58 protein-coding genes (2 of these 58 running past the window's edge) are annotated in these 55,436 nt (G+C 67.7%); 45 read left to right on the top strand and 13 right to left on the bottom strand.

Annotation, left to right across the window (positions count from 1 at the left end; translation table 11 throughout):
• Positions 1–1,311, bottom strand: the 5' portion of a protein-coding gene (gene lapD / locus ACI766_RS19065; protein ID WP_003159922.1) for a cyclic di-GMP receptor LapD. The gene continues 642 nt to the left of window position 1, outside the view; 1,311 of the gene's 1,953 nt are visible here — the first part of the coding sequence; the start codon lies at positions 1,309–1,311; its stop codon lies off the left edge, out of view.
• The gene (lapG, locus tag ACI766_RS19060) at positions 1,312–2,025 is read right to left on the bottom strand and encodes a cysteine protease LapG (RefSeq protein WP_003083022.1); all 714 of its coding nucleotides are present in this window, start codon (positions 2,023–2,025) and stop codon (positions 1,312–1,314) included.
• 180 nt (positions 2,026–2,205) lie between these two features.
• Between lapG and mexM the strand changes: the two genes are divergently transcribed.
• From mexM to ACI766_RS19040, 4 genes are all read left to right on the top strand, one after another.
• The gene (gene mexM, locus ACI766_RS19055; protein ID WP_003083025.1) at positions 2,206–3,363 is read left to right on the top strand and encodes a multidrug efflux RND transporter periplasmic adaptor subunit MexM; all 1,158 of its coding nucleotides are present in this window, start codon (positions 2,206–2,208) and stop codon (positions 3,361–3,363) included.
• Entirely contained in the window at positions 3,360–6,470 is a 3,111-nt protein-coding gene (mexN, locus tag ACI766_RS19050) for a multidrug efflux RND transporter permease subunit MexN (RefSeq protein WP_003083027.1), read from the top strand. Before mexM ends, mexN begins: the two co-directional genes overlap by 4 nt.
• Positions 6,471–6,573: 103 nt before the next feature.
• The gene (locus ACI766_RS19045; RefSeq protein ID WP_003083028.1) at positions 6,574–7,263 is read left to right on the top strand and encodes a heavy metal response regulator transcription factor; all 690 of its coding nucleotides are present in this window, start codon (positions 6,574–6,576) and stop codon (positions 7,261–7,263) included.
• Positions 7,241–8,686 (top strand): sensor histidine kinase, encoded by a 1,446-nt coding sequence (locus ACI766_RS19040; protein ID WP_087823848.1) that lies wholly within the window; start codon positions 7,241–7,243, stop codon positions 8,684–8,686. Before ACI766_RS19045 ends, ACI766_RS19040 begins: the two co-directional genes overlap by 23 nt.
• Positions 8,687–8,694: 8 nt before the next feature.
• Here ACI766_RS19040 and ACI766_RS19035 read toward each other — a convergent pair whose 3' ends face one another.
• Both ACI766_RS19035 and ACI766_RS19030 read right to left on the bottom strand, forming a co-directional pair.
• Positions 8,695–9,102 (bottom strand): YbaN family protein, encoded by a 408-nt coding sequence (locus tag ACI766_RS19035; protein WP_003087079.1) that lies wholly within the window; start codon positions 9,100–9,102, stop codon positions 8,695–8,697.
• Between the two features lie 11 nt (positions 9,103–9,113).
• Positions 9,114–9,701: a YecA family protein gene (locus ACI766_RS19030; protein WP_003083037.1), complete on the bottom strand. Its 588-nt coding sequence runs from the start codon at positions 9,699–9,701 to the stop codon at positions 9,114–9,116.
• Positions 9,702–9,888: 187 nt separating this feature from the next.
• Between ACI766_RS19030 and ACI766_RS19025 the strand changes: the two genes are divergently transcribed.
• From ACI766_RS19025 to ACI766_RS18905, 25 genes are all read left to right on the top strand, one after another.
• On the top strand, positions 9,889–11,172 hold the full coding sequence (locus tag ACI766_RS19025) for a flagellar hook-length control protein FliK (protein WP_003118679.1): 1,284 nt from the start codon (positions 9,889–9,891) through the stop codon (positions 11,170–11,172).
• Between the two features lie 243 nt (positions 11,173–11,415).
• Positions 11,416–11,937, top strand: a complete 522-nt coding sequence (fliL, locus tag ACI766_RS19020; protein WP_003083042.1) for a flagellar basal body-associated protein FliL — start codon at positions 11,416–11,418, stop codon at positions 11,935–11,937.
• A gap of 7 nt (positions 11,938–11,944) precedes the next feature.
• A complete protein-coding gene (gene fliM, locus ACI766_RS19015; protein WP_003083045.1) occupies positions 11,945–12,916 on the top strand; it encodes a flagellar motor switch protein FliM in 972 nt (323 codons plus the stop codon).
• A 27-nt stretch (positions 12,917–12,943) separates the two neighbouring features.
• Positions 12,944–13,417, top strand: coding sequence for a flagellar motor switch protein FliN (fliN, locus tag ACI766_RS19010; RefSeq protein WP_003083049.1), 474 nt, complete (start codon positions 12,944–12,946; stop codon positions 13,415–13,417).
• Between the two features lies 1 nt (position 13,418).
• On the top strand, positions 13,419–13,871 hold the full coding sequence (gene fliO / locus ACI766_RS19005) for a flagellar biosynthetic protein FliO (RefSeq protein ID WP_003083051.1): 453 nt from the start codon (positions 13,419–13,421) through the stop codon (positions 13,869–13,871).
• Complete coding sequence (gene fliP, locus ACI766_RS19000; protein WP_003083052.1) at positions 13,868–14,635, top strand: flagellar type III secretion system pore protein FliP; 768 nt, start codon at positions 13,868–13,870, stop codon at positions 14,633–14,635. Before fliO ends, fliP begins: the two co-directional genes overlap by 4 nt.
• A gap of 44 nt (positions 14,636–14,679) precedes the next feature.
• Complete coding sequence (gene fliQ, locus ACI766_RS18995; RefSeq protein ID WP_003083053.1) at positions 14,680–14,949, top strand: flagellar biosynthesis protein FliQ; 270 nt, start codon at positions 14,680–14,682, stop codon at positions 14,947–14,949.
• On the top strand, positions 14,949–15,725 hold the full coding sequence (gene fliR / locus ACI766_RS18990; protein ID WP_003133221.1) for a flagellar biosynthetic protein FliR: 777 nt from the start codon (positions 14,949–14,951) through the stop codon (positions 15,723–15,725). Before fliQ ends, fliR begins: the two co-directional genes overlap by 1 nt.
• Before the next feature lie 2 nt (positions 15,726–15,727).
• Positions 15,728–16,864, top strand: coding sequence for a flagellar biosynthesis protein FlhB (gene flhB, locus ACI766_RS18985; protein WP_003083056.1), 1,137 nt, complete (start codon positions 15,728–15,730; stop codon positions 16,862–16,864).
• Positions 16,865–16,935: 71 nt separating this feature from the next.
• A complete protein-coding gene (locus ACI766_RS18980; protein ID WP_034037920.1) occupies positions 16,936–18,195 on the top strand; it encodes a TPM domain-containing protein in 1,260 nt (419 codons plus the stop codon).
• Positions 18,196–18,227: 32 nt separating this feature from the next.
• The gene (locus ACI766_RS18975) at positions 18,228–19,580 is read left to right on the top strand and encodes a TPM domain-containing protein (RefSeq protein WP_023088992.1); all 1,353 of its coding nucleotides are present in this window, start codon (positions 18,228–18,230) and stop codon (positions 19,578–19,580) included.
• 139 nt (positions 19,581–19,719) lie between these two features.
• A complete protein-coding gene (gene flhA, locus ACI766_RS18970) occupies positions 19,720–21,843 on the top strand; it encodes a flagellar biosynthesis protein FlhA (protein ID WP_003087100.1) in 2,124 nt (707 codons plus the stop codon).
• Between the two features lie 83 nt (positions 21,844–21,926).
• Positions 21,927–23,216 (top strand): flagellar biosynthesis protein FlhF, encoded by a 1,290-nt coding sequence (flhF, locus tag ACI766_RS18965; protein ID WP_003083061.1) that lies wholly within the window; start codon positions 21,927–21,929, stop codon positions 23,214–23,216.
• A gap of 138 nt (positions 23,217–23,354) precedes the next feature.
• The gene (fleN, locus tag ACI766_RS18960) at positions 23,355–24,197 is read left to right on the top strand and encodes a flagellar synthesis regulator FleN (protein ID WP_003083064.1); all 843 of its coding nucleotides are present in this window, start codon (positions 23,355–23,357) and stop codon (positions 24,195–24,197) included.
• Complete coding sequence (fliA, locus tag ACI766_RS18955) at positions 24,194–24,937, top strand: RNA polymerase sigma factor FliA (protein ID WP_003083070.1); 744 nt, start codon at positions 24,194–24,196, stop codon at positions 24,935–24,937. The genes fleN and fliA overlap by 4 nt, the downstream gene beginning before the upstream one ends.
• Before the next feature lie 101 nt (positions 24,938–25,038).
• Positions 25,039–25,413: a chemotaxis response regulator CheY gene (locus tag ACI766_RS18950; RefSeq protein ID WP_003083073.1), complete on the top strand. Its 375-nt coding sequence runs from the start codon at positions 25,039–25,041 to the stop codon at positions 25,411–25,413.
• 19 nt (positions 25,414–25,432) lie between these two features.
• On the top strand, positions 25,433–26,221 hold the full coding sequence (locus tag ACI766_RS18945) for a protein phosphatase CheZ (protein ID WP_003083075.1): 789 nt from the start codon (positions 25,433–25,435) through the stop codon (positions 26,219–26,221).
• Positions 26,222–26,421: 200 nt separating this feature from the next.
• A complete protein-coding gene (locus ACI766_RS18940) occupies positions 26,422–28,683 on the top strand; it encodes a chemotaxis protein CheA (RefSeq protein WP_003114282.1) in 2,262 nt (753 codons plus the stop codon).
• Between the two features lie 53 nt (positions 28,684–28,736).
• On the top strand, positions 28,737–29,843 hold the full coding sequence (locus tag ACI766_RS18935) for a protein-glutamate methylesterase/protein-glutamine glutaminase (protein ID WP_003083085.1): 1,107 nt from the start codon (positions 28,737–28,739) through the stop codon (positions 29,841–29,843).
• Between the two features lie 88 nt (positions 29,844–29,931).
• Positions 29,932–30,672: a flagellar motor protein gene (locus tag ACI766_RS18930; protein ID WP_087823849.1), complete on the top strand. Its 741-nt coding sequence runs from the start codon at positions 29,932–29,934 to the stop codon at positions 30,670–30,672.
• A 12-nt stretch (positions 30,673–30,684) separates the two neighbouring features.
• A complete protein-coding gene (gene motD / locus ACI766_RS18925) occupies positions 30,685–31,575 on the top strand; it encodes a flagellar motor protein MotD (RefSeq protein WP_087823850.1) in 891 nt (296 codons plus the stop codon).
• A gap of 94 nt (positions 31,576–31,669) precedes the next feature.
• Complete coding sequence (locus ACI766_RS18920; protein WP_003083092.1) at positions 31,670–32,458, top strand: ParA family protein; 789 nt, start codon at positions 31,670–31,672, stop codon at positions 32,456–32,458.
• A 91-nt stretch (positions 32,459–32,549) separates the two neighbouring features.
• The gene (locus ACI766_RS18915; protein WP_003083094.1) at positions 32,550–33,440 is read left to right on the top strand and encodes a CheW domain-containing protein; all 891 of its coding nucleotides are present in this window, start codon (positions 32,550–32,552) and stop codon (positions 33,438–33,440) included.
• 45 nt (positions 33,441–33,485) lie between these two features.
• Positions 33,486–33,965, top strand: coding sequence for a chemotaxis protein CheW (locus ACI766_RS18910; RefSeq protein WP_003083098.1), 480 nt, complete (start codon positions 33,486–33,488; stop codon positions 33,963–33,965).
• 30 nt (positions 33,966–33,995) lie between these two features.
• A complete protein-coding gene (locus ACI766_RS18905) occupies positions 33,996–34,403 on the top strand; it encodes a DUF2802 domain-containing protein (protein WP_015648485.1) in 408 nt (135 codons plus the stop codon).
• A gap of 39 nt (positions 34,404–34,442) precedes the next feature.
• On the opposite strand, the gene ACI766_RS18900 is transcribed toward ACI766_RS18905, so the two are convergent.
• Positions 34,443–35,129, bottom strand: coding sequence for a glutathione S-transferase family protein (locus ACI766_RS18900; RefSeq protein ID WP_003083103.1), 687 nt, complete (start codon positions 35,127–35,129; stop codon positions 34,443–34,445).
• Positions 35,130–35,237: 108 nt separating this feature from the next.
• Here ACI766_RS18900 and ACI766_RS18895 point away from each other — a divergent pair, with 108 nt between their 5' ends.
• The 4 genes from ACI766_RS18895 (at position 35,238) to ACI766_RS18880 (ending at position 38,369) form a co-directional block, all read left to right on the top strand.
• On the top strand, positions 35,238–36,209 hold the full coding sequence (locus tag ACI766_RS18895) for a helix-turn-helix transcriptional regulator (RefSeq protein ID WP_003083105.1): 972 nt from the start codon (positions 35,238–35,240) through the stop codon (positions 36,207–36,209).
• 90 nt (positions 36,210–36,299) lie between these two features.
• Entirely contained in the window at positions 36,300–36,716 is a 417-nt protein-coding gene (locus ACI766_RS18890) for a hypothetical protein (RefSeq protein ID WP_003083108.1), read from the top strand.
• A gap of 59 nt (positions 36,717–36,775) precedes the next feature.
• On the top strand, positions 36,776–37,498 hold the full coding sequence (locus ACI766_RS18885) for a polyphenol oxidase family protein (RefSeq protein ID WP_003083110.1): 723 nt from the start codon (positions 36,776–36,778) through the stop codon (positions 37,496–37,498).
• A 133-nt stretch (positions 37,499–37,631) separates the two neighbouring features.
• Entirely contained in the window at positions 37,632–38,369 is a 738-nt protein-coding gene (locus ACI766_RS18880; protein ID WP_087823851.1) for an SDR family oxidoreductase, read from the top strand.
• 65 nt (positions 38,370–38,434) lie between these two features.
• On the opposite strand, the gene ACI766_RS18875 is transcribed toward ACI766_RS18880, so the two are convergent.
• The 4 genes from ACI766_RS18875 to ACI766_RS18860 all read right to left on the bottom strand — a co-directional run bounded on the left by ACI766_RS18875 (position 38,435) and on the right by ACI766_RS18860 (position 41,361).
• Positions 38,435–38,788 carry a hypothetical protein gene (locus tag ACI766_RS18875; protein ID WP_003083115.1) on the bottom strand — a complete coding sequence of 118 codons (354 nt, stop codon included), beginning with the start codon at positions 38,786–38,788 and terminating at the stop codon, positions 38,435–38,437.
• A gap of 107 nt (positions 38,789–38,895) precedes the next feature.
• Positions 38,896–39,450, bottom strand: a complete 555-nt coding sequence (locus tag ACI766_RS18870; RefSeq protein WP_003083119.1) for a GNAT family N-acetyltransferase — start codon at positions 39,448–39,450, stop codon at positions 38,896–38,898.
• Positions 39,451–39,550: 100 nt separating this feature from the next.
• A complete protein-coding gene (locus tag ACI766_RS18865) occupies positions 39,551–39,886 on the bottom strand; it encodes an EscU/YscU/HrcU family type III secretion system export apparatus switch protein (protein ID WP_003083121.1) in 336 nt (111 codons plus the stop codon).
• Positions 39,883–41,361 carry a flagellar hook-length control protein FliK gene (locus tag ACI766_RS18860; protein WP_003083123.1) on the bottom strand — a complete coding sequence of 493 codons (1,479 nt, stop codon included), beginning with the start codon at positions 41,359–41,361 and terminating at the stop codon, positions 39,883–39,885. The genes ACI766_RS18865 and ACI766_RS18860 overlap by 4 nt, the downstream gene beginning before the upstream one ends.
• Positions 41,362–41,646: 285 nt before the next feature.
• Here ACI766_RS18860 and ccmA point away from each other — a divergent pair, with 285 nt between their 5' ends.
• The 10 genes from ccmA (at position 41,647) to ACI766_RS18810 (ending at position 49,202) form a co-directional block, all read left to right on the top strand.
• The gene (gene ccmA, locus ACI766_RS18855; RefSeq protein WP_023086439.1) at positions 41,647–42,348 is read left to right on the top strand and encodes a cytochrome c biogenesis heme-transporting ATPase CcmA; all 702 of its coding nucleotides are present in this window, start codon (positions 41,647–41,649) and stop codon (positions 42,346–42,348) included.
• The gene (gene ccmB, locus ACI766_RS18850; protein WP_003083130.1) at positions 42,345–43,016 is read left to right on the top strand and encodes a heme exporter protein CcmB; all 672 of its coding nucleotides are present in this window, start codon (positions 42,345–42,347) and stop codon (positions 43,014–43,016) included. The genes ccmA and ccmB overlap by 4 nt, the downstream gene beginning before the upstream one ends.
• Positions 43,017–43,138: 122 nt before the next feature.
• The gene (locus ACI766_RS18845) at positions 43,139–43,897 is read left to right on the top strand and encodes a heme ABC transporter permease (protein WP_003083135.1); all 759 of its coding nucleotides are present in this window, start codon (positions 43,139–43,141) and stop codon (positions 43,895–43,897) included.
• A complete protein-coding gene (gene ccmD, locus ACI766_RS18840; RefSeq protein WP_003083136.1) occupies positions 43,894–44,070 on the top strand; it encodes a heme exporter protein CcmD in 177 nt (58 codons plus the stop codon). The genes ACI766_RS18845 and ccmD overlap by 4 nt, the downstream gene beginning before the upstream one ends.
• A complete protein-coding gene (ccmE, locus tag ACI766_RS18835; RefSeq protein ID WP_003083137.1) occupies positions 44,067–44,555 on the top strand; it encodes a cytochrome c maturation protein CcmE in 489 nt (162 codons plus the stop codon). Before ccmD ends, ccmE begins: the two co-directional genes overlap by 4 nt.
• Entirely contained in the window at positions 44,556–46,529 is a 1,974-nt protein-coding gene (locus ACI766_RS18830) for a heme lyase CcmF/NrfE family subunit (protein WP_003107324.1), read from the top strand. It begins immediately after the preceding gene.
• A gap of 3 nt (positions 46,530–46,532) precedes the next feature.
• Positions 46,533–47,075 (top strand): thiol:disulfide interchange protein DsbE, encoded by a 543-nt coding sequence (gene dsbE / locus ACI766_RS18825; RefSeq protein ID WP_003083138.1) that lies wholly within the window; start codon positions 46,533–46,535, stop codon positions 47,073–47,075.
• On the top strand, positions 47,072–47,539 hold the full coding sequence (ccmH, locus tag ACI766_RS18820) for a cytochrome c maturation protein CcmH (protein ID WP_003087150.1): 468 nt from the start codon (positions 47,072–47,074) through the stop codon (positions 47,537–47,539). Before dsbE ends, ccmH begins: the two co-directional genes overlap by 4 nt.
• Positions 47,536–48,759, top strand: a complete 1,224-nt coding sequence (gene ccmI, locus ACI766_RS18815; protein WP_003083145.1) for a c-type cytochrome biogenesis protein CcmI — start codon at positions 47,536–47,538, stop codon at positions 48,757–48,759. The genes ccmH and ccmI overlap by 4 nt, the downstream gene beginning before the upstream one ends.
• 26 nt (positions 48,760–48,785) lie before the next feature.
• Positions 48,786–49,202, top strand: coding sequence for a hypothetical protein (locus tag ACI766_RS18810; RefSeq protein WP_003087156.1), 417 nt, complete (start codon positions 48,786–48,788; stop codon positions 49,200–49,202).
• A gap of 3 nt (positions 49,203–49,205) precedes the next feature.
• On the opposite strand, the gene ACI766_RS18805 is transcribed toward ACI766_RS18810, so the two are convergent.
• Positions 49,206–50,012 carry a helix-turn-helix transcriptional regulator gene (locus ACI766_RS18805; protein ID WP_003083150.1) on the bottom strand — a complete coding sequence of 269 codons (807 nt, stop codon included), beginning with the start codon at positions 50,010–50,012 and terminating at the stop codon, positions 49,206–49,208.
• Between the two features lie 200 nt (positions 50,013–50,212).
• Between ACI766_RS18805 and ACI766_RS18800 the strand changes: the two genes are divergently transcribed.
• Positions 50,213–51,580, top strand: coding sequence for an APC family permease (locus ACI766_RS18800; protein WP_003117793.1), 1,368 nt, complete (start codon positions 50,213–50,215; stop codon positions 51,578–51,580).
• A 13-nt stretch (positions 51,581–51,593) separates the two neighbouring features.
• On the top strand, positions 51,594–52,694 hold the full coding sequence (locus ACI766_RS18795) for a P1 family peptidase (protein WP_003083160.1): 1,101 nt from the start codon (positions 51,594–51,596) through the stop codon (positions 52,692–52,694).
• Positions 52,695–52,701: 7 nt separating this feature from the next.
• Here ACI766_RS18795 and ACI766_RS18790 read toward each other — a convergent pair whose 3' ends face one another.
• The 3 genes in view from ACI766_RS18790 to ACI766_RS18780 are tightly spaced (at most 20 nt apart) and all read right to left on the bottom strand, a layout consistent with a single transcriptional unit that may run on beyond the window.
• Complete coding sequence (locus ACI766_RS18790; protein ID WP_003083163.1) at positions 52,702–54,117, bottom strand: glycerol kinase; 1,416 nt, start codon at positions 54,115–54,117, stop codon at positions 52,702–52,704.
• A gap of 20 nt (positions 54,118–54,137) precedes the next feature.
• Entirely contained in the window at positions 54,138–55,376 is a 1,239-nt protein-coding gene (locus tag ACI766_RS18785) for an NAD(P)/FAD-dependent oxidoreductase (RefSeq protein ID WP_033871717.1), read from the bottom strand.
• Positions 55,363–55,436: the end of an NAD(P)/FAD-dependent oxidoreductase gene (locus ACI766_RS18780; protein WP_087823996.1), read on the bottom strand. The gene runs 1,336 nt beyond the window's last position; only the last 74 of its 1,410 coding nucleotides appear in the window; its start codon lies beyond the right edge, outside the window; the stop codon is at positions 55,363–55,365. The genes ACI766_RS18785 and ACI766_RS18780 overlap by 14 nt, the downstream gene beginning before the upstream one ends.

Genomic DNA, 55,436 nt, shown 5'->3' with positions numbered 1-55,436 from the left:
GTCCAGGCAGTCCACCACCGGCTGGAAATAGAGCAGCAGGCGGCGCTCCGTCAGGGCCTGGTCGATCCAGTCGTGCCAGTCCTGGCTATCGTTGAGCGCCGCGAGCGCGGTGCCGTCCTGGCTCGCCCAGGGCTGGGCGGGCTGGCTTTCGGCCTGGGCCAGGGCCTGGTCGGCACGGGCCAGGAGATCCGCGGGCGAGTCGCCTTCGGCGAACGCGCTGATACCGAGATAGGCGACCGGCGTGAGATCGCTGGCACCGGTGCGGGCAAGGTTCTCCAGGCCTTCGCAGAGTTCCTCGGCCAGGCGTTCGGCCTGCTCGCGGGAGCAACCGGGAGCCAGCACGGCGAACTCGCCGCCGCGGCTGCGGGCCAGCAGCCAGTCGGCGCGCCCTTGCTGGCCGCAGGAGTCGACCAGCAAGCGGGCGACCGCCTGGATCAATTCATCCGTGCGTTGCCCGCCGAGACGCTGGTTCAGCCCGTTCAGGTCGTTCAGGCGCAGCAGCAGGAGCTGCCCGGCATGCTCGTGCTCGCCGGCACCCAGCTGTTCGTTGAGGCGGGCGTCGAACAGGCGCCGGTTGGGCAGGCCGGTGAGACTGTCCTGGTAGGCCTGGGCGCGTAGCTTGTCGCTACGCGCGGCCTCCTCGGCGAACAGCGTGCGAAGTTTCTCCACCATCTGGTTCATCGCCTGCACCACGCGGCGCAGCTCCGGCGTGCGCGGCAGCCTGGGCAGGCTGAGGAATTCCCGCCGGCTGATGGCATGGGCCTGGCGCACCATCTGGTCGAGCGGGCGCAGTTGGCGGCGCAGCAGCCAGCCGCCAAGCAGCAGGCTCGCCGCGCCGCAGGCCAGCAACCAGTAGAGGCTGCCCAGGGCGCTGTCCCACAGGCGCGCCAGGGCGAATTGCGGATGGCTGACCACCTCGACCCGCGCCGCCTGTTCCCAGCCGCGCATGATCAGCGCGTCGCCACCCTGGGGCTGGAGATCCACCAGGCGTTCGAACCAGCCGGGCACCGTACGCTCGGCATGCGCTTGCACGCGCTCGACCAGCGGCTTGCCGCTCTTGATGTCGATCACCCGGATGCTGGCGAAGTAGCCGCTGTCGAAGATCGAGCTGACCATCAGTTGCACCATCGCCGGGTCGTCCACGTGTGGCGTCAGGGACAGGCCGAGGGCGGTGGCGGCGTCCTGGGCGTGGGAGCGCAACTGGCCGCGCAACTGCTCGCGGGAGTTCTCCACGCTGCTGACGAAGCTGCCGCTGAAGGCGACGACGAGGAACAGGCAGATGGCGAGGAACAATTGCTTGAGCAGTGACATTCAATCCTCCTTGGGTGCGTCGAGGTCGAGGCCTTCGGCGCGCATCTTGGTCAGCAGGTCCTGCCAGCGCGACAGCTTCTTGCTGTCGCCGGTCCGGCGTCCGCCGTCGGCGCCGGGCAGCCAGAGGCCCTCGGCATTGAAGGCGTACACCGGCAACAGGTCGTCACGTTGCGAAGCGGGGCGGATCTCGCCAATCAGGTTGTCCAGCACCAGTGGGTCGGCGCCCGGGCTGGCGTACCAGGTCAGCACCATGTGCGCCTGGTTCAGGCGCAGGGCCTTGACGTAGGTGATGCGCAGCTTGTCGCTGGCGACGCCGAGGCGACGCAGGGTCACGTACTTGGCGATGGCGTAGTCCTCGCAGTCGGCGGCGCCCTTGACCAGCGCCTCGACCGGAGTCGCCCAATAGTCTTCCTGTTGCCAGATCTCGATGTCGTCGGTGAAACGCAGCGACCGGTTGAAGAAGTCGTTGACCGCGCGCAGCTTGGCCGCTTCGTCGAGCGTGCCGCCCTGTTCGAGCAGGCGGCCCCAGTCGCCCAGGCGTGATTTCGCCGCGCCCAGCTCGCCGTAGCGCTGCTCGGCACGGCTCAGTATCGACTCCAGGTCCCACTGCGCCAGCGCCGCGCCGACTGCCAGCAGCAATGTCGCCGCCAGCGACAGCAGCCAGGGGGCGTAGGCCCTGGGGCAGGGCCGGCGGGCGCCGGGGGTTGGGGACATCGAGCGGGCTCCGGAAGGACTCAGCGAAGTCTACGAGAGCGCCGGGCGGCCTGCCAGCGCGGGGTGTCCGGCGAAACTGACAGGATTGTCATTCAGGGGTCAGGGTGGGGTCCCGCTGCGCTGCTTATAAAGAAGAACGAAGTCGGCCGCGCGAGGCCGGCCACTGGGAAAGGTGGACAGATGCAGGCGTTGCGCAGTGGTGGGGGACGGGTCCTGGTGGGCGTGCTGGCGGCGGGCCTGGTCGCCTTCGGCGGTTGGGCATGGCTCGGCGGCGACGCCGGGGCGAAGGCGGCGCCCGCGCCGGCCAGGGTCCCGGTGAACGTGGCGCGGGTGGAGCGGCGCGACGTCGAGCAACAGGTCAGCGGCATCGGCACGGTGACTTCGTTGCACAACGTGGTGATCCGCACCCAGATCGACGGCCAGTTGACCCGCCTGCTGGTGAGCGAAGGGCAGATGGTCGAGGCGGGCGAGTTGCTGGCGACCATCGATGACCGCGCCGTCGTCGCCGCGCTGGAGCAGGCTCAGGCCTCCAGGGCGAGCAACCAGGCCCAGCTGAAATCCGCCGAGCAGGACCTGCAACGCTACCGCAGCCTGTATGCCGAGCGTGCGGTGTCGCGCCAACTGCTGGACCAGCAGCAGGCGACGGTCGACCAGTTGCGCGCGACCCTGAAGGCCAACGATGCCACCATCAACGCCGAGCGGGTGCGCCTGTCCTACACCCGGATCACCTCGCCGGTATCCGGCAAGGTCGGTATCCGCAACGTCGATGTCGGCAACCTGGTGCGGGTCGGCGACAGTCTCGGCCTGTTCAGCGTGACCCAGATCGCACCGATCTCCGTAGTCTTCTCCCTGCAACAGGAACAGTTGCCCCAGTTGCAGGCGCTGCTCGGCGGCGAGGCGGCGGTGCGCGCCTACAGCCGCGACGGCGGGAGCGCGCTGGGCGAGGGCCGGTTGCTGACCATCGACAACCAGATCGACAGTTCCACCGGTACCATCCGCGTGCGCGCCTCCTTCGATAACCGCCAGGCCCGGCTCTGGCCCGGGCAGTTCGTCGCGGTGAGCCTGCACACCGGGGTCCGGCGCGACCAGTTGGTGCTGTCGAGCAAGGCGGTGCGCCGCGGCCTGGAGGGTAATTTCGTCTACCGGGTCGCCGCCGACCGGGTCGAGGCGGTGCCAGTGCGGGTGCTCCAGGACATCGACGGCCTCAGTGTGGTGGAAGGCCTGGCCAGCGGTGACCAGGTGGTGGTGGACGGCCACTCGCGGCTGATGCCCGGCGCCCTGGTCGATATCCAGGAGCCGCGCCCGAGCCTGGCTCAGGCGGCGGAGCGGCAGCCGTGACGCCGCGCGCCGGGATTTCCGGCTGGTGCGTACGGCACCCGATCGCCACCGCGCTGCTGACCCTGGCCTCGCTGCTGCTGGGGCTGCTGGCGTTCCTCCGGCTCGGTGTGGCGCCGTTGCCGGAGGCGGACTTCCCGACCATCCAGATCAACGCCTTGCTGCCCGGCGGTAGCCCGGAAACCATGGCCTCGTCGGTGGCCACCCCCTTGGAAGTGCAGTTCAGCGCGATTCCCGGGATCACCGAGATGACTTCCAGCAGCGCCCTGGGCACCACCACCCTGACCCTGCAGTTCAGCCTCGACAAGAGCATCGACGTCGCCGCCCAGGAGGTCCAGGCGGCGATCAACGCCGCGGCGGGGCGGCTGCCGGTGGACATGCCGAACCTGCCGACCTGGCGCAAGGTCAACCCGGCGGACAGCCCGATCATGATCCTGCGGGTCAACTCGGAGATGATGCCGCTGATCGAACTCAGCGATTACGCCGAGACCATCCTCGCCCGCCAGCTCAGCCAGGTGAACGGCGTGGGGCAGATCTTCGTGGTCGGCCAGCAGCGCCCGGCGATCCGCATCCAGGCCCAGCCGGAGAAGCTCGCCGCCTACCAGCTGACCCTGGCCGACCTGCGCCAGTCGTTGCAGTCGGCCAGCGTCAACCTGGCCAAGGGCGCGCTCTACGGCGAGGGGCGGGTGTCGACCCTCGCGGCCAACGACCAGTTGTTCAACGCCAGCGACTATGACGACCTGGTGGTCGCCTACCGCCAGGGTGCGCCGGTGTTCCTCAAGGACGTGGCGCGGATCGTCTCGGCGCCCGAGGACGACTACGTGCAGGCCTGGCCGAACGGCGTGCCCGGGGTGGCGCTGGTGATCCTCCGCCAGCCTGGGGCGAACATCGTCGATACCGCCGACGCGATCCAGGCCGCATTGCCGCGCCTGCGCGAGATGCTCCCGGCGACCATCGAGGTAGACGTGCTCAACGATCGCACCCGGACCATCCGTTCGTCGCTGCACGAGGTCGAGCTGACCCTGCTGCTGACCATTGGCCTGGTGGTGCTGGTGATGGGCCTGTTCCTCCGCCAGCTGTCGGCGACCCTGATCGTCGCCACGGTGCTGGCGGTGTCCCTGAGCGCCAGCTTCGCGGCGATGTACGTGCTCGGCTTCACCCTCAACAACCTGACCCTGGTGGCGCTGATCATCGCCGTCGGCTTCATCGTCGACGACGCCATCGTGGTCGTGGAGAACATCCACCGACACCTGGAAGCGGGCGCCTCGAAGGTCGAGGCGGCGCTCAAGGGCGCGGCGGAGATCGGCTTTACCGTGATTTCCATCAGCTTCTCGCTGATCGCCGCGTTCATTCCCCTGCTGTTCATGGGCGGGATCGTCGGCCGGCTGTTCCGCGAATTCGCGGTCAGCGTGACGGTGGCGATCCTGATCTCGGTGCTCGCTTCGCTGACCCTGGCGCCGATGCTGGCTTCGCGCTTCATGCCGGCATTGCGGCATGCCGACGCGCCGAGAAAGGGCTTCGCCGAATGGCTGACCGGCGGCTACGAACGCGGCCTGCGCTGGGCGCTCGGGCACCAGCGGCTGATGCTGGTCGGCTTCGCCTTTACCGTGCTGGTGGCGGTGGCCGGCTACGTCGGGATTCCCAAGGGTTTCTTCCCCTTGCAGGACACCGCCTTCGTCTTCGGCACGAGCCAGGCTGCCGAGGATATCTCCTACGACGACATGGTCGCCAAGCACCGGCAACTGGCCGAGATCATCGCCAGCGACCCGGCGGTGCAGAGCTACAACCATGCGGTGGGCGTCACCGGCGGTAGCCAGAGCCTGGCCAACGGACGTTTCTGGATCGTCCTCAAGGACCGTGGCGAGCGCGATGTCTCGGTCGGCGAGTTCATCGACCGGCTGCGCCCGCAACTGGCCAAGGTGCCGGGAATCATGCTCTACCTGCGCGCGGCGCAGGACATCAACCTCAGTTCCGGACCCTCGCGGACCCAGTACCAGTACGCCCTGCGCAGCAGCGACAGCACCCAGCTGGCGCTCTGGGCGCAACGCCTCACCGAGCGCCTGAAGCAGGTGCCGGGGCTGATGGATGTGTCCAACGACCTGCAGGTCGGCGCCAGCGTCACCGCGCTGGACATCGACCGGGTGGCCGCGGCGCGTTTCGGCCTCAGCGCCGAGGATGTCAGCCAGACCCTCTACGACGCCTTCGGCCAGCGCCAGGTCGGCGAGTACCAGACCGAGGTCAACCAGTACAAGGTGGTCCTCGAACTCGATGCGCGCCAGCGCGGCCGCGCGGAAAGCCTGGACTGGTTCTACCTGCGCTCGCCGCTGAGCGGCGAGATGGTCCCGCTGTCGGCCATCGCCAAGGTCGCGGCGCCGCGCTCCGGGCCGCTGCAGATCAACCACAACGGCATGTTCCCGGCGGTCAACCTGTCCTTCAACCTGGCTGCCGGGGTGTCCCTCGGCGAGGCGGTGCAGGCGGTGCAGCGCGCCCAGGAGGAGATCGGCATGCCCTCGACCATTATCGGCGTGTTCCAGGGCGCGGCGCAGGCCTTCCAGAGCTCGCTGGCCTCGCAACCGCTGCTGATCCTCGCCGCGCTGATCGCGGTGTACATCATCCTCGGCGTGCTCTACGAGAGTTTCGTACATCCGCTGACGATCCTCTCGACCCTGCCCTCGGCGGGGATCGGCGCGGTGTTCCTGCTCTGGGCCTGGGGCCAGGACTTCTCGATCATGGCGCTGATCGGCATCGTGCTGCTGATCGGCATCGTCAAGAAGAACGGCATCCTCATGGTCGACTTCGCCATCGTCGCCCAGCGCGAGCAGGGCATGAGCGCGGAGCAGGCGATCTACCAGGCCTGCCTGACCCGTTTCCGGCCGATCATGATGACCACCCTGGCCGCGCTGCTGGGCGCGATACCCCTGATGATCGGCTTCGGCACCGGTTCCGAGCTGCGCCAGCCTCTGGGCATCGCGGTGGTCGGCGGGCTGCTGGTGAGCCAGGTGCTGACCCTGTTCAGCACGCCGGTGGTATACCTGGCCCTGGAGCGGCTGTTCCACCGGCGCGGGACGACGACCTCGGACGGCGGAACCGCTGGGGCGACGGCGACATGAGGCGTAACGGACGCGGCTTTCCTGGACGGCGGCGCGTGGCTAGGATGCAGGCAGGCATGCGTCCCGCCCGGGATGCGAAGGCGAACAGAGGATCGGGCGATAGATGCGGGTACTGATTGTCGAGGACGAGGCGAAGACGGCGGACTACCTGAACCGTGGCCTCAGCGAACAGGGGTTCACCGTGGACCTGGCGGACAACGGCATCGACGGTCGCCACCTGGCGCTCCATGGCGAGTACGACGTGATCGTGCTCGACGTGATGCTGCCGGGCGTCGACGGCTACGGCGTTCTGCGGGCGTTGCGCGAGCGGCGGCAGACCCCGGTGATCATGCTCACCGCGCGCGAGCGCGTGGAAGACCGGGTGCGCGGGCTGCGCGAGGGCGCCGACGACTACCTGATCAAGCCGTTCTCCTTCCTCGAACTGGTCGCCCGCCTGCAGGCCCTGACCCGGCGCGGCGGCAACCATGAAAGCCATTCGCAGATGCGCATCGCCGACCTGTCCATCGACCTGCTCAGCCGCAAGGTCTTCCGTGGCAACACCCGTCTGGAGCTGACTGCCAAGGAGTACGCGCTGCTCTGCGTGCTGGCCCAGCGCAGCGGCGAGATCCTGTCGAAGACGGCGATCGCCGAACTGGTCTGGGACATCAACTTCGATACCGACACCAATGTCGTGGAGGTGGCGATCAAGCGCCTGCGCGCCAAGCTCGACGGTCCGTTCGAGAACAAGCTGCTGCATACCATCCGGGGCATGGGCTACGTCCTGGAGAACCGTGCGCTGGCGGAGTCGGGCTGAGGTGGGCATGTCCTTGTCGACCCGCCTGGCGGGAATGTTCGCCGGCGCCGCGGTGGTGATCTTCGCCCTCATCGGCACCATGCTCTATTGCATCCTCGACCGCCAGACCGAGCGCCTGCAGCAGGGCGAGGTGGACGTGCGCTTCAACATGGTCTCGCGGATGCTCGACCATCCCGACCTGGCCGAGCGCTGGCCGCACCTGCAGGGCAAGCTGGACAACCTGAGCCAGGAGTACGAGCTGATCCGTTTCTGGATCGACAGCGACGACCCGCGCTATCACTACGGGCGCTTCAGCGAACCGGTGCAGCGGCTGATCGCCGATGGCGCCGGCCGCTACGAATTGGAGTTGCCGGAGCACCGGTACGCGCTGACTGCGCGGGTCGGCGTGTTGCCGGCGCGCGAGGGGCGGCCGCGGCTGACCTACGTCACCGCCATCGATAGCGCGGCGTTCCATGAGGCGCGGACCTCCACCCTGAAATGGCTGCTCGGCCTGTCCGCCCTCGGTGTGCTGCTGGCCTCGTTGCTTGGCCACTGGATCGCCCGCCTGGGCCTGTGGCCGGTGCATCGGCTGTCCGAGGAGGCCCGGCGGATCAGCCCGCGGCAGTTGTCGCAGCGCTTGCAGCTCTCGCCGCTGCCGGCCGAGCTGCGCGAGCTGGTGGGAGCGTTCAACGGCGCCCTGGACCGCCTGGAGCAGGCCTACGTGCGCCTGGAGTCGTTCAATGCCGACGTCGCCCACGAGCTGCGCACGCCATTGACCAACCTGATCGGCCAGACCCAGGTGGCGTTGTCCCGCGAACGCAGCGGCGAACATTACGAAGAGGTCCTGCAATCCAACCTGGAGGAGCTGGAGCGGCTGCGGGCGATCATCAACGACATGCTGTTCCTCGCCCGCGCTGACCAGGGACGCCTGGCCTGCGAGCGCGAGGAAACCTCGCTGGCCGGCGAGATCGCCACCACGGTGGATTTCCTCGAGGTGATCTTCGACGAGGCCGGGGTCGGTATCGAGGTGCGCGGCGAGGCCCGCGCGCTGGTCGAGCGCGCCCTGTTCCAGCGGGCGGTGACCAACCTGCTGTACAACGCCGCCCAGCACACCGCCGCCGGCGGCACGCTGCGGGTCGGCGTCGAGCGGCGCGGCGACGAAGTGCGGGTGGCGGTGAGCAACCCCGGCGTGCCGATCGCCGACGAGCACCGCAGGCACCTGTTCGAACGCTTCTATCGGGTCGACGCGGCGCGCAGCAACAGCGAGGCCAACCACGGCCTCGGCCTGTCCATCGTCAAGGCGGTGGCGAGCATGCACGGCGGTTCGGTGTTCGTCGACAGCGCGGACGGCTGGAACACCTTCGGCTTCACCGTGCTGAGCCCCGAGCGGCGCGGGCCCGGCGACCGCTTGCCGCTGGGCGAGGGCGATCCGGCGCTGTCCTGAGCGGGCCATCAGGCGTCGTGCGGCGGGCGGGTCTTCTGGCGGAGGATATAGATGCTGACCAGTACCGCGCTGGTCAGCATGAAGCCCTGGGCCCAGGGGCGTCGGACCAGGTAGCAGGAAAGGGCGATGCTGGCCCACATCAGGCCGATGGCGTAGACCTTGCCCTTGAGCGGGATGCCTTCGCCGTCGAGATAGTCGCGGATCCACGGGCCGAGCCGTGGATGGCCGACCAGCCAGTGGTAGAAGCGCGGCGAGCTGCGCATGAAGCAGGCCGCCGCGAGGAGCAGGAAAGGCGTGGTCGGCAGCACCGGCAGGAAGATGCCGATCACGCCCAGGGCTACGCTTAGGAAACCCACGGCCTGGAGGCTATAGCGCACCCAGGCGCGAGCGCTCGGGCGAATTTCCCGCTGCGCCACCGCGGCGCTCCTTAGTGCGTGCGCGGCTTGAGCAGGGCGGGCTTTTCTTCCGGCGCCTGGCAGAGCAGGAACAGGTTGGTCAGCAGGTCGGGAATCTGCGCGACCATGTCGTCCACCAGGTGGCGGTCGCGGGCGATCTCGTCGAACTCGGGCTGCTCGTCGAACAGGCCGGAGCCGACCATGATAGGCAGCAGCAGCTCGCTGACTTCCTCCTCGGCCTGCTCGAACCAGACTTCCTCGCGAAGGAACACGCCTTCCATGAAGCCGATGCACCAGCCGCGCAGGTCGGAGTCGTCCGGCTCGTCGCCGAGGTCGAGGTCGCAGGGCAGCTCGAGGTCTTCGTCGCTGGCCAGCACGCGGGTGATGTGCGCCTTGAGCTGCTCGAGGGAAGTCTCGATCTCCTGGCGCTCCTCATCGCTGCGGTAGTGCGGCGGTTCGGCGAACAGGGCGTCGATCCACTCCCGCTCCGGCACCTGCTCCGGGCAGATGGAGAGGGCGGTCAGGTAGCCGTGGGTCGCCACGTAGTCCAGCGCTTCTTCGTGCAGGTCATCGGCATCGAGGAAGGCTTGCAGACGGGACAGTTTTTCGGCGAAGGACATCAGGGTACTACCTCGGGAGGGATGCGGCTCTGGATTGTAGTCCAGACGGGACCTGCGGGCAAAGCGAGCGTGCCTGCTGCGGCGCCCTGGCGAGCGTTTCACGGACGCTCTCGGCGAAGTTGGCCCGGACCTTGCTCCATCCCTTGCGCAAGCCACGATGCAATCCCTTCGCAAATGGAGAATTCCCATGGCCGTCGCCCCTGGTGTGTTGTTGCCGCCGACGCCTGATGTAAAGCCCAAGGCCGCTGCGCCGAAGAGCCAGCAGAAAACGCCTGAGCCCAGTAACGACAAGACTTCCAGCTTCTCCGACATGTATGCCAAGGAGACCGCGAAGAAGCCCGCCGAGCGCGCCGACGGTCCCTCCAAGGGTTCGCGGGACAAGCCGCGGGACGCCGGCAAGGAGGCTGCCGAGGCGCAGCCGACGGATGCCGCCGGGCAACCGGCCGTTGCCGAAGACGGCAAGCCTTTGCCGGCCGACGGCCAGGCCAAGGCCGACGGCGAAGATAAAGTCGAAACGCCGGTCGATCCGCTGCAACTGCTCGGCCTCGGCGGCGCCGTGCCGATGCTCGACGAGAATACCCAGGCGACTTTGCTGCCGCCGGCCGTGCCGACGGCTAGCAGTGCTCCGGCCAGCCTGACCGAAGCCAGCAGCGACCCGACCCTGGTCAAGCTCAACGGCGTTCCGGCGGTGAACATGGCCTTGGAGCAGGGTGCCCAGGACGCCGCGCAGGCGGCGAAAGGCGGGCCGGCGAAGAGCGCCGATCCGCGCCAGGCGAACCTCGGCGATGCCCTTGCCAGCCTGACTTCCGACTCCTTGCCCAAGGCCGTCGACGGCAAGGCGCTCGAGGCCCAGTTGCAGCAGACCGCCGAGCCGGCCATCGCCAGCGCCGCCTCCGAGAGCCTGCTGGAGAGCAAGGCGGAGCCGCGCGGCGAGCCTTTCGCGGCCAAGCTCAACGGGCTGACCCAGGCCATGGCGCAGCAGGCCCTGACCAACCGTCCGGTGAACGGTACGGTGCCCGGCCAGCCGGTGGCGATACAGCAGAACGGCTGGAGCGAGGCGGTGGTGGACCGGGTGATGTGGATGTCCAGCCAGAACCTGAAGTCGGCGGAGATCCAGCTCGACCCGGCCGAGCTGGGACGCCTGGACGTGCGCATCCACATGACCGCCGACCAGACCCAGGTGACCTTCGCCAGTCCCAACGCCGGCGTTCGCGACGCCCTGGAAAGCCAGATGCACCGGCTGCGCGACATGTTCAGCCAGCAGGGCATGAACCAGCTCGACGTGAACGTCTCCGACCAGTCGCTGGCGCGGGGCTGGCAGGGCCAGCAGCAGGGCGAGGGCGGATCGGCGCGCGGACGCGGCTTGGCCGGCGAGGCCTCGGGCGATGAGGAAACCCTCGCCGGAGTCAGCGAGATCCGCAGCCGGCCGGGTGCGTCGGCGGCGCGCGGTCTGGTCGACTACTACGCCTGAGGCGAACGACTGCATTTCCCCTTTGGGCCTCCTGCGGGAGGCCTTTCTTTTTCCGGAGCGGGCAATTTCGCAAAAGACGGGGATGATTTCCTGTGGCCAGGCTGTAATATCCGCGCCGTCTATCATCTCGGACAGCCCTCCGGGGCTGGTCCCAGGAGGCGGGGCGGCGTTGCAGAAATGGCACAACCCTTGCTCTGCCCCTGTGAAACCCTTCATTTGACGCTATAGCGACGGATTTTTGGCATGGCTAAGAAAGAGGCGACACCCGCCGACGCGGGGGCTCCGAGCGGCGGCAAGAGCAAGCTGAAGCTGATCCTGCTGATCGTGGTCGGCCTGCTGCTGGCGATCGGCCTGTCGGTGGGCGGCACCTGGTTCTTCCTCAGCAAGTCGCTGAAGGCCGAGAAGACCGAGGAAGTCGCCAGCGAGGCGGCGAAGCCGGGCAAGCAGCCGGCGCTCTACGAGATCCTGGCGCCGGCCTTCGTCGTCAACTTCAACCAGAACGGCCGGCAGCGCTACATGCAGGTCGGCGTCGCGTTGATGGGGCGCGACAAGGCGCAGATGGACGCATTGCGCGAGCACATGCCGCTGGTTCGCAATAAACTGGTGATGCTGTTCTCGAGTCAGAGTTTCGACTCGCTGGTGACTCCGGTGGGCAAGGAAATGCTCCGCCAGCAGGCGACCGCCGGATTGCAGGAACTGGCCAAGAAGGAAACCGGCCAACTGGCTATCGAACAAGTGTTGTTCACCAATTTCGTGCTGCAGTAGGTATCCCATGGCCGTGCAAGATCTGCTTTCCCAGGATGAAATCGACGCGCTGTTGCACGGCGTCGACGATGGCCTGGTGGAAACCGAAGTCGAGGCGACGCCGGGATCGGTCAAGTCCTATGACCTGACCAGCCAGGACCGCATCGTCCGGGGCCGCATGCCGACCCTGGAGATGATCAACGAGCGTTTCGCCCGCTACACCCGCATCAGCATGTTCAACCTGCTGCGCCGTTCGGCCGACGTCGCGGTCGGCGGCGTGCAGGTGATGAAGTTCGGCGAGTACGTGCACTCGCTGTACGTTCCCACCAGCCTCAACCTGGTGAAGATGAAGCCGCTGCGCGGCACCGCGCTGTTCATCCTCGACGCCAAGCTGGTGTTCAAGCTGGTGGACAACTTCTTCGGCGGCGACGGCCGCCACGCCAAGATCGAGGGCCGCGAGTTCACCCCGACCGAACTGCGGGTGGTGCGGATGGTGCTGGAGCAGGCCTTCGTCGATCTGAAGGAAGCCTGGCAGGCGGTGCTGGAGATGAACTTCGAGTACGTCAACTCGGAGGTCAACCCGGCCATGGCCAACATCGTCAGTCCCAGCGAGGTGGTGGTGGTCTCCACCTTCCACATCGAACTGGACGGCGGTGGCGGCGACCTGCACATCACCATGCCCTATTCGATGATCGAGCCGATCCGCGAGATGCTCGACGCCGGTTTCCAGTCCGACCACGACGACCAGGACGAGCGCTGGATCAAGGCCCTGCGCGAGGACGTGCTGGACGTCCAGGTACCGCTCGGCGCCACCGTGGTCCGCCGCCAGCTCAAGCTGCGCGACATCCTGCACATGCAGCCGGGCGACGTGATCCCGGTGGAGATGCCGGAACACATGGTGATGCGCGCCAACGGCGTGCCCGCCTTCAAGGTCAAGCTGGGCGCCCACAAGGGCAACCTGGCGCTACAGATTCTCGAAGCGGTCGAGCGCTCGCGCTGACCGCTTCCCCCGGAGGAAAGACGAACCATGGCAGACGAAGAAAAAGTGACCACCGAGGAACAGGCACTGGCCGACGAGTGGGCGGCGGCGCTGGCCGAGGCGGGCGACGCCAGCCAGGACGACATCGATGCGCTGATGGCCCAGGGCGGCGCGACTCCCGTGGCGGAGCCGAGTACCCCGCGGGCGCCGATGGAAGAGTTCGGCGCTTCGCCGAAGGCACCGACCATTTCCGGCCTGGAGGGGCCCAATCTGGATGTGATCCTGGACATCCCGGTGACCATTTCCATGGAGGTCGGGCATACCGACATCAGCATCCGCAACCTGCTGCAGCTCAACCAGGGGTCGGTGATCGAACTCGATCGCCTGGCCGGCGAGCCGCTGGACGTACTGGTCAACGGCACCCTGATCGCCCACGGCGAGGTGGTGGTAGTGAACGAGAAGTTCGGCATCCGCCTGACCGACGTGATCAGTCCCAGCGAACGCATCAAGAAGCTGCGCTGACATGCGTCGCTACCTGTTCGCCGGCTTCCTGCCGGCACTCGCCTCGCTGAGCGCGCCGCTGTGCGCCGCCGAGGGGACGACGGGTGCCGCCGCGCCGACGGTGGGCGCCGCTTCCGGCGCCGCCGCGCAACTGGCCCAACTGGTGCTCGGCCTGGGCCTGGTGATCGGCCTGATCTTCCTGCTCGCCTGGCTGGTGCGCCGGGTGCAACAGGCCGGTCCGCGCGGCAACCGCTTGATCCGCACCCTTGCCAGCCAGCCGCTGGGTCCGCGCGACCGGCTGGTGCTGGTGCAGGTCGGTGAGGAGCAGATCCTGCTCGGCCTGACGCCCGGCCGGATCACGCCGTTGCACGTGCTCAAGGAGCCGGTACACCTGCCGGACGGCGAGCCGGCCACGCCGGAATTCGCCCAGCGCCTGCTGGAGCTGCTGAACAAGGACCCCAAGGGCAAGCCATGACTCCGCGCATCTCCCTGGCCGGCGCGCTCGCCGCGCTCTGCCTTCTGCTGCTGGCGCCGTGGCCGGCGCTGGCCGCCGACCCGACATCGATCTCGGCGATCACCGTGACCACCAACGGCCAGGGCCAGCAGGAGTATTCGGTCAGCCTGCAGATCCTGCTGATCATGACCGCGCTGAGCTTCATCCCGGCGTTCGTCATGCTGATGACCAGCTTCACCCGGATCATCATCGTCTTCTCCATCCTGCGCCAGGCGCTGGGCCTGCAATCGACGCCGTCGAACCAGGTGCTGGTGGGGCTGGCGCTGTTCCTGACCATGTTCGTCATGGCCCCGGTGTTCGACAAGATCAACAGCCAGGCCCTGCAGCCCTACCTGAACGAGCAGATTCCCGCCCAGGAAGCCCTGCAAAAGGCCGAGGTACCGCTGAAGGCGTTCATGCTGGCGCAGACTCGCACCTCCGACCTGGAGCTGTTCGTCCGCCTGTCCAAGCGCACCGACATCGGCAGCCCGGAGGCGACGCCGCTGACCATCCTGGTCCCGGCCTTCGTCACGTCCGAGCTGAAGACCGCGTTCCAGATCGGCTTCATGATCTTCATCCCGTTCCTGATCATCGACCTGGTGGTGTCCAGCGTGCTGATGGCGATGGGCATGATGATGCTGTCGCCGCTGATCATTTCCCTGCCGTTCAAGATCATGCTGTTCGTCCTGGTGGATGGCTGGGCGCTGATCATCGGGACGCTGGCGGGCAGTTTCGGCACCGTCTAGCGGTGCCGCCGGCTTGACGCGCCGCTGGCGCGCTGGAGAGAGACATGACCCCTGAGGTGGCACTCGACCTGTTCCGCGAGGCGTTGTGGCTGACGGCGATGATCGTCGGCGTGCTGGTGGTTCCGAGCCTGCTGGTCGGTCTCGTGGTGGCGATGTTCCAGGCCGCCACCCAGATCAACGAACAGACCCTGAGCTTCCTGCCGCGCCTGATGGTGATCCTGCTCACCCTGATCGTGCTGGGTCCCTGGCTGCTGCGGCAGCTGATGGAATACACCCAGACGCTGATCGGCAACATCCCGCTGCTGATCGGCTGATGCTGGAGCTGACCAACGCGCAGATCGGCGGCTGGATCGCCAGCTTCGTGCTGCCGCTGTTCCGGGTCGCGGCGCTGCTGATGACCATGCCGGTGATCGGCACCCAGCTGGTGCCGGTGCGGGTGCGACTGTACCTGGCGCTGGGCGTCTGCGTGGTGCTGGTGCCGAACCTGCCGCCGATGCCGCAGGTGGACGCGCTGAGCATGAAGGCCATGCTGCTGATCGGCGAGCAGATCCTGGTCGGCGCCTTGCTCGGCTTTTCCCTGCAGTTGCTGTTCCACGCCTTCGTGATCGCCGGGCAGATCATCTCGATGCAGATGGGCCTGGGCTTCGCTTCCATGGTCGACCCGGCCAACGGCGTCTCGGTGCCGGTGCTCGGCCAGTTCTTCACCATGCTGGTGACGCTGCTGTTCCTGGCGATGAACGGACACCTGGTAGTGTTCGAGGTAATCGCCGAGAGCTTCGTCACCCTGCCGGTGGGCGAGGGCCTGAGCGGCAACCATTTCTGGATCATCGCCGGCAAGCTCGGCTGGGTGATGGGCGCGGCGCTGCTGCTGGCGCTGCCGGCGATCACCGCGCTGCTGGTGGTGAACCTCGCCTTCGGCGCCATGACCCGCGCGGCGCCGCAGCTGAACATCTTCTCCATCGGCTTTCCGTTGACCCTGGTGCTGGGCCTGGTGATCCTCTGGATCGGCACCGCCGACCTGCTCAGCCAGTACCAGGTGCTGGCCGGCGAGGCCCTGCAATTCCTCCGTGAACTGGTGCGGGCGAGGTAGCCATGGCCGAGAGCGAGAGCGGGCAGGACAAGACAGAGGAACCCACGGAGAAACGCCGCCGCGAGGCGCGCGAGAAAGGGCAGTTGCCGCGTTCGCGGGAGCTGAACACCCTGGCCATCCTCATGGCCGGCGCCGGCGGCCTGCTGATCTACGGCGCCGACCTGGCGGGCGCCCTGTTGCGCCTGATGCGCAGCAATTTCGAGCTGTCCCGGGAAACCGCGATGAATACCGAGAGCATGCTGCAATTGCTCGGCGCTTCGGCCTACCTGGCGGCCCAGGGGCTCTGGCCGATCCTGCTGATGCTGCTGGTGGCGGCGATCGTCGGGCCGATCGCCCTCGGCGGCTGGCTGTTCTCGATGGACGCCCTGCAACCCAAGTTCAGCCGGCTCAACCCGCTGTCGGGGCTGAAACGGATGTTTTCCGCCAAGTCGCTGCTCGAACTGAGCAAGGCGCTGATCAAGTTCCTGGTGGTGCTGGCGGTGGCCCTGCTGGTGCTCTCCGCCGACCGCGACGCCCTCCTGGCCCTGGCGCACCAGCCGCTCGAGCAGGCGATCCTGCACAGCGTGCGGGTGGTCGGCTGGAGCGCCTTCTGGATGGCCTGCAGCCTGCTGCTGATCGCCGCGGTGGACGTGCCCTACCAGATCTGGGACAACCGCCAGAAGCTGCTGATGACCAAGCAGGAAGTCCGCGACGAATACAAGGACTCCGAGGGCAAGCCCGAGGTCAAGTCGAAGATCCGCCAGATGCAGCGCGAGATGGCGCAGAGACGGATGATGGCGGCGGTGCCGGAGGCCGACGTGGTGATCACCAACCCGACCCACTTCGCCGTAGCCCTGAAGTACGACCCGGCGGGCGGCGGGGCGCCGCTGCTGCTGGCCAAGGGCAACGATTTCCTGGCCCTGAAGATCCGCGAGGTGGCCCAGGAGCACAAGGTGATGGTCATGGAGTCGCCGGCGCTGGCGCGAGCGGTGTACTACTCCACCGAGCTGGACCAGGAGATTCCCGCCGGGCTCTATCTCGCCGTGGCCCAGGTACTGGCCTATGTCTACCAGCTCAAGCAGTACCAGGCCGGCAAGGGCAAGCGGCCGAGCCCGTTGAAGGACCTGCCGATCCCGCCGGACCTGCGTCGCGACGAGTGACCGGGCTGGAGCTGCGCGCCGCGCTGTGGCACCTTGGCCGGTACCCGCTCGGGATGAGAGCTTTGCCGTTCATGGATCGAACCTTGTCTGATCGTATTTTCCCGCCTGTCCTCCTGTTGCTCGCCCTGGCCTGGCTGCTGCCCTGGATGCCTGTGCACGCCGAAGCGCCGGCGGAATGGGTCACCTTGCCCCTGTCGGAGCGGGTGGTGGATGCCACCCACACGCTGGACGAGGCGACGCGCCAACGCTTGGTGGAGAAGCTCGAGGTGCTGGAGCGGCGACGCGGTGCGCAGATCGCGGTGGTGATGCTGCCGACTACCGGTACCCTCGATATCGAAGCCTTCTCCGACAAGCTGTTCCAGGCCTGGAAGCTCGGCCGCAAGGCGGTCGACGACGGTCTGCTGCTGGTGGTGGCCAAGGATGACCGGCGCATGCGCATCGAGGTCGGCTACGGCCTGGAGGGTGCGGTGCCCGACGTGGTCGCCGGACGGATCATTCGCGAGCGGATGGCCCCGGCATTTCGCGAGGGCGACTACGCCGGCGGGATCGAGGCCGCGGTGGACGAGCTGATCCGCCTGGTCGACGGCGAAACGCTGCCGGCGGCCGCGTCGTCGGGTGCGCCGAAAGTCTCGCTGGGGCAATTGCCGGCGGAAGCCTGGGCGCTGCTGGTCGCCTTCATCTACGGATCGTTGGCCGGAGTGCTGTTGAGTGCCCGGGCGCTGCGCTGGCCCTGGCTGCTCGGCGGGGCGCTGCTCTGCTGGCTGCTGGGCACGCTGGCCGGCGCTTCCGGCGAATGGATGAGCGTGCTGCTGGTCGCTCCGCTGTGCATGCTGGTCGGCGGCGCGACCTTCGGCGCGCTGTGGACGGTGCGCCCGGCCTTCTACCTGGTGATCGGCGTACTGGTCTATGTAGCCCTGCTCGGGCTGGCGGCGCATTGGTTCAGCGCGGTGTCCTTCATCTACGGCCTGCTGTGGCCGGCCGGGGTGCTGATGCTGGCGGTTCTCTGCTGGTCGAACTACCGCCTGATGCGCTCGCTATGGCGCGAGCGGCGGAAAAGTTTCCACCGCCGACTGTGGGCGTTGCTGGCGGCCTACCTGCTGCTCGGATTGCTGTCCGGTGGCCTGGACGCACCGCTGGTCTGGCTGGCCCTGCTACCGTTCCAGCTCATGCTCGGGCTGCTGGTGTTCGGCCAGGTACGCCTGAGTGGGGGTGGTGGAGGCTCGTCGGGAAGCTCCGGCGGCGGTTCCTCCTCCTCTTCCTCCTCGTCGTCCGGCGGCTTTTCCGGGGGCGGTGGTTCCAGCGGCGGAGGCGGTGCCTCGGGCAGTTGGTAATGGGTTCCCGTTCATTTCATTCGGAGACAAGGATGTCTGCAATCACGCGTTATCTCGCCATGCTTCGGCTGTTCGGCATGCTGCTCTGCGCCGCCGCGATTCCCTCCGTTGCCACCGCGACGGTGCCGGTCACCGTCGCGGTGGCAGCGTCCGATGTCGAGGAGGAGGCCGTGGAGGCATCGGCGGTCGGCGCCGAGGCCGAGGCAGCGCGCGATGCGGGCTACGAGTCCGCGGAGGTTCCGGCGCCGGCGCGGCGGGTGACCGACCTTACCGCGACCCTCGACGCCGCCGAGCGTGCCCGCCTGGAAGCTTCGCTGGCCGCGCTGGAGGCCCGGAAGGGTGCCCAGGTAGCGATCCTGATGGTGCCCAGCACCTATCCGGACAGCATCGAGGCCTATGCGACGCGGGTATTCGAGGCGTGGAAGCTGGGGCGCAAGGGGATCGATGACGGCGTCCTGGTGCTGGTGGCGAAGGACGACCGGCGCATGCGCATCGAAGTCGGCTATGGCCTGGAAGGAACGATCACCGACATCGATGCCGGGCGGATCATCCGCGAATACATGACCCCTGCGTTCCGTCAGCAAGACTACGCCGGCGGCCTGGAAGCGGCGGCGCAGCGCCTGGTACGACTGATCGACGGCGAGGCGTTGCCGCCGCCGCCGCGCGACCCGCTGGAGCCCGGCGCGGTACGGCAGACCCTGGCTATCGCATTCCTGCTCGGCGCTCTCGGCGGGGTGGCGCTGCTGGTACGCCCGCGCGCCTGGTACTGGACCCTGGGTACGGTAGTGGCGCTCGCTGCGGCGTTGGCACTGGGGCGACACTGGCCGGCAGGGGCGATGGTGGCGCTGGCGGAGATGGTGGCGGTCCTGGGCGTCGGCTTCGGCGCCTTGCTCAAGTATTCGCGCGGTGCCCGCTGGTTCTTCGCCATTCTTGTGCTCTATGCGCTGGGGCTGTTCTGGGCCTACGGCCGTTATGGCCTGCCGGTGCTTCATTACGGATTGGCCGTGCCGCTTTCGCTGGGGCTGACCCTGCTGATGCTGGCCGGTGCCTGGCAGGGGCTGCGCAGAGGACGGCGCTGGGCCTACCTGCCGGGCCTGCTCGGCCTGCTGCTGACCCTGGCCCTGGAGTGTCTGCTGTTGCTGGTGGACGACCCGCTGAACAGCATCGAGGCGCTGATCATCCTGCCCGCCGCTTGCCTGCCGCTGCTCATCGGTTGCAATTTCAGCGCCGGCGGCTCGGGGGGAGGGCGTCGGCGCGGCGGCGATTACGCTAGCTCATCGGGTTCCTCGTCTTCCTCGTCGTCGAGTTCGTCCAGTTCGTCTTCGGACTCGTTCTCCGGCGGCGGAGGCTCGAGTGGCGGTGGTGGCGCCTCCGGCAGTTGGTGATTGGCGAAAACCCTTTTTCAATCAATGAATTGAAAAGTTGGAACGGTTCCTGCAATGACCCGCCCGACGCGCATTCCGGCGTCAAAAGTTTGTTCGGCGCCCACCTACGGGCGCCATACGCAGGGCAGGGGAGTCGAGAGTGGATCGCACGCAACTGATCAGCAATGTGCGCAGCAACCTGGCGGGGCTGGGGCGCGGCAGCCTCGGCGTGCCGATCCTGCTGCTGGCCATGCTGGCGATGATGACCCTGCCGATCCCGCCATTCCTGCTGGACGTGCTGTTCACCTTCAACATCGCCCTGTCCATCGTCGTCCTGCTGGTCTGCGTGTACGCCCTGCGGCCGCTGGACTTCGCCGTGTTCCCGACCATCCTGCTGGTGGCGACCCTGTTGCGCCTGGCGCTGAACGTTGCCTCGACCCGCGTGGTGTTGCTCCACGGCCACGACGGCCATGGCGCCGCGGGCAAGGTGATCCAGGCCTTCGGCGAAGTGGTGATCGGCGGCAACTACGTGGTCGGGGTGGTGGTGTTCGCGATCCTCATGATCATCAACTTCGTGGTGGTGACCAAGGGCGCCGGGCGGATTTCCGAAGTCAGCGCGCGCTTCACCCTGGATGCCATGCCCGGCAAGCAGATGGCCATCGACGCCGACCTCAACGCCGGCCTGATCGAGCAGGAGGAAGCCAAGAAGCGCCGCAGCGAGGTGGCCCAGGAGGCCGACTTCTACGGTTCGATGGACGGTGCCAGCAAGTTCGTCCGCGGTGACGCCATCGCCGGCCTGCTGATTCTCTTCATCAACCTGATCGGCGGCGTCGCCATCGGCATGATCCAGCATTCGATGTCCTTCGGCGACGCCGGCAAGGTCTACGCCCTGCTGACCATCGGTGACGGCCTGGTGGCACAACTGCCGTCGCTGCTGCTGTCGACCGCGGCGGCGATCATGGTGACGCGGGTCTCCAGTTCCGAGGACATGGGCCAGCAGGTCAACCGGCAGATGTTCGCCTCGCCCAAGGCGCTGGCGATTTCCGCGGCGATCCTGATCGCCATGGGCGCCGTGCCGGGCATGCCGCATGTTTCCTTCATCGGCCTCGGCGCCCTGGCCGGCGCTGCCGCCTACTGGATCTGGCACCGGCAGAACAAGGCCAAGCAGGTCGCTGAGCAGGAGGTGCAGCGCCAGCAGGAGCTGCTGCCGGCGCAGCGCGCCCAGGAGGTCAAGGAACTGGGTTGGGACGACGTCACCCCGGTGGACATGGTCGGCCTGGAAGTCGGCTACCGGCTGATCCCGCTGGTCGACCGCAACCAGGGCGGGCAACTGCTGGCGCGGATCAAGGGCGTACGCAAGAAGCTGTCCCAGGAGCTGGGCTTCCTGATGCCCTCGGTGCACATCCGCGACAACCTCGACCTGCTGCCCAACGCCTACCGTCTGACCCTGATGGGGGTCAGCGTGGCCGAAGCGGAGATCTATCCCGATCGCGAGCTGGCGATCAACCCCGGCCAGGTATTCGGCAGCCTCAACGGCATCGCCGGCAAGGACCCGGCCTTCGGCCTGGAGGCGGTATGGATCGAGCCCGGCCAGCGCGACCAGGCGCAGTCGCTGGGCTACACCGTGGTGGATGCGAGCACCGTGGTCGCCACTCACCTGAACCAGGTGCTGCACAAGCACGCCCACGAGCTGCTGGGCCATGAAGAAGTGCAACAGCTCCTGCAATTGCTCGCGCGCAGCTCGCCGAAGCTGGCGGAAGAGCTGGTGCCGGGGCTGATTTCCCTGTCCACCCTGCTCAAGGTCCTGCAGGCGCTGCTCCAGGAGCAGGTGCCGGTGCGCGACATCCGTACCATCGCCGAGGCCATCGCCAACGTCGCTCCACGGAGTCAAGATCCCGGCGCGATGGTCGCCGCGGTTCGCGTCGCGTTGTCCCGCGCAATCGTGCAAAGCATTGTCGGGCTTGAGCCGGAGCTGCCTGTGATCACGCTCGAGCCGAGGTTGGAACAGATTTTGCTGAACAGCATGCAGAAGGCCGGACAAGGCTCCGAGGACGGCATGTTGCTGGAGCCGGGGATGGCCGAGAAGCTGCAACGCTCGCTGATCGAGAGCGCACAACGCCAGGAGATGCTCGGTAAGCCGGCGATCCTGCTGGTTGCCGGACCGATCCGCTCGATGATGTCGCGCTTCGCGCGGATGGCGGTGCCCAGCATGCATGTGCTGGCCTACCAGGAAATCCCGGACAACAAGCAAGTCACCATCGTCGCGACGGTGGGACAGAACTGAACGAGGGCTGCGCCGGCTCCAGGGCCGGCACACCGGGCAACCTGAGGTTGCCGGCAAGACTACTGAACTGAGGGGTTCGGGCAATGCAAGTCAAACGCTTCTTCGCCGCCGATATGCGCCAGGCCATGAAACTGGTCCGCGACGAACTGGGTCCGGACGCCGCGATTCTCGGCAACCGCCGGGTCGCCGGCGGCATCGAGCTGACCGCGGCGCTGGATTACCAGGCCCCGCCGGCGCCGAGCAAGCCCAACCCGGCGCTGGAAGTGGAGCTGCGCAAGACCCAGGCGCGGATCGCAGAGGCGCGCGCCGAGTTGACGGCGCGTCCGGCGGAAACCCAGCGCAAGGACCGTCAATTGTTCGCCGAGGAGAAGCCGGCGCGTCCGTCCCTGGCCGAGTCCATGACGGCGGCGCAGGCCAAGCCCCAGGCGGGCGGCCAGACCCTCGAGGCAATGCGTTTCGAACTGAACGGCCTGCGCGAGCTGATCGAGGTACAACTGGGTTCCATCGCCTGGGGCCAGTTGCAGCACCAGCGTCCGCAGCAGGCCAATCTCTGGCGGCGCCTGCAGCGCATGGGCTTGCCGGCGGAGCTGAGCAAGCCGTTGCTGGAGCGGGTCGCCGCGGTGGGCGATACGCGCCAGGCCTGGCGCATGCTGTTGGCGCACCTGTCGCGTGCCGTGCAGACCCCCGAGCAGGACCCGCTCGACGCGGGCGGCGTACTGGCCCTGGTCGGCCCGGCAGGTGCCGGCAAGACCACCACCCTGGCGAAGATGGCCGCGCGCTACGTCCTCAAGTACGGCGCCCAGAGCCTGGCGCTGGTGAGCATGGACAGCTACCGGATCGGCGCCCAGGAGCAGATCAAGACCCTCGGTCGGATCCTCAACGTACCGGTGACCCTGGTCGATCCCGGCCAGTCGCTGATCCAGGCCCTGGCGCCGCTGGCGCGCAAGCGCATGGTGCTGATCGATACCGCCGGCCTGCCGGCCAGCGACCCGGCATTGCGCATGCAGCTCGAGGCACTGGCGTCGCCGAGCCTGAACGTGAAGAATTACCTGGTGATGGCCACCACCAGCCAGAGCCAGGTGCTCAAGTCGGCCTACCAGACCTATCGGCACTGCGGGCTGGCGGGTTGCATCCTGACTAAGCTGGACGAGGCGGGCAGCCTCGGTGAATCGATGGCGCTGGCTATCGCCCAGCGTCTCCCGGTAGCCTATCTGGCGGATGGGCCGCGGATTCCGGACGACCTGCAGGTGGCGCGCAGTCACCAACTGGTCAGCCGGGCGGTGAGCCTGCAGGCACCGGAAGAGCCCAGCGAGGACGCCATGGCCGAGATGTTCGCCGGGCTCTACCAGCAACCGGCGCGGCGTGCCGGCTGAGGACGTGGGAAGAACCGCGCGTGGCGCGGGTGACGGAAGCGAAGGTGGCTTCCGCCGGGCCGGGAGCGATGGCGCATCGTTCCCGCCAATACCGGAGAGCGCTGGAAGGGGCGTTCCGGGAAGACGACAACACAAGGTATGAAGCAGATGGGTAGCATGCATCCCGTACAGGTGATCGCAGTAACTGGCGGCAAGGGCGGCGTCGGCAAGACCAATGTGTCGGTGAACCTGGCACTGGCTCTGGCCGATCTCGGCCGTCGCGTCATGCTGCTGGATGCCGACCTCGGCCTGGCCAACGTCGACGTCCTGCTGGGACTCACGCCCAAGCGCACCCTGGCCGACGTGATCGAGGGACGCTGCGAACTGCGCGATGTCCTCCTCCTCGGTCCCGGTGGCGTGCGCATCGTTCCCGCGGCCTCCGGCACGCAGAGCATGGTGCACCTCTCGCCGATGCAGCATGCGGGGCTGATCCAGGCGTTCAGCGATATCAGCGACAACCTCGATGTCCTGGTCGTCGACACTGCCGCCGGGATCGGCGATTCGGTGGTCAGTTTCGTCCGCGCCGCGCAGGAGGTGCTGCTGGTCGTCTGCGACGAGCCGACCTCGATCACCGATGCCTACGCCCTGATCAAACTGCTCAACCGCGACCACGGCATGACCCGCTTCCGGGTCCTGGCCAACATGGCCCACAGCCCGCAGGAAGGACGCAACCTGTTCGCCAAACTGACCAAGGTCACTGACCGTTTCCTCGACGTCGCACTACAGTATGTAGGTGTCATCCCTTACGACGAGTCGGTACGCAAGGCCGTGCAGAAACAGCGAGCCGTATACGAGGCATTCCCCCGCTCGAAGGCGTCCCTGGCCTTCAAGGCGGTCGCGCAGAAGGTCGATAGCTGGCCGCTGCCGGCCAACCCGCGCGGGCACCTGGAGTTCTTCGTCGAACGACTGGTCCAACACCCCGCGACAGGTTCGGCCGTATGACAGCGGCCTCTGGAGTGCGTATGTATAGCAAGGCGCAAGCGCAGAACTCCCAGGAGCAACTGATCCAGCGTTACGCACCACTGGTCAAGCGCATCGCCTATCACCTGCTCGGCCGCCTGCCGGCCAGCGTGCAGGTGGAGGACCTGATGCAGGCCGGCATGATCGGCCTGCTCGAGGCCGCGAAGAAATACGACGCCGGCAAGGGCGCCAGCTTCGAGACCTATGCCGGCATCCGCATCCGCGGGGCCATGCTCGACGAGGTCCGCAAGGGCGACTGGGCGCCGCGTTCGGTGCACCGCAACACGCGCATGGTGACCGACGCGATCCGCGCGATCGAGGCGAGAACCGGACGCGACGCTAAAGATCACGAAGTTGCTGCCGAACTCCAATTGAGCCTCGAAGATTACTACGGCATCCTCAGCGACACGCAGGGCAGCCGCCTGTACAGCTTCGACGACCTGTTGCAGGACGGCGAACATGGATTGCCGGAAGACACCAGCCTCAGTCACAACGAACCGATCCACGGCCTGCTCGACGAACGTTTCCAGGCGGCCCTGGCGGATGCCATCGCCAAGTTGCCGGAGCGCGAGCGCCTGGTGCTGGCGTTGTATTACGACGAGGAACTCAACCTCAAGGAGATCGGCGAGGTACTGGGCGTCAGCGAATCGCGGGTCAGCCAGTTGCACAGCCAGTGCGCCGCGCGTTTGCGCGCGCGCCTGGCCGATTGGCGGTCGGCCTGAACCGGCCTCGACCGCAGCTTGTAACCGTTAACGCAAAAGAATGTGTGGCGCGTCCCCTGGGGCGCGCTCTGGTCTGTACGGAGGTTTACTTGGACAAGAACATGAAAATTCTCATCGTGGACGACTTTTCCACGATGAGACGCATCATCAAGAACCTCTTGCGGGACTTGGGCTTCACCAATACCGCCGAGGCCGACGACGGCACCACGGCGCTGCCGATGCTGCACAGCGGCAATTTCGACTTTCTCGTCACCGACTGGAACATGCCGGGCATGACCGGCATCGATCTGCTGCGCGCGGTTCGCGCCGACGAGCGCCTCAAGCACCTGCCGGTGCTGATGGTCACCGCCGAGGCCAAGCGCGACCAGATCATCGAAGCGGCCCAGGCCGGGGTCAACGGCTATGTGGTCAAACCCTTCACCGCTCAGGTCCTGAAGGAAAAGATCGAGAAGATTTTCGAGCGGGTCAACGGCTGAAGCCGGCCAAGAGGGTGTCATGGTGCTTGGTAACGATTCCACGGGCGACGAATTCGAATCGACCCTGAAAAAACATGCGCGCGAACTGGTGGACTGTCTCGAACGGGGGCACTTCCAGCAGGCGGTGCAATTGATCCAGGAGCTCAGCCAGGCCAGGGACCGTGGCCTCTACCAGGAAGTGGGCAAGCTGACCCGCGAACTGCACAACGCCATCGTCGATTTCCAGATCGACCCGCATTCCCCCCACGCGCAGGAAATGTCGCAGATCGCCGATGCCACCGATCGTCTTTCCTACGTAGTGGAAATGACCGAGAAGGCCGCCAACCGGACCATGGACCTAGTGGAGCAGAGCGCCCCGCTGGTCAACCAGTTGGGCGACGATTCGCGGGAGCTGCACCAGGAGTGGCAACGCTTCATGCGCCGGGAAATCGACGCTGACGGCTTCCGCGAGCTGGCCAAGCGCATCGAACAGTTCCTCGTGCGCAGCGGCGAGAACGCCGGCCAGTTGTCCTCGCAGCTCAATGACATCCTGCTGGCGCAGGATTACCAGGACCTGACCGGCCAGGTGATCAAGCGTGTCACCAAGCTGGTCACCGAGGTCGAGAGCAACCTCGTGAAGCTGGTCTGGATGGCCGGCCAGGTGGACCGTTACGCCGGAATCGAGCACGACCACGTGAGCATGCGCCACCAGGCCGCGCTGGAGCGTTCGGCCAAGGGCGAGGGGCCGCAGGTCGCCGCGGAAAAACGAGAGGATGTGGTGTCCGGGCAGGATGACGTGGACGATCTGCTGTCCAGCCTGGGTTTCTGACCCGCCCGGCTCAAGACTGCGGCATCGCTGCCGTTAAGTAAGCATTGAACGCTGGCATCCGCGGGCTGCTGGCACAGCCTTCGTCATGCCGGTGATCCCGGCGGGCGGGCTGAAGTCGGTCCGGAAAGCCGGGCCGGTATTTCCGGCAGGACAGCGGTCCTGCCGATCCTTTCGAGTAACACGTCTCTGGGAGCAGCCGAATGAGCTTCGACGCCGATGAAGAAATCCTCCAGGACTTCCTGGTTGAGGCCGGCGAGATTCTCGAGCAATTGTCCGAGCAACTGGTCGAGCTGGAGAGCCGGCCGGACGATATGGACCTGCTCAATGCCATTTTCCGTGGGTTCCATACGGTCAAGGGCGGTGCCGGCTTCCTCCAGCTGAACGCGCTGGTGGAATGCTGCCACATTGCGGAAAACGTCTTCGATATCCTGCGCAAGGGCGAGCGGCGCGTCAGCTCCGAACTGATGGATGTGGTGCTGCAGGCGCTGGATACGGTCAACGCGATGTTCGACCAGGTGCGCGAGCAGTCCGAACCGACCCCGGCGACGCCCGAGCTGCTGGCGGCCCTTGCCCGCCTGGCCGAGCCCGAGGGCGCCGAGCCCGCGGAACCTGTGCAAGCGCCACCGGCGGCCGTTCCGCCAGCCGAGCCTGCGGCGCCGCCGGAAGCGCCCGCGCAGAGTGCCTCCAGCGATATCACCGACGACGAGTTCGAGCAGTTGCTGGATGCTCTGCAGGGCGACGAAGCGCCGGCCTCCGCCGTTGCAGAAGCGCCCGCGGCTCCCGCTGGCGACGAGATCAGCGACGCCGAGTTCGAGGCGTTGCTCGACCAGTTGCACGGCAAGGGCAAGTTCGTCCCGCCGGCGGTCTCGGCCGAGCCTGCGCAAGTCCCCGCCGAGGCGGTCGAGCCGGCCGCGGCTGCCGCTGGTGACGATATCAGCGACGACGAGTTCGAGGCGCTGCTCGACGAACTGCACGGCAAGGGCAAGTTCGGCGATGTCCCGGAAGCCGCCGGCACACCCGCCGCACCGGCTGCCGCGGCTCCAGCGGCTGCGCCGGCGGAGCAGGGCAAGGCGCCGGCCGCCGCGGGCGGCGATGAGATCAGCGACGACGAGTTCGAGTCGCTGCTCGACGAACTGCACGGCAAGGGCAAGTTCAACGGCGCCTCCGAGGCCGTGGCGGCTGCCGCGGCGGTAGCCAAGAACATCGCAGCGAAGAGTCCCGCGGCGAAACCGGTCGCTCCGGCCAAGGCCGCCGCCGCGCGTCCGGCGGCGCCCGACAGGCCCGCGGCAAGCGAGGCGGAGACCACCGTGCGGGTGGATACGGCGCGTCTCGACGAGATCATGAACATGGTCGGCGAGCTGGTGCTGGTGCGTAACCGCCTGGTGCGCCTGGGCCTGAACAGTGGCGACGAGGCCATGGCCAAGGCCGTGGCCAACCTCGACGTGGTCACCGGCGACCTGCAGATGTCGGTGATGAAGACCCGCATGCAGCCGATCAAGAAGGTCTTCGGCCGCTTCCCGCGCCTGGTTCGCGACCTGGCGCGGAACATGAAGAAAGAGATCAACCTGGAGCTGGTGGGCGAAGAGACCGACCTCGACAAGAACCTGGTCGAGGCCCTCGCCGATCCGCTGGTGCACCTGGTGCGCAACGCCGTCGACCACGGCATCGAGAGTCCGGAGGAGCGCGAGGCCGCCGGCAAGCCGCGGGTCGGCCAGGTGGTGCTGTCAGCGGAGCAGGAGGGTGACCACATCCTCCTGATGATCACCGACGACGGCAAGGGCATGGACGCCGAGGTGCTGCGCAACAAGGCGGTGGAGAAGGGCCTGCTGGAGCGCGATGCGGCGGACCGCCTGACCGACCTGGAGTGCTACAACCTGATTTTCGCCCCGGGTTTCTCGACCAAGACCGAGATTTCCGACGTGTCCGGCCGCGGTGTCGGCATGGACGTGGTGAAGACCAAGATTTCCCAGCTCAACGGCACGGTCAACGTGTTTTCGCAGAAGGGGTCCGGCTCGAAGATCGTCATCAAGGTGCCGCTGACTTTGGCGATCATGCCTACCCTTATGGTGATGCTGGGCAGCCAGGCGTTCGCCTTCCCGCTGGTCAACGTCAACGAAATCTTCCATCTTGACCTGTCGCGCACCAATGTCGTGGATGGCCAGGAAGTGGTGATCGTCCGCGACAAGGCCTTGCCGCTGTTCTATCTCAAGCGCTGGCTGGTGCCGAGTGCGGCCCACGAAGAGCAGGGTGAGGGACACGTGGTGATCCTGTCGGTCGGCACCCAGCGCATCGGTTTCGTCGTCGACCAGTTGGTGGGACAAGAAGAAGTGGTGATCAAGCCACTCGGCAAGATGTTGCAGGGCACCCCCGGCATGGCGGGCGCCACCATCACCGGGGACGGGCGCATCGCCCTGATCCTCGATGTGCCGAGCATGCTCAAGCGTTACGCACGGCGCATCTGACGCCGCGTATGGGTTTCCGGCGGCGCAGGAGCGTCGCCCTCTGAGGAGTAGCTATGGCAGTCAAAGTCCTGGTGGTGGACGATTCGGGGTTCTTCCGCCGCCGTGTCTCGGAGATTCTCTCCGCCGATGGACAGATCCAGGTGGTCGGCACCGCCACCAATGGCCGCGAGGCCATCGAGCAGGCGCTGGCCCTGAGACCCGATGTGATCACCATGGATTACGAGATGCCGCTGATGGACGGCATCACCGCGGTACGGAACATCATGCAGCGTTGCCCGACCCCGGTCCTGATGTTCTCCTCGCTGACCCACGAGGGCGCGCGGGTGACCCTGGATGCACTGGACGCTGGAGCGGTCGACTACCTGCCGAAGAATTTCGAGGACATCTCGCGCAACCCGGACAAGGTCCGCCAGTTGCTCTGCGAGAAGGTCCTGACCATCGCCCGTAGCAATCGTCGCTCGATCAGCCTGCCGCCGCTGCCTTCGGCCACCTCGTCCAGCCATGCGCCGGCGTCGTCCTCCAGCGTCGGCGCGAGCGCGCGTGTTGGTGCCGGCGCGTCGCCGGCCCCGGCGTCGACCTCGGCGGCGCCGAAGCGCAAGGCCTACCGGCTGGTCGCGATCGGTACCTCCACCGGTGGACCGGTTGCCTTGCAGCGGGTGCTGACCCAGTTGCCGGCCAACTTCCCGGCGCCGCTGGTACTGATCCAGCACATGCCGGCGGCCTTCACCAAGGCCTTCGCCGAGCGCCTCGACAAGCTGTGCCGGATCAACGTCAAGGAGGCGGAGGACGGCGACATCCTGCGTCCCGGCCTGGCGCTGCTGGCGCCGGGCGGCAAGCAGATGATGGTCGACGGCCGCGGCACGGTGCGCATCCTCCCCGGCGACGAACGCCTGAACTACAAGCCCTGCGTCGACGTGACCTTCGGCTCGGCGGCCAAGGCCTACAACGACAAGGTCCTGGCGGTGGTCCTCACCGGCATGGGCGCCGACGGGCGCGAGGGTGCGCGCCTGCTCAAGCAGGGCGGCAGCCAGGTGTGGGCGCAGGACGAGGCCAGTTGCGTGATCTACGGGATGCCGATGGCCGTGGTCAAGGCCAACCTGGCGGACGCGGTGTACGGGCTCGACGACATCGGCCGGCACCTGGTCGAGGCGTGCCAGTAAGCGTGCGTGCAGGAATGAGGAGACTGCCTTCGATGGCCACCCACGTGACGAGCTGCGCGCGCCTTCGCCGAGCCGAGGGGACGCGCTGATGGATGTGCTCAGCCTGGTCGGGATCATCCTGGCGTTCGTCGCCATCGTCGGCGGCAACTTTCTCGAGGGCGGCCACGCCGGAGCCCTGCTCAACGGTCCGGCGGCGCTGATCGTGATCGGCGGCACCCTGGCCGCGGCGCTGTTGCAGACCCCGGTGAACGTGCTCAAGCGCGGCCTGGGCATGCTCGGCTGGGCGTTCTTCCCGCCGCGCGAGGATCTTTCCGGGGGAATCGACCGGATCGTCTCCTGGAGCATGACCGCGCGCAAGGAAGGCCTGCTCGGCCTGGAGAGCATCGCCGATGCGGAGCCCGATCCCTATGCGCGCAAGGGCCTGCAACTGCTGGTGGACGGCGCCGAGCCGGAAGTCATCCGCAGCATCCTCGAGGTCGACCTGTTCACCCAGGAAAGTCGCGACCTGCAGGCCGCCAAGGTGTTCGAGAGCATGGGCGGCTATGCGCCGACCATCGGCATCATCGGCGCGGTAATGGGCTTGATCCATGTGATGGGCAACCTGGCCAACCCGGCGCAGCTCGGCAGCGGCATCGCCGTGGCCTTCGTCGCCACCATCTATGGCGTCGGCTTCGCCAACCTGCTCCTGCTGCCGATCGGCAACAAGCTGAAAACCCTGGTACTGCGCCAGTCGCGCTACCGCGAGATGCTCCTGGAGGGCCTGCTGTCCATCGCCGAGGGCGAGAACCCGCGTTCCATCGAGTTGAAGCTGCAAGGCTTCATGGACTGACCGGAGCCGAGCATGCAGCGCCGCCGTCGCCACCAGGAGGAACACGAGAACCACGAACGCTGGCTGGTTTCCTATGCCGACTTCATCACCCTGCTGTTCGCCTTCTTCGTGGTGATGTATTCGATTTCCTCGATCAACGAGGGTAAGTACAAGATCCTCTCGGAGACCCTCACCGGCGTGTTCAACCAGCCCGACCGCTCGTTGAAGCCGATTCCCATCGGCGACGAGCGGCCGCGCACCACCGAGCCGGAGCGCACCAGCGTCGAGGAGCAGCCCAGCGACAACGCGGCCAGCGCCGACTCGCTGGAGCGGATCGCCGACAGCGTGCGCGATGCCTTCGGCGACTTGATCGCCTCCGACCAGTTGAGCGTGCGCGGTAACGAGCTGTGGATCGAGATCACTCTCAATTCCAGCCTGCTGTTTCCCAGCGGCGATGCGCTGCCCAACGATGCCGCCTTCGATATCGTCGAGAAGGTCGCCAAGATCCTGGCGCCCTACAAGAACCCGATCCATGTCGAGGGCTTCACCGATGACGTGCCGATCCATAGCCCGCGCTATCCCACCAACTGGGAACTGTCGGCGGCGCGGGCGGCGAGCATCGTCCGCCTGCTCGGCAACGATGGGGTCGAGCCGTCGCGGATGGCTGCGGTGGGCTATGGTGAATTTCAGCCGGTGGCGGACAATGCCAGCGCCGAGGGGCGGGCGAAGAATCGCCGGGTGGTGCTGGTGATCTCGCGCAACCTGGAGGTGCGGCGCAGCGTCAGCGGGGTCGGCAGCGGCAAGGCGCAACCGGATTCGGCGCTCCGCCACGCAGGCTCGGCAGCTGGCACGCAAGCTGCAGATACTGGCGGTACGCCGGCGCTCGCGCCGGCAACCGTCAATTCCCCGTCGCCTTCGCCATGAGCGCGCGAACCATGGTTTGCGTACGGGCGCCGGGGCCGAACTGGCCATTAGCGCGGCCCCAACCGGGTAGACCCATGCCAGGAAGAGTAGAGCAATGAAAGTCTGGGCAGTCGCCAATCAGAAAGGAGGGGTCGGCAAGACCACCTCGTCCATCGCCCTGGCCGGCCTGTTGGCGGATGCCGGCAAGCGCGTGGTCGTGGTCGACCTGGACCCCCACGGCTCGATGACCAGCTATTTCGGCTATGACCCGGACACCCTCGAGCACAGCGCCTTCGACCTGTTCCTGCACCAGGGCAACGTCCCCGAGGGGCTGCCGGCCTCGCTGCTGCGCAGCACCAGCAACGAACGCATTTCCCTGCTGCCGTCGAGTACCGCGCTGGCCACCCTGGAGCGCCAGTCGCCGGGCAAGAGCGGTCTCGGCCTGGTGGTCTCGAAGAGCCTGGCGCAGCTCTGGCAGGATTTCGACCATGCGATCATCGACAGCCCGCCGCTGCTCGGCGTGCTGATGGTCAACGCCCTGGCCGCCAGCCAGCACCTGGTGATCCCGGTGCAGACCGAGTTCCTCGCGGTGAAAGGGCTGGAGCGGATGGTCAACACCCTGGCGATGATCAACCGGTCGCGCAAACAGGCGTTGCCCTATACCATCGTACCTACGCTGTTCGACCGGCGGACCCAGGCTTCGCTGAGCACGCTGCGGATTCTCAACGAGAACTACCCGGACAACCTGTGGCAGGCGTTCATTCCCATCGATACCCGCCTGCGCGATGCCAGCCGGGCCGGGGTCACGCCGTCGCAGCACGACGGCAAGAGTCGCGGGGTGATCGCCTACCGCGCCTTGCTCAAGCATCTGCTGGCGCAGCAGCCGGCCACCCGGGTGGCCTGATGGCGCGCCGGTCGCCGCGCCGACAGGCGCATTCAAGCCGCACCGGAGTGCGGCCGATAACCGTTGTAGACCCCTGTCGCGGAATACCCACATGAGCGCCGCCACCGCCACCCGTTCGCAACTGGCCTTGCAGTCCTACCTGGATGCGTTGCTCCAGGAGGCCACTTTCGAGGACCTGGAACCTCTCGTCGAGACGCCGCCAGCGCCTGCGCCCGCGCCGTTGAAGCCTGTCGCGCTGGCGGTCGCCGAAGTGGCGACACCGGCCCCGGCGCTGGAAACGCTGCCGGTCGACCACGGGTTCGACGAGTTCGAGGCCGCGGTGCTCGAGGAGCAGGTCCGCGATGCGCGCCTGGTTCCGCCGGCGCCGGCGGCCCTGCTCGACGAACCGACGACGTTGCGCGAGCTGCCGGTCGAGCCACGGCCCCACGAAGTCATCGAGTTGCGCGTGCCGAGCGCCCCGGCGAGCGTCGGCGAGCCGCCGCTGCTCGACCTGCCGCTGCTCGACGACGGTCGTCCGGCCTGGGCGGCGGAGCCCTTCGAGTGCCTGCTGTTCGACGTCGCCGGGCTGACCCTGGCGGTGCCGCTGGTGTGCCTCGGCTCGATCTATCCGCTGGAGAACCAGGAACTGACCCCGTTGTTCGGCCAGCCCGACTGGTTCCTCGGCATCCTGCCGTCGCAGGCGGGCAACCTGAAGGTGTTGGACACCGCACGCTGGGTGATGCCCGAACGCTACCGCGACGACTATCGCGACGGCCTCAAGTACGTGATCTCGGTCCAGGGCTACGAGTGGGGGCTGGCGGTGCACCAGGTGAGCCGCTCGATCCGCCTCGACCCGGCCGAGGTGAAATGGCGCAGCCAGCGTAGCCAGCGGCCCTGGCTGGCCGGCACGGTCATCGAACACATGTGTGCGCTGCTGGATGTGGCGGCGCTCGCCGAACTGATCGCCAGCGGCGCCGTCAAGCGCCTGCACGGCGACCATTGATAGACAGCTTCCGCCACTTGCGGCGGTTTTCGAGAGGTTAGGGGAATGAGCAAAGCCACCGCGCAAAGCGCCGAAGATCCGATCCTGCAGTGGGTCACCTTCCGCCTGGACAACGAGAGCTACGGCATCAATGTGATGCAGGTCCAGGAGGTGCTGCGCTACACCGAGATCGCCCCGGTGCCGGGCGCGCCGAGCTACGTGCTGGGCATCATCAACCTGCGCGGCAACGTGGTCACGGTGATCGACACCCGCCAGCGCTTCGGCCTGGACCCTGCGCCGGTCAGCGACAACACGCGGATCGTCATTATCGAGGCGGACAAGCAGGTGGTCGGCATCCTGGTCGACAGCGTCGCCGAGGTGGTCTACCTGAAGCAGTCGGAAATCGAGACCGCGCCGAACGTCGGCAACGAAGAGTCGGCCAAGTTCATCCAGGGTGTCTGCAACAAGAACGGCGAGCTGCTGATCCTGGTCGAGCTGGACAAGATGATGACCGAGGAAGAATGGTCGGAGCTGGGCAGCATCTGATGCGTTCTACCGACACGAGGGCCTGCTGAGATGGAGGTCGTCGCGCTGGCACTGGCGCTCGCCGCCTGCCTCGGCCTGGCGGCGGCGTGCCTGTGGCTGCGCCGTGAATTGCGCCGCCTGCAAGCTGCGCTGGCGCAGCAGGCGGAGGAGGGCGCCGCGCGCGAGCGCCGGCTCAAGGATCTGAGCAAGCGTATCGAGTCCTACCAGCAGGTCAACGTGCGCATGGGCGAGGCCTTGCAGGACCTCGGCAAGCAACTCGCGCCGCTTCCCGACCGGGTCGCGCGCCTGGAGCAGCGCGATCCGACCACGCTGTCGTTCAGCCAGGCCGCACGCCTGGTCGGGCTCGGCGCCAGCGCCGAAGACCTGACCCAGGCCTGCGGTCTGTCGCAGGCCGAGGCCGAGCTGGTGGCGCGCCTGCACGAAGCCAAGGGCAAGTGACGGTCGCCGGCCCGGCGCTGGCGCTGGCGCTGGCGCTTTTCAGGCGAGCAGGCGGCTCGCCACTTCTGCCAGTGTCACCTCTCCCCTGAACTCCCCGCAGCTCTGCGCCGGCAGGCGATCCTCGATGGCATGGGCGAAGCGCACCGCCGGGTCCTGCTCCAGCTTCTCCAGGTGTCGATGCAGGCGCGGAAAGTCGTGTTGCAGGTCGAAGTAGCCCAGCTCCCGTCCCCAGCGAGCGGTACCCGCGAGGTAGGCGTCGGCCACGCTCGGCCCTTCGCCGGCCAGCCACTTGCGGTCGCCGAGCAGCTTGTCGATCCGGCCATAGGCTCGCGCCGCGCGCGTCAGCGCCCTTGCCGTCGTGGTTGCGTCGGCGTCCTCCAGATAGAACAGGGCTCCCCAGGCCGAATGGCATTCGGTATGCAGGAGGGCGAGGGCGAAGTTCAGTTCGTCGAACTCGGCGCTGCCCTGCGGATAACCGAGCTTCCTGCACAGGTCGCGCGCCGCCAGGTGCTGGAGAATGGCCAGGCTTTCGCTGAGCGCGCGGCCGTCCTCCAGGAGCAGGGTGGGCGTCTGGCGAGCCGGGTTCAGGCGCACGTAGGTGCGCTCGCCGGTCTCCAGCGGCATCTCGATCCGACACAGGCGATAGGGGCGGCCGAGCCACTCGAGGGCCACGATCGAGCCGAAGGAACAGCCGTGGGGTACGCCATAAAACAGTACAGGTTCCATTTTCCATCTCCGTTCAGGTAACGCACGTTGCGCATCGCAACCGGGCTGAACGCAGGGTAGAGGGGATATAGGCTATATTCGGTCCTGTTTTTTCCGGCGGATCGAAAAATGTCCAAGCCCACGGTGCGCGTGCTCGCCCTGCTCGAACTGCTGCAGAGCCACGGCCAGCTCAGCGGTAGCGAGCTGGCCAGGCGCCTGGAGGTGGATGGACGGACGCTGCGTCGCTATATCGTCGCCCTCGAGGAGCTGGGCATTCCCATCTCGGCGGAGCGCGGACGCCATGGCGGTTACCGCCTGGTGGCCGGTTTCAAGCTCCCGCCGCTGATGTTCAGCGCGGAGGAAACCCTGGCCGTGTCCCTCGGCCTGCTGGCGGTGCGCAGTCTCGGCCTGGGCGAAAGCGAGCTGGCCCTGGAAAGTGCGCAGGCCAAGCTGAGCAGGGTGATGCCCGTTGCGCTGCGGCGGCGCCTCGTGGCGCTCCGCGAGACCGCCAGCCTGGACCTGGCCCGCGCCCGGGCGGGAACCAGTGTGGCGGCGCTGGCGACCCTCGCCGAAGCCGCCCAGGTCCGTGCGCGGGTCGAGTTCCGCTATCGCGACCCGCAGGGCGCCGAAACCCTCCGCCAACTCGATCCCTACGGCCTGGCCTATCGCAACGGCTGCTGGTACGTCAGCGGTTTCTGCCACCTGCGCCAGGCGTTGCGCTCGTTCCGTCTCGATCGCCTGGACGCGCCGCGCATGCTGGCGGAGCGCTTCGAGCGCCCGGCGGATTTCGATACCCTCCGCCACCTGCGGGAGAGCTTCGCCCGGATGCCGCGCGCCTACCCGGTGGAAATCCTGATGCGGGCGGCGAGGGAGCAGGTGGTCGCGGTGCTCGGCGAGCCCCTCGGTCTGCTCGCCGAGGTCGATGGCGGTACGCTGTTGCGCGCCAGCACCGACGACCTGGACTGGTTCGCCCGGCGCCTGTGCGGCCTGCCGTTCGACTTCGAGGTCAGGCAGCCGCTGGAGTTGCGCGAGCCGTTGAGGCGCCAGGCCGAGCGTGTCCTGCGTAACCTGGGCCAGGAGGAAGCTTCGGATCACAGGTAGGCATTTAGAGGAAAAGTCCTATTAATTGCGCGGCTGTCGCTTTCTAGAATCGGTCCTGGTCAACCCGCACGTTTCCAGGAGGCCACAAGGATGCCTGCAATACCCCTGCGCGCCATGGTGCTGTGCGCCAACCCCGGCCGTCTGCTCAGGTACGGAGCGCTGTTCAACCGCTGCGGCTACTTCCACCTGAGCCTGTGCCTGGACCGACGGGAGCTGCGGCGCTCCCTGGACCAGGGTTACCCGTACGACTATTGCCTCTACGACGGATTCCGCCTGGACCAGGGCTGCAAGGGCACGCTGGCGATGCTGGGACGCAGCGGCAGCATCCGGCGCTTCCTGCTGGTGGGTGAACTCGATTGCCGCGAGAAGCGCCTGTTGTTCGAGTGGAGCAGAGGCCATGGCCTGAGCATCGGCGCGGTGTCCGACCGGCCTTTGGGCCAGGTCGCCCTGGCCGCGTTGATCAAGCGTGATCGCGGCTGCCCCGACCTCCTGCGCGGCATCGCCTGAGGCGGCTTCCGGGAAGATGAGGTAAGGTCGTTTTCCAACCTTCCATGGCGAGACAGCGCATGACCGTCCAGGCCGATATCCTCAAGGCGATCGAAGGCATCGAGCATGGCTTCCAGCAAGCCGGCCAGGCACTCTCCGAGCGGATATTCCATTGCCGGCAGGTGCATGGCGCCGAGATCGTCGACGCGCGCTCGTTGTCGGAATCGGGACGGCATGCCGCCGACGGTGTTTTCAGCGAAGGGCCGCTGGCGGTCGCGGTGGTCACCGCGGACTGCCTGCCGATTCTCATGAGCAGTCGCGACGGTCGGGTGGTGGCCGCCCTGCATGGCGGCTGGCAGGGGCTCGTCGCCGGTATCGTCGGCGCGGCGGTGGCGCGCTTCAATGCGCGCGGCGTCGCCAGCGCGGACATCCGGGTCGCTATCGGTCCCGGGATCAAAGCCTGCTGCTACGAGGTGAGTGCCGGGTTCATCGAGGCGTTGCAGGTCGGCCACGGCCGCCTCTGGGAGGGCGCGGTGCCGCCCTGGAGCCAGCGTCGTCCGCTCCCCGAGCGGCCACCCCGGTTCGCTCCGCCCGAGCCAAGGCAGGCGGAGCAGGGCGCCTGGCTGGACCTGGTGGCCTTCTGTCGCCAGTTGTTCCAGGCCGCCGGCGTCGGGCCGGCGCAGATCGAAGCCAGCGCCGTCTGCACCTACTGTTCCGGCGATGCGTTCGCCAGTCATCGCCGACGCCAGCGCCTGGGCGAGGAGAAGCGTCAGCAGTACGCCTGGATCGCGCGCAAGCCGTGACCGCGTATCGGTATTGTCCGGAAATCCTGGATAGTCATGACGGTTGTCTGCTGTTTATCCGCCAATACCCGGCTTCTAGACTTTCCCTGTCGATGCGTGGCTGCCGCCACGCTCATTCCAGGAGAGTCCCAGCATGCCTGACATCACCCAAGCCGCCATCGTCACCGGCGCCTCCCGCGGCATCGGTCGCGCCATTGCCCGGCGGTTGGCCGCCGACGGTTTCGCGGTCGCGGTCAACTATGCCGGCAACCAGACCATGGCCGACGAGGTCGTGGCCGAAATCGTCGCCGCCGGCGGCACGGCCATCGCCGTACAGGGCGACGTGGCCAGCCCGGAGGACATGGACAAGCTGTTCGAAGCCACCAGGGGCGCCTTCGGCCGCATCGACGTGGTGGTCAACAGCGCCGGCACGATGCCCTACCTGAAGATCGCCGACGGCGACCTGGAGGGCTTCGACCGGGTGATCCGCACCAACCTGCGCGGCGCCTTCATCGTGCTCGGCCTGGCTGCCCGGCATGTCGAGCGCGGCGGACGGATCATCGCCCTGTCCACCAGCGTGATCGCCCGGGCGCTGCCCAGCTACGGTCCGTACATCGCGTCCAAGTCCGGGGTCGAGGGGCTGGTGCACGTGCTGGCCAACGAGTTGCGCGGCCAGGACATCAGGGTCAACGCGGTGGCGCCCGGCCCGGTGGCCACCGAGCTGTTCTTGAACGGCAAGAGCGCCGAACAGATCGACCAGATCGCCAGGCTGGCGCCGCTGGAGCGTCTCGGCGAGCCGGACGAGATCGCCGCGGCGGTGTCCTTCCTCGCCGGGCCGGACGGGGCCTGGGTCAATTCCCAGGTGCTGCGGGTCAACGGCGGTTTCGCCTGAGCCGTGTGGGCGGGGCACGAAAAAGCCGGCGCGAAGGCCGGCTTTTTCGTGGTCGCCACTGGCGGTCAGCGGTCGTTCTTGGTCGAGGAGCCGATGGCGTTGCTCAAGCCCTTGCTGTTGTGATCGCCGGGGGTGGTGGCGGAGATCGCGCTGGCCTGCGACAGCCCGCGGCTGTCGCGGGAGCTGGCGATGCCGGAGGTGGCTGAACCATGGCCTTTGCTGGAGTGGCCGCCGAGGTTGCCGCCATGGCTGCCGCCCTTGCCGCCGCCATGACCGCCGCCATGACCGCCACCGTTGCCGCCGCCATTTCCGCCCTTGGCATAGGCGGAGCCGACAGGAGAAAGCTCGCCAGGCAGCAGGGTGCTGCCCGCGAACAGCAGGCCGAGAGCAGCTACGGCGAACAGGGTATGTTTTTTCATTTGAGGGATGCCTCCGCAGGCATGTGGTGTGCCGTCTAAAGACCGTTGCGCGAACGACAGGTTCTGTGGAAAGCGACGGATGGCGGGCCCTGCCGGTGGTTCCTCCTTCAGCGGTTGCGCCAGTGCTCGGCGAGCAATCCGTAGAGCGCCGAGTCGGAGACTTCTCCGGAAACGATCCAGCGTTGTGCGAGCAGGCCCTCCTGGCGGAAGCCCAGGCGCTCCAGGCTGGCGGCCGAAGGCCGGTTGCGCGGATCGATCTCCGCCTCCAGGCGGTTCAGGTCGATTTCATCGAAAGCGAACGCCAGCAGCCTGCGCAGCGCCTCGCCCATGTAACCCCGGCCCTGGGCTGCACGTGCCAGGCAGTAGCCGAGTTCGGCGCGGCGCGAGCCTTTCTCGAAATGGAAGAGGATACAACTGCCGAGCAATTGGCCGTCTTCTCGACGCTCGATGGCCAGGTTCAGGTATTCGCCGTCGACGAGCGCCTGGCTGTCCCGCAGGATCGCCTCGCGGGCCTGCGCAGGGGTCGTCCACGGCGGTGTGTTCCAGTAACGCATGACTTCCGGGTCGGACATCATGGCGAACAGCGGCGCGGCGTCTTCCTCTCGGAAAGTGCGTAGCCGCAGGCGCGGGGTGTCCAACGGGTGGGGAAAGACGAAGTTCATCGGGCGCTCCTTTGCCGAGGTCGGAGGCTGCGCAGCTTAGCGCGCAGCGGCGAGGTCCTGGAGCTGATGTGCGTGCGGATGTTTCGCCGTGCGGGCTGGCTCAGTCGCCGGGACCGCCGAGTAGCAGCATCTGGTTGCCATCCGCGGCGTCCGGCGCGAATCCCTCGGGACACTTGCCTTTCAGGTGCCAGGCGAAGGCGATGATCTCGGCGATGGTGCGATACAGCGCTTCCGGAATGGCGTCGCCGAGTTCCAGGCGGGCGAGCAGGCGGACCAGCTCGGCGTTCTCGTAGATCGGTACCTCGTAGTCGCGGGCGATGGCCAGGATCGCCTCGGCCAGTTCGGCGTCGCCCTTGGCGGAAAGGGTCGGCGCGGCCTGGCCGTCGTAGCTCAGGGCGATGGCCTGGCGCGGGGCGGGTGACTGCTTTCTGTTCATGCGGTTTCGTCTACCCAGCGTTGTTCGATGGTCGCTCGCGGGCCCTGGGGCGGGCGGCCGCGTTGGCAGGTGATCTCGCCAACGGTCAGGCCGGCGTCGCGCAGGCGTTGGCGCAGGTGGCCGAGTTCATGCTCGACCAGCCGTGCGGTCGCGTCTCGCTCGGCCCAAAGCTGGCTGGACAGGCTGCCGCGTAGCAGGGTCGCCTGGGCGTGCAGCGGTCCCAGCGGCTCCAGGTCGAAGGCCAGTTCGACGCGCCAGAGGCTTTCGCGGGCCTCTTCGCCGGTCTTGCGCTGTTCTTCCTGGAACTTCACCTGCAACGGTACCACCGAGTGCTGATGGCGCATGGGCACCTCCATCTGCCAGGTCGCCAGTTGGGTGCCATCCGGCAGGGTGCTGGTCTGCGCCAGGCTCGACAGCTGATGGGTCTGCAGGCGGGAGATCGCCGCGGCGGCAAGGCGCAGCAGTGACTCCAGTTCCATGTCCTCGTCGAACAGTTGGAGAACCTTGCTCGGCAGGGGAAAGTTCAGTGCCTGGGTCTTGTTGGCGCTCTGTCCCAGGTTGCCCAGGGCGTTGCGGACAAAGGCCGGCAGCGCCTGGGCCAGGTTCGCCGTGTTGCCGGCGAACATGCCCGGCGCCTGGGCGCCGGTCGGCGGCAGCGGCGACAGCTGGGCGAACAGGCGCAACAGGTTGGCCTTCAGGTCCTGGCCGAGATGATCGGTGGCGCCCTGCATCAGGCGCGCCTCGAGGAACAGGCCGCTCTGCTGCAGGGCCTGGCCGAGCAGCTTGGAATCGCCCATCTTCTGCGCCTCCGGCAGGCCGGCGAAGAGGCGCTCCACGGCCTGGCGCAGGCTGTCCGGCAGGTCGTTGCGGCCGTTCAGCCCCTGCAGGGCGGCGAACAGGCCTTCCAGGGAAGCCTGGCGGGCGCTCTGCCCGGCCAGTTGCTGGCCCAGCGCAAGCTGGTCGAGGCGTCCGCTGAGCGGCAGGAAGTCGATCTGCTGGCTGTTTTTCACCAGCGCCGTGAGCAGGCTGCCGACCGGCAGCGCCTGGGGCGAGTCGAGGCTCAGCTTGCTGCCGGCGAGCGGCGTGTTGAGCAGGTTCAGCAGGACCCGGTAGACCACCTGCTGGGCCTTGTCCGCCGGCAGCGCGGTGCTGGACAGGACCTTGCCCTGGAGCAGGGTGCCGGGCGGCAGTTGCTCCAGGTCGAGGCTGCTCAGCGGGCCAGCGCCGGCCATGCTGTCGAGCAGGGTTGCAACCACGCTGGTGTTGCTGGTGGCGCTGACGTTGAGCAGGTTGCCCGGCACCAGCGGCCGATTGCTCTGCACTTCCACCAGGCTCTGCCCGCTGTTCGCCAGGGTCAGCTTGAGCAGGACCTGGAAATTGTTCGCCAGGCCTTCCTTGACCGCCAGCACCTCGGCCTTGCCCGACTCGCCTTCGCCCAGCAGGCCGGCCAGGGTCTGCACCAGCTTCAGGGTCATCTCGGCGTCGGCCTGGGCGTTGCCCTGCGATTGCGCCGGCGGCAGCGGGCGTGGGGCGGAGACCGGGGGTAGTGGCGGGGAAGCGCCTATCTCGGCTGGCATGGGTAACAACCTGTCTTAAACGACCCTGCGGAGGCTGGGGAAGGGCGTGTATAATGCCGCGCCTGTCAAACAGGCTGGCCGCGTCGTCACCAGTATAGCGGCCGTGTTTATCCCGACTTTAGGGTCTGTTCCGTGAAGGCCTCCGGCGCCGCGACGAGGAGAGACGCTTGGCGATGTTGTTCGATGTCCGATCCTGCTGAAGTCCCCACAGCCAGCCCCTTGCTGGAAACCGTCGGGCTCGCCTGCGAGCGCGACTGGCGCATGCTGTTCGAGCGCCTCGACCTGCGCCTGGCCGCCGGCGAGATGTTGCAGGCGGTGGGTCCCAACGGCAGCGGCAAGACCAGCCTGCTGCGCCTGCTGTCCGGACTGATGCAGCCGACCGCCGGGGAAGTCCGCCTGAACGGCCGGCCGCTCGCCGAACAGCGCGGCGAACTGGCCCGCAGCCTGCTGTGGATCGGCCACGCCGCGGGAATCAAGGGCCTGCTCAGCGCCGAGGAGAACCTCACCTGGCTCTGCGCGCTGCACCAGCCGGCCAGCCGCGAGGCGATCTGGCAGGCCCTGGCCGACGTCGGCCTGCGTGGCTTCGAGGACGTTCCCTGCCACACCCTTTCCGCCGGCCAGCAACGCCGCGTGGCGCTGGCCCGCCTGTACCTGGACGCACCGCCCTTGTGGATCCTCGATGAACCCTTCACCGCCCTCGACAAACAGGGGGTGGCGCAACTGGAAGCGCACCTGGCCGGGCATTGCCAGCGCGGCGGGATGGTGGTGCTGACCACCCACCACAGCCTGCAGCAGATGCCCGCCGGCTACCGCGAGCTGGACCTTGGTGCGCTCAAGGCGGCCAGCGGCGCGACGGTCGAGCCGGCGCTGGGCGACCCGGCATGAGCAACGTCTTCAGCCTGCTCCTGGCGCGCGAGGCGCGCCTGCTGTTCCGCCGACCGGCGGAGCTGGCCAATCCGCTGGTGTTCTTCGCCATCGTCATCGCCCTGTTCCCCCTGGCGGTCGGGCCGGAGAGCCAATTGCTACAAACCTTGTCGCCCGGCCTGGTCTGGGTGGCGGCGCTATTGGCCGTGCTGCTCTCGCTGGAAGGGCTGTTCCGCAGCGATTTCGAGGACGGTTCTCTGGAACAGTGGGTCCTTTCGCCGCACCCCCTGGCTCTTCTGGTGCTGGCCAAGGTGCTGGCACACTGGCTGTTTTCCGGGCTGGCCCTGGTCCTGATGTCGCCGCTGTTCGCGCTGATGCTGGGCCTGCCGGCCCGTTGCATACCGGTGCTGCTGCTTTCCCTGTTGCTCGGTACGCCGGTGCTGAGCCTGCTCGGCGCCGTCGGCGCGGCCTTGACCGTGGGCCTCAAGCGCGGCGGCCTGTTGCTGGCGCTGCTGATCCTGCCGCTGTACATCCCGGTGCTGATTCTCGGTAGCGGGGCGCTGCAGGCTTCGCTGCAGGGACTGCCCAGCAGCGGACATTTATTGTGGCTGGCGAGCCTGACGGCGCTAGCATTGACACTCACGCCATTCGCCATCGCTGCCGGCCTGAAGATCAGCGTAGGCGAGTGAGTCCGCCCGCCGAAGGCATCGGCGGGCGTGCGGTACCGGGCGGCTGTGCCGCCCACGCTTGACCCGGGCTGGCAGCGGAAGGTCTGCCCGGTATTTCCAAAGAGCCCTGTAAACAGAGCCTGATGATGAATTGGACATGGTTTCACAAGCTTGGGTCGCCCAAGTGGTTCTACGAGATCAGCGGCCGCTGGCTGCCCTGGTTCGCCGTGGCGGCGGCGCTGCTGATCGTCACCGGCTGCGTCTGGGGGCTGGCCTTCGCGCCGCCGGACTACCAGCAGGGCAATAGCTTCCGCATCATCTATATCCATGTGCCGGCGGCCTTCCTCGCCCAGTCCTGCTACGTCATGCTGGCCGTGGCCGGTGCCGTCGGGCTGATCTGGAAGATGAAGATCGCCGACGTGGCGGTGCAGTGCGCGGCTCCCATCGGCGCCTGGATGACCTTCGTCGCGCTGCTTACCGGGGCCGTCTGGGGCAAGCCGACCTGGGGCGCCTGGTGGGTCTGGGACGCGCGCCTGACGGCGATGCTGATCCTGCTTTTCCTCTATTTCGGCATCATCGCCCTCGGCCAGGCGATCAGTAACCGCGACAGCGCGGCCAAGGCCTGTGCCGTACTGGCCATCGTCGGCGTGGTGAACATCCCGATCATCAAGTACTCGGTGGAGTGGTGGAACACCCTGCACCAGCCGGCCACCTTCACCATCACCGAGAAACCGGCGATGCCGGTGGAGATGTGGTTGCCGTTGCTGATCATGGTCCTCGGCTTCTATTGCTTCTTCGCGGCCATGCTGCTGGTGCGCATGCGCCTGGAAGTGCTCAAGCGCGAGTCCCGCACCGCCTGGGCGAAAGCCGAGGTGAAGGCCCTGGTGGAGAAGGCACGATGAGCTTCGAATCGTTCGGCGACTTCCTCGCCATGGGCCATCACGGTCCCTACGTCTGGTCGGCCTACGGCATCAGCCTGCTGGTGCTGGCGATCAATGTCGCCGAGCCGCTGCTGGCCCGGCGCCGCTACCTGCAAGAAGAGGCGCGTCGTCTGCGCCGGGAGGCCCAGCAGTGAATCCGGTCCGCAAGAAACGTCTGATCATCGTCCTCGCCATCGTGGTGGGCGTCGGCGCTGCGGTGGGCCTGGCGCTGTCGGCCCTGCAACAGAACATCAACCTGTTCTACACCCCGACCCAGATCGCCAACGGCGAAGCGCCGACCGACACCCGCATACGCGCCGGCGGCCTGGTGGAAAAGGGTTCTCTGCAACGCAGCGAGGATTCGCTGAACGTGCGTTTCGTGGTCACCGACGGCGCCAAGGAAGTGACCATCGCCTACCATGGCATCCTTCCCGACCTGTTCCGCGAGGGGCAGGGCATCGTCGCCCTCGGCAAGCTGGGCGGCGACGGCGTGCTGGTGGCCGATGAAGTGCTGGCCAAGCACGACGAGAACTACATGCCGCCGGAAGTCACCAAGGCGCTCAAGGACAGCGGCCAACTGAAGCACTACGAGAACGGCAAGGCCGCCGGCGAGACCTCGTACAACCAGGAGGGCAAGTAGATGATCCCCGAACTCGGCCACCTGGCCCTGATCCTCGCCCTCTGCCTGGCCCTGGTGCAGTCGAGCTTGCCGCTGGTCGGCGCCTGGCGCGGCGACCGCCAGTGGATGAGCCTGGCGCGCCCGGCGGCCTGGGGGCAGTTCGCCTTCCTCGCCTTCGCCTTCGGTTGCCTGACCTGGGCCTTCCTGCGCGACGACTTCTCGGTGGCCTACGTGGCCGGCAACTCCAACAGCGCGCTGCCCTGGTACTACAAGTTCAGCGCCGTCTGGGGCGCCCACGAAGGTTCGCTGCTGCTCTGGGCGCTGATCCTCGGTGGCTGGACCTTCGCCGTGTCGATCTTCTCCCGGCAACTGCCGGAGGTCATGCTGGCCCGCGTGCTGGCGGTGATGGGCATGATCAGCACCGGCTTCCTGCTGTTCCTGATCATCACCTCCAACCCGTTCAGCCGCCTGCTGCCGCAGACCCCGATGGACGGCAACGACCTCAACCCTCTGTTGCAGGACGTCGGCCTGATCGTCCACCCGCCGATGCTCTACATGGGTTACGTCGGATTCTCGGTGGCCTTCGCCTTCGCCATCGCCGCACTGCTCGGCGGCCGCCTGGACGCCGCCTGGGCGCGCTGGTCGCGGCCCTGGACCCTGGTGGCCTGGGCCTTCCTCGGTATCGGCATCGTGCTCGGCTCCTGGTGGGCCTACTACGAGCTGGGCTGGGGGGGCTGGTGGTTCTGGGATCCGGTGGAAAACGCCTCCTTCATGCCCTGGCTGGTCGGCACTGCACTGATCCACTCGCTGGCGGTGACCGAGAAGCGCGGCGTGTTCAAGAGCTGGACCGTGCTGCTGGCGATCGCCGCTTTCTCCCTGAGCCTGCTGGGCACCTTCCTGGTCCGCTCCGGCGTGCTCACCTCGGTGCACGCCTTCGCCTCCGACCCGGAGCGCGGGGTGTTCATCCTCGCCTTCCTGCTGCTGGTGGTCGGCGGCTCGCTGACCCTGTTCGCCCTGCGCGCGCCGGTGGTCAAGAGCCAGGTCGGCTTCGCCCTGTGGTCGCGCGAGACCCTGCTGCTGCTGAACAACCTGGTGCTGGTGGTGGCGGCCTCGATGATCCTCCTCGGGACCCTCTACCCGCTGCTGCTCGATGCCCTCAGCGGCGCCAAGCTGTCGGTCGGCCCGCCGTACTTCAACGCCATGTTCCTGCCGCTGATGGCGGCGCTGATGGCGGCCCTGGCGGTCGGCGTGCTGGTGCGCTGGAAGGACACCCCGAGCCGCTGGCTGCTCGGCATGCTGACCCCGGTGCTGGTGGCCAGCGCGGTCCTGGCGGCGGCCGGTTCGATGTACTTCGGCGATTTCAACTGGGCGGTGCTGGCGGTGTTCCTGCTGTCCGCCTGGGTGGTCCTGGCCGGTTTCCGCGACTTCCTCGACAAGACCCGGCACAAGGGCGTGCTGGCCGGCGCCCGCAGCCTGACCCGCAGCTACTGGGGCATGCAACTGGCGCACCTGGGCATCGCCGTGTGCGCCATCGGCATCGTCCTCAGCAGCCAGTACAGCGCCCAGCGTGACCTGCGCATGTCGCCCGGCGACACCGTCGAACTGGGCGGCTACCACTTCCTCTTCGACGGCGCGAAGCACCACGAAGGGCCGAACTACACCTCGGACAAGGGCAGCATCCACGTCAGCCGCGACGGCAAGGAGATCGCCACCCTGCATCCGGAGAAGCGCCTGTACACCGTGCAGAGTTCGATGATGACCGAGGCAGGGATCGATGCCGGCTTTACCCGCGACCTCTACGTGGCGCTCGGCGAGCCGCTGGAGAACGGTGCCTGGGCGGTGCGCGTGCACGTCAAGCCGTTCGTCCGCTGGATCTGGTTCGGTGGCCTGCTGATGGGCCTCGGCGGCGCCCTGGCGGCGCTCGACCGGCGCTACCGGGTGAAGGTGAAAACACGTGTGCGCGAGGCCCTGGGCCTTGCCGGTCAGGGAGCCTGAGTCTTGAAACGAGCGATTCTGCTGCTGCCGCTGGGGATCTTCCTGATCGTCGCGGTGTTCCTCTTCCGCGGCCTCTGGCTGGACCCCAGCGAGCTGCCCTCGGCGCTGATCGGCAAGCCGTTCCCGGCCTTCGACCTGCCCAGCGTGCAGGACCCGGCCCGGCGCCTGACCGAGGCCGACCTCAAGGGCAAGCCGGCGCTGGTCAACGTCTGGGGCACCTGGTGCCCGTCGTGCCGGGTCGAGCACCCGGAACTGACCCGACTGGCCGAGCAGGGCGTGGTGATCTACGGGATCAACTACAAGGACGACAACGCCGCCGCCATCAAGTGGCTGAACGAGCTGCACAATCCCTACCTGCTGAGCATCAGCGACGCCGACGGCACCCTGGGCCTGGACCTGGGCGTGTACGGTGCGCCGGAAACCTACCTGATCGACAAACAGGGCATCATCCGCCACAAGATCGTCGGGGTGGTCGACCAGAAAGTCTGGCGCGAGCAACTGGCGCCGCTGTACCAGCAACTGCTGGACGAGCCGGAGGCCCGATGAAGCGTTTCCTCGTCACCGCGCTGCTCGGTCTCGCCCTCTGCGGCGTGGCCCGGGCCGCCATCGACACCTACGAGTTCGCCAGCGACGCCGAGCGCGAACGCTTCCGCAACCTGACCCAGGAACTGCGCTGCCCGAAGTGCCAGAACCAGGACATCGCCGACTCCAACGCACCGATCGCCGCCGACCTGCGCAAGCAGATCTACGGCCAGTTGCAGCAGGGCAAGAGCGACGGCGAGATCGTCGACTACATGGTTGCCCGCTACGGTGATTTCGTTCGCTACAAGCCGCCGGTCAACGAGCGTACCTGGCTGCTCTGGTTCGGTCCGGGCGCCTTGCTGCTGTTCGGCGTGCTGGTGATCGGCGTGATCGTCCTGCGCCGCCGGCGCACCGCTGCCAAGGTGCAAACCACCCTGTCCGCCGAGGAGCAAGCGCGCCTCGCCAACCTGTTGAAGAACGACAAATGATCGATTTCTGGCTCGCTGCCGGCCTGCTGCTGCTGGCGGCCCTGGCATTCCTGCTGATTCCGCTGCTGCGTGGCCGTCGCGCCCAGGCCGAGGAAGACCGTACCGCCCTGAACGTCGCGCTTTATCAGGAGCGGATCGCCGAGCTGGCCGGCCAGCAGGCCGCCGGCACGCTGACCGCCGAGCAACTGGAGAATGGCCGCGCCGAGGCTGCCCGCGAACTGCTCGCCGACACCGAGGGCAGCGGCGAAGAGCGTAGCTCGCGCCTGGGCCGGGCGGTCCCGCTGGTCGCGGCGCTGCTGGTGCCGTTGGTCGCGCTCGGCCTGTACCTGCATTGGGGCGCCAGCGACAAGGTCGAGCTGGCCCGCGAATTCGCCCAGGCGCCGCACTCCATGGAAGAGATGACTGCGCGCCTGGAGCGCGCGGTACAGGCCCAGCCGGATTCCGCCCAGGGCTGGTACTTCCTCGGTCGCACCTACATGACCCAGGAACGCGGCGCCGATGCGGCGCGGGCCTTCGAACGCGCCGCCGAACTCAGCGGGCGGCAGCCGGAAGTGCTCGGCCAGTGGGCGCAGGCACTGTATTTCTCCGGTGGCAAGAAAATGACCGCGCAGATCAAGGCCCTGGCCGACGAGGCGCTGAAGGGCGACCCGGCCGAAGTGACCACCCTTGGCCTGCTCGGCATCGCCGCCTTCGAAGAGCAGCGCTACGCCGACGCCATCGGCTTCTGGGAGCGCCTGGTGTCGGTGTTGCCGAACGAGGACCCGGCACGCTCGGCGATCCAGGGCGGCATCCAGCGCGCCCGCGAGCGCATGACCGAGGCCGGGCAGACTCCGCCGGCGCCGGCCGCGCCCGCTGCCGCCGGGGTGACCCTGACGGTGAAGGTGGATATCAGCGACGCGGTGAAGGGCCAGGTCAAGGCCGACGACAGCGTGTTCGTCTTCGCCCGCGCCGTCGGCGGCCCGCCGATGCCGTTGGCAGTGAAGCGCCTGACCGTCGCCGACCTGCCGGCCGAGGTCAGCCTGAGCGATGCCGACGCCATGATGCCGCAGCTCAAGCTCAGCGGTTTCCCGCAGGTCGAGCTGGTGGCACGGGTATCCCGCGCCGGCAACGCCATCTCCGGCGAGTGGATCGGACGCGGCAAACCGTTGTCTACTGCCCAGTCGTCGGCGCAAGCGCTGACCATCGACGGCCCGGACCAGCCCCAGGCGGCCCGGCCATAACGACAATCGGTTGGGGAGGTGCGGCGGTGAAGGCGAAGTATCTGGGTCTGGCGATTCTCCTGGGCGGTCTCGGCGGGTGCGTGGTGCATCCGCCGCAGACCAGCGAACCGCCGGCCTCGCTGCCGCCGCAGAGCCAGCCGCAGCCCGGTCCGTCCAGCGCGCCCGGCGCCACCCCGCCGCGCATCACCCCGCAACCGCAGACTCCGGCGCAGCCCAGCCGCTCGCGTCCGCAGTTCGCCCCGCCGCCAGGCGGCAAGGGCGTCTGGGACGGCAGCCTGGGGGTCTACGTGATCCGTGGCGAGCGCGATCTCTACTACCGCCAGCGCACCTACTACCGGTGGGACGGCGGCTGGTTCTGGTCCACCAGCCCGCAGGGTCCATGGACCGAGACCGACGCTCGCGGCATCCCGCCCGGTCTCAGCCGGCGCTACGCCAATCCATGATCCCTAGGGGTTCTCCGGGTCGTGCCCGAGCGACTGTATGAACAGCGAGAACAGCTCCGGTTGCGAGGAAATGTCCAGCTTGGCGTACAGGTGGCGCCGATGGACCTTGATCGTCTCCGGCGAGATCGCCAGGCGCTCGGCCATGGCCTTCGACGAGTAGCCGCGAAGGATCAGGCGGGCGATCTCCAGTTCCCGTTCCGATAGCACGCTGGCGCCGAAGTGGCTGAGGGCGTCGCGTATCTGCGTGGCCATCTCTTCCTGCGGTGCAGCCGGCAACAGGCGCTGGCTGCGTTGCTGCCAGTGCTGCTGCATCAGCGCCAGGACCCAGCTCGAGAGCAAGCCGAGCATCCCGCATTCCTCGTCGGCGAACATCCTCTGCATGCCCAGCGACAGCGACAGCGCGCCCTGGCCGGGCACCTGTAGGATGAACTGCACCTCGTCCTCCAGAACGTTGTCGTGGAAGTAGCTGAGGTAGTACTCGCTCTGCCGGAAATGGTCCGGGGCGATCTCCTCGAGGCGGTACAGGCCGCTGGCCAGGCCTTCCCGGCAAGCCTGGTAGAAGGGGTCGAGCAGGTACAGCCCGTTCAGGTAGGCGAGCATCGAGGCCGGCCCGGCGTGCGGTTCGGCGTCGTATTCCTCCAGGGCCACCGGCACGCCGTTGGCGGGGTAGAAGATCGCCAGGGCGTTGTCGAACGGCAGGTGCTGGCGCAGCAGCAGGATCAATTGCTTCCAGAAACGGTTGCCGCCGATCTGTTCGATGGCGCGGCCCAGGCTGGCGTGCATGCCGATGTCCCGGAACAGGGTGTGCATCCGTATTCGCTCCACGGTGGGTTTTCGCAGGCTCCGGTTTGCGGCTTTTCCACCCGCCGCGTCAAGGGGCGTAACCCCAAAGGGTGATTGGCCCGTCGGTTCCGCGCTCCTAGAGTCGGCGCATAACCAGCGCCCCGGCAAGGGGCCGCCGCGAGTCTCCGTTACTGCCTCAACTTCAATAACAATCAGAGGACAACGACATGAGCTCTTCCCCCGCGCCCGAAAGTGCGCTGAAACCCACGCTGGGCGTGTTCGACGTGGTCGCCATCACCGTTTCCGCGGTCACTCCCGCCAGTTCCGTCTTCGTCATCGCCCCCTTCGCCATCCAGCAGGCCGGCACCGGCGCTTTCTGGGCCTTCGCCCTGGCCGGGGTGCTGGCGCTGATGTTCGCCTGGTGCTATGCCGAGCTGGGCAGGGCGCACAGCACCGCCGGCGGCGAGTATGTCTACGCCAAGCGGGTGTTCGGCGGCTTGGCCGGCTACGCCACCTTCCTCACGGTGCTGGCGATGCTGCTGTTCATCCCGCCGGTGCTCGCCACCGGCGCGGCGACTTACCTGAACGCTGCCCTCGGCACCCACTTCGATGCGCAGACCGTGGCCCTGGCGATCGTTGCCTTCAGCTACCTGCTGGGCATCCTCAACATCCGCGTCAACGCCTGGGTCACGGGTACCTGCCTGCTGCTGGAAGTGGCGGCGCTGCTGGTGATCGTCGGCCTCGGTTTCGGCCATGCACAGCAACCGGCGAGCGTCCTTCTGCAGCCGCAGGTAGTCGGCGACGGCGGGCTGCTGGCGATCGCACCCTGGGCATTGGTGATCGGAGCGGTCGGTACCGCGCTGTTCTCCTACAACGGTTTCGGCGGCGCGGTGCTGCTCGCCGAGGACATGAAGGACGGCGGCCACAGCGTGCATCGCGCGGTGCTCTGGTCGCTGGCGCTGGTGGTGCTGATCGAGATCGTCCCGCTCGCCGCGCTGCTGATCGGCGCGCCGTCGCTTCCGGCGATGCTCGCCAGCCCCGATCCGATCGGCTACCTGTTGAACAGCCATGGCAACGAGACGCTGTCGCGCCTGGTCAGCGCGGGAATCTTCCTCTCGGTGTTCAACGCCATCGTCGCCATCGTCATCCAGAGCGCCCGGGTGATCTTCAGCAGCGGTCGCGACGCGCTCTGGATGCCGGCGTTGAACCGTGCCTTCACCCGTATCCATCCGCGCTGGGAATCGCCCTGGCTGGCCACGCTGTTCCTCGCCATTCCCTCGGCGGCGCTGAGCTTCAGCTCCAACCTGGCCGAACTGACCTCGTTCACCGTGTTGCTGATCGTCATGGTCTACCTGATCGTCGCCCTCTGCGCGCTGTTCAGCCGGGTGCTGCGGCGCGACCGCGAGCATCCCTACCGGATGCCGCTGTGGCCGCTGCCGGCGCTGCTGGCGGCGAGCGGGGCGGGATACCTGCTGCTCAACCTGTTCCTGGCGGCCTCGGCCAGGGACGTGATGATCATCGTCGGACTGCTGGCGGTGTCGGTGATTCTCTACTGCACCTACGGCAAGCTCAGTCCGGCGTTCCAGAAGCTTTGAAACAGGAGTCCGCATGCGCGCTCGACAACTTGGCATCACCCTCGGCCTGGGCACTCCCGGCCCGTTCAACGCGATCACCGACGTTCCCGGCGTGCGCGTCGGCCACAGCACCCTGAACCAGCGGATCGACGGCAGGCAGGTTCGCACCGGCGTCACCCTGGTCCAGCCGCGCGCCGGTGCGGCGCGCCTGCAACCCTGCTTCGCCGGCTGCCATGTGCTCAACGGCAACGGCGACGCCACGGGCCTGGAGTGGATCCGCGAGGCCGGCCTGCTGACCACCCCGATCGCCATCACCAATACCCACAGCGTCGGCGCGGTGCGCGACGCGCTGATCGCCGAGGAGCGCGCCGAACTCGGCGACAGCGGGCTGTACTGGTGCATGCCGGTGGTGATGGAGACCTTCGACGGCCTGCTCAACGATATCTGGGGCCAGCACGTCGGCGCCCGCCAGGTCGGCGAGGCGCTGGCCTGCGCCGAGTCCGGACCGGTCCGCGAAGGTTCGGTGGGCGGCGGTACCGGGATGATCTGCCACGAGTTCAAGGGTGGCATCGGTAGCGCATCGCGGCGGCTTCCGGCGGAGCAGGGCGGCTGGACGGTGGGCGCGCTGGTCCAGGCCAACCACGGCCAGCGCCGCGAGCTGCGGGTCGACGGCTATCCTGTCGGCCGCCGGTTGGGCGACATCCCCTCGCCGTTCAGCGAGGAAGGCACCCCGGGTATGGGCTCCATCGTGGTGATCCTGGCCACCGATGCGCCGCTGTTGCCGCACCAGTGCCAGCGCCTGGCGCAGCGCGCCTCGATCGGCATCGCTCGCACCGGCGGTGGCACCGAGGACTCCAGCGGCGACGTGTTCCTCGCCTTCGCCACCGGCAACCAGGACCTGCCGCCAGCCGACTATGCACGCAAGGACCTGCCGCAGAGCACGCCGCTGCGGATGCTCAACAACGACCACATCTCGCCGTTGTTCGCCGCGGCGGCGGAGGCGGTGGAAGAAGCCATCGTCAACGTGCTGCTGGCCGGCGAGGACATGCGCACCGAGGACGGCCGGCTGGTGCCCGCGCTGAAGGGGGAGAGGCTCCTGGCGGCGCTGCGCGAGACCGGCTGGCCGGGACGCTGAAAGCGGCTCAGCGCCAGCCGCGGGTGCGCGCCACCGCTTCGCTGAAACGCACCTGCCAGCGCCGGGCGGTGCCGGCGTCGACCCGCGGCTGGAACTCCGTGCGGGTATTGCGCGGCTCCGCCAGCTCGTAGCCGAGGCCACGCGCGGCAAGGGCGGCGCAACCGAAGGCGGTGAGTTCGTCGAAGCGCTGGGTGACGATGCGCCGTTGCAGGCTGTCGGCGAGGAACTGGGCGAAGTAGGGGCTGCGCGCCAGGCCGCCGTCGATGGACAGGCGGTCGGTGACCTTCAGGTAGCCGTCCATCGCCTGGATCACCTCGGCGCTGCGCAGCACCACGCCTTCGAGCAGGGCCTGGCAGAGGTCCTCGCGGCGGGTGCCGGCGTCCATTCCCAGCCACATCGCGCCGGCGCTGCGGTCCCAGTGCGGGCATGCGAGTCCCGACAGGGCCGGGACGAAGGCCAGGCCGCGCTCGATGGCCGGCGGCCGGTCGAAGCCGGCCAGTTCCGAGAAGTCGCTGAACAGGCCGAGACGCCCGGCCCACTCGACCGCGGCGCTGGCGTCGTAGACCCCGCCGTCCATGGCGTACACCGGTTTGCCATCGATCTGCCAGGCGATGGTGGCGAGCAGGCCTGTCTCCGGCGAGCGGATGATCCGCTCGCCGCTGAGAGTCAGGGCGAAGGCGCCGGTGCCGAAGGTGATCTTCGCATCACCGGGCTGGCGGCAGCCGTGACCGTAGAGCGAGGCCTGCTGGTCGACCACCGAGGCCGTCAGCGGGGTGTTGCCGATCACCCCGAAATGGCCGACGGTATCGCGGATTTCCGGCAGGCACTCGATCGGCACGCCGAACAGGGCGCACAGGTCGGGGTCCCAGCGGCCCTCGGCGAGGTTCATCAATGCGGTACGCGAGGCGGTGGTGACGTCGGTGGCGAAGGTTCCGCACAAGCGGTCGAGAAACCAGGCATCGCTGGTTCCCAGGCGCAGGCGGCCTGCCTTCAAAGCCCTGCGAGCGGCCGGAAGGTGCTCGACGATCCAGCCCAGCTTGCTGGCCGAGAAATAGGCGTCGAGCGGCAGGCCGCTGCGTTCCAGGACCAGCGCCTCGGCGCCGCTGGCGCGTAGACGCTCGATGTGCGGGGTGGTGCGGTTGTCCTGCCAGACGATCAGCGGCGACAACGGCTCGCCGCTGCGGGCGTCCCAGGCCATGCAGCTTTCGCCCTGGTTGGCGAGGCCGATGGCGTCGACCCGGCCGCTGGCCTCCAGGCAGCGTTGCAGGTTGGCCAGCAGTTCCAGCGGATCGTGCTCGACCCAGCCGGACTGCGGATGGTGTTGCTGGTGGCGCAGCGCCAACTGAATATCGGCGCTGCCGTCCTGGCTGGCGACCAGCACGCGGGTACTGGTGGTTCCCTGGTCGAGGGCGGCGATTCGCATGGTCGGTTCTCTTCGCGGGTTCAGTGGCCGGAGGTGAGGAAGGCGACTTCCAGGCGCCGGGTGTCCGGCGGTAGGCGCAGGGCGGCCAGCGGCACCAGCAGGCGGCGCTCCGGCAGACAGGACAGGGCACGCTCCCACACCGGGCGACCATCGGCCAGGATCCGCAGGCGGCCGCTGGCAGCCTCGCTTACGCGTAGCTGCAGATGCGCCAGGCCGGGTGTCGGGTCGGCCAGCAGCCGCTGCGGCACGCACAGCTTGAGCGGACCACTGCAATCGATGGCTATGCCAGGTGCGGCACTCGGCAGTTCGGCCCGCAGGTCGGCGGCCAGCAGGCCGGCGATCCTTCGTCCCTCGCGGAACGACCAGCCGGCGGTCTCGATCGGCCGGAGCAGGTTGCCGGCGGCGAAATAGGTGGGGTCGGAGCAGCGGCCGAACTGATCGATGCGCGGGCCGCCGCTGGCCGGGTCCAGTTCCAGGTGGCTGAGGCGGACCAGGCTCGATTCGGGAACGAAGCGTCCGCTGAGGAGGATGCCGTCGCAGGCGATCCGTTCGACGCGCCCGTCGCCCAGGCGTACCCGCGCCGCCTCGACCCGGCCGCGGCCTTCGATCTCCAGCAGCTCGCTGGAGAAGTGCATCGGTACTCCGCACAGCCTGGGAAACAACGATAGCGGCCAACGCGCAGTGGCCCGTGCGTTGCGTTCGAGCATGGCCACCGGGCGGATGCCGGCACGCCGGCAACTCATCACGGCGGACAGGCTGACCAGCTCGGTGCCGACGATCAGCGGCCGTTCGAACGGCTTCAGGCCTTGCAGATAGAGATAGGCTTGCAGCGCGCCGGTATTGATCACGCCCAGTGGCCGGTCGCCGCCCAGCAGGCGCGCCGAGCGCGGCGTCTCGCGTGCGCCGGTGGCCAGCAGCACGCGTGTCGCGCGCAGACTGCGCGGGCCTTCCGGGGTGGCCAATTGCAGCAGGCCGGCGGCGGCGAGAGCAACCACGCTATGGCGCAGGCGGATATCCACCCCGGCCCGTTCGGCCTGTTCGACGTTACGCTGTGCATAGGCCGGGCCGGTCAACAGGCGGCCGTGTTCGCGCAGGCCGAACGGCGGATGCGCGCAATGCCGGGGTATACCGCCGGCCTCGCCGTCGCGCTCCAGCACGCAGACCCGGGCGACGCCCTGGCGGCGTAGTTCGATGGCGGCTGCCAATCCGGCGGGACCGCTGCCGACGATGGCGACGTCGACCTGTTCAGTGATGCTCATGGCAACTCCCGGTGGCGAGGGGCTGGGCGAGGCGGCCGGCGCTCAGCTCGGCGACCCGCG

The organism is Pseudomonas sp. DL (assembly GCF_047199225.1).
GTDB lineage: Bacteria > Pseudomonadota > Gammaproteobacteria > Pseudomonadales > Pseudomonadaceae > Pseudomonas > Pseudomonas aeruginosa.
The sequence above is the reverse complement of the archived record's forward strand: the minus strand, read 5'-3'. Positions and strand labels throughout refer to the sequence as shown.

Bases quoted from the DNA above. Each gene is read 5' to 3' on its own strand.
- lapG (WP_003083022.1), bottom strand. From the start codon at position 2,025: ATGTCCCCAACCCCCGGCGCCCGCCGGCCCTGCCCCAGGGCCTACGCC.
- mexM (WP_003083025.1), top strand. From the start codon at position 2,206: ATGCAGGCGTTGCGCAGTGGTGGGGGACGGGTCCTGGTGGGCGTGCTG.
- ACI766_RS19045 (WP_003083028.1), top strand. From the start codon at position 6,574: ATGCGGGTACTGATTGTCGAGGACGAGGCGAAGACGGCGGACTACCTG.
- ACI766_RS19030 (WP_003083037.1), bottom strand. From the start codon at position 9,701: ATGTCCTTCGCCGAAAAACTGTCCCGTCTGCAAGCCTTCCTCGATGCC.
- ACI766_RS19025 (WP_003118679.1), top strand. From the start codon at position 9,889: ATGGCCGTCGCCCCTGGTGTGTTGTTGCCGCCGACGCCTGATGTAAAG.
- fliL (WP_003083042.1), top strand. From the start codon at position 11,416: ATGGCTAAGAAAGAGGCGACACCCGCCGACGCGGGGGCTCCGAGCGGC.
- fliM (WP_003083045.1), top strand. From the start codon at position 11,945: ATGGCCGTGCAAGATCTGCTTTCCCAGGATGAAATCGACGCGCTGTTG.
- fliN (WP_003083049.1), top strand. From the start codon at position 12,944: ATGGCAGACGAAGAAAAAGTGACCACCGAGGAACAGGCACTGGCCGAC.
- fliO (WP_003083051.1), top strand. From the start codon at position 13,419: ATGCGTCGCTACCTGTTCGCCGGCTTCCTGCCGGCACTCGCCTCGCTG.
- fliP (WP_003083052.1), top strand. From the start codon at position 13,868: ATGACTCCGCGCATCTCCCTGGCCGGCGCGCTCGCCGCGCTCTGCCTT.
- fliQ (WP_003083053.1), top strand. From the start codon at position 14,680: ATGACCCCTGAGGTGGCACTCGACCTGTTCCGCGAGGCGTTGTGGCTG.
- fliR (WP_003133221.1), top strand. From the start codon at position 14,949: ATGCTGGAGCTGACCAACGCGCAGATCGGCGGCTGGATCGCCAGCTTC.
- flhB (WP_003083056.1), top strand. From the start codon at position 15,728: ATGGCCGAGAGCGAGAGCGGGCAGGACAAGACAGAGGAACCCACGGAG.
- ACI766_RS18980 (WP_034037920.1), top strand. From the start codon at position 16,936: ATGGATCGAACCTTGTCTGATCGTATTTTCCCGCCTGTCCTCCTGTTG.
- ACI766_RS18975 (WP_023088992.1), top strand. From the start codon at position 18,228: ATGTCTGCAATCACGCGTTATCTCGCCATGCTTCGGCTGTTCGGCATG.
- flhF (WP_003083061.1), top strand. From the start codon at position 21,927: ATGCAAGTCAAACGCTTCTTCGCCGCCGATATGCGCCAGGCCATGAAA.
- fleN (WP_003083064.1), top strand. From the start codon at position 23,355: ATGAAGCAGATGGGTAGCATGCATCCCGTACAGGTGATCGCAGTAACT.
- fliA (WP_003083070.1), top strand. From the start codon at position 24,194: ATGACAGCGGCCTCTGGAGTGCGTATGTATAGCAAGGCGCAAGCGCAG.
- ACI766_RS18950 (WP_003083073.1), top strand. From the start codon at position 25,039: ATGAAAATTCTCATCGTGGACGACTTTTCCACGATGAGACGCATCATC.
- ACI766_RS18945 (WP_003083075.1), top strand. From the start codon at position 25,433: ATGGTGCTTGGTAACGATTCCACGGGCGACGAATTCGAATCGACCCTG.
- ACI766_RS18940 (WP_003114282.1), top strand. From the start codon at position 26,422: ATGAGCTTCGACGCCGATGAAGAAATCCTCCAGGACTTCCTGGTTGAG.
- ACI766_RS18935 (WP_003083085.1), top strand. From the start codon at position 28,737: ATGGCAGTCAAAGTCCTGGTGGTGGACGATTCGGGGTTCTTCCGCCGC.
- ACI766_RS18930 (WP_087823849.1), top strand. From the start codon at position 29,932: ATGGATGTGCTCAGCCTGGTCGGGATCATCCTGGCGTTCGTCGCCATC.
- motD (WP_087823850.1), top strand. From the start codon at position 30,685: ATGCAGCGCCGCCGTCGCCACCAGGAGGAACACGAGAACCACGAACGC.
- ACI766_RS18920 (WP_003083092.1), top strand. From the start codon at position 31,670: ATGAAAGTCTGGGCAGTCGCCAATCAGAAAGGAGGGGTCGGCAAGACC.
- ACI766_RS18915 (WP_003083094.1), top strand. From the start codon at position 32,550: ATGAGCGCCGCCACCGCCACCCGTTCGCAACTGGCCTTGCAGTCCTAC.
- ACI766_RS18910 (WP_003083098.1), top strand. From the start codon at position 33,486: ATGAGCAAAGCCACCGCGCAAAGCGCCGAAGATCCGATCCTGCAGTGG.
- ACI766_RS18905 (WP_015648485.1), top strand. From the start codon at position 33,996: ATGGAGGTCGTCGCGCTGGCACTGGCGCTCGCCGCCTGCCTCGGCCTG.
- ACI766_RS18900 (WP_003083103.1), bottom strand. From the start codon at position 35,129: ATGGAACCTGTACTGTTTTATGGCGTACCCCACGGCTGTTCCTTCGGC.
- ACI766_RS18895 (WP_003083105.1), top strand. From the start codon at position 35,238: ATGTCCAAGCCCACGGTGCGCGTGCTCGCCCTGCTCGAACTGCTGCAG.
- ACI766_RS18890 (WP_003083108.1), top strand. From the start codon at position 36,300: ATGCCTGCAATACCCCTGCGCGCCATGGTGCTGTGCGCCAACCCCGGC.
- ACI766_RS18885 (WP_003083110.1), top strand. From the start codon at position 36,776: ATGACCGTCCAGGCCGATATCCTCAAGGCGATCGAAGGCATCGAGCAT.
- ACI766_RS18880 (WP_087823851.1), top strand. From the start codon at position 37,632: ATGCCTGACATCACCCAAGCCGCCATCGTCACCGGCGCCTCCCGCGGC.
- ACI766_RS18875 (WP_003083115.1), bottom strand. From the start codon at position 38,788: ATGAAAAAACATACCCTGTTCGCCGTAGCTGCTCTCGGCCTGCTGTTC.
- ACI766_RS18870 (WP_003083119.1), bottom strand. From the start codon at position 39,450: ATGAACTTCGTCTTTCCCCACCCGTTGGACACCCCGCGCCTGCGGCTA.
- ACI766_RS18865 (WP_003083121.1), bottom strand. From the start codon at position 39,886: ATGAACAGAAAGCAGTCACCCGCCCCGCGCCAGGCCATCGCCCTGAGC.
- ACI766_RS18860 (WP_003083123.1), bottom strand. From the start codon at position 41,361: ATGACCCTGAAGCTGGTGCAGACCCTGGCCGGCCTGCTGGGCGAAGGC.
- ccmA (WP_023086439.1), top strand. From the start codon at position 41,647: ATGTCCGATCCTGCTGAAGTCCCCACAGCCAGCCCCTTGCTGGAAACC.
- ccmB (WP_003083130.1), top strand. From the start codon at position 42,345: ATGAGCAACGTCTTCAGCCTGCTCCTGGCGCGCGAGGCGCGCCTGCTG.
- ACI766_RS18845 (WP_003083135.1), top strand. From the start codon at position 43,139: ATGATGAATTGGACATGGTTTCACAAGCTTGGGTCGCCCAAGTGGTTC.
- ccmD (WP_003083136.1), top strand. From the start codon at position 43,894: ATGAGCTTCGAATCGTTCGGCGACTTCCTCGCCATGGGCCATCACGGT.
- ACI766_RS18830 (WP_003107324.1), top strand. From the start codon at position 44,556: ATGATCCCCGAACTCGGCCACCTGGCCCTGATCCTCGCCCTCTGCCTG.
- ccmH (WP_003087150.1), top strand. From the start codon at position 47,072: ATGAAGCGTTTCCTCGTCACCGCGCTGCTCGGTCTCGCCCTCTGCGGC.
- ccmI (WP_003083145.1), top strand. From the start codon at position 47,536: ATGATCGATTTCTGGCTCGCTGCCGGCCTGCTGCTGCTGGCGGCCCTG.
- ACI766_RS18805 (WP_003083150.1), bottom strand. From the start codon at position 50,012: ATGCACACCCTGTTCCGGGACATCGGCATGCACGCCAGCCTGGGCCGC.
- ACI766_RS18800 (WP_003117793.1), top strand. From the start codon at position 50,213: ATGAGCTCTTCCCCCGCGCCCGAAAGTGCGCTGAAACCCACGCTGGGC.
- ACI766_RS18795 (WP_003083160.1), top strand. From the start codon at position 51,594: ATGCGCGCTCGACAACTTGGCATCACCCTCGGCCTGGGCACTCCCGGC.
- ACI766_RS18790 (WP_003083163.1), bottom strand. From the start codon at position 54,117: ATGCGAATCGCCGCCCTCGACCAGGGAACCACCAGTACCCGCGTGCTG.
- ACI766_RS18785 (WP_033871717.1), bottom strand. From the start codon at position 55,376: ATGAGCATCACTGAACAGGTCGACGTCGCCATCGTCGGCAGCGGTCCC.